Genomic DNA, 56,328 nt, shown 5'->3' on the forward strand with positions numbered 1-56,328 from the left:
TCGCGAAAGCGGAGTGTCAGTCAAAAGATTCATCGACTGACACTCCGCTTTCGCGAGCAAGCCCGCTCCCACATTTAAATTGCGGTGTTTTCAGATTCGCTGTCAGGCCTCCAGGCCCAACATATCCCGCGCCAATGCTTCGGCAATCCGAATGCCGTCCACACCCGCCGACAAAATCCCACCGGCATACCCTGCGCCTTCACCCGCCGGGAACAGGCCTTTTACGTTCAAACTCTGCATCGAGTCGTCACGGGTAATGCGCAGCGGCGACGAGGTGCGGGTTTCGATACCGGTCAACACGGCATCGTGCAGCGAGTAACCCTTGATCTGCTTCTCGAACGCAGGCAGCGCTTCACGGATCGCTTCGATGGCGAAGTCCGGCAAGGCCAGGGCCAAATCGCCCAGTGCCACGCCCGGCTTGTACGAAGGCTCCACACTGCCGATGGCGGTGGACGGCTTGCCCGCGATGAAATCACCCACCAATTGCGCCGGGGCCTCGTAGTTGCTGCCGCCGAGGATATAGGCGTGGGACTCCAGGCGTTCCTGCAACTCGATACCGGCCAGCGGGCCGCCTGGATAATCCACCTCAGGCGTGATGCCAACCACAATGCCGGAGTTGGCGTTACGCTCGTTACGCGAATACTGGCTCATGCCATTGGTGACGACACGGCCCGGTTCGGAGGTCGCGGCAACCACGGTGCCGCCCGGGCACATGCAGAAGCTGTAGACCGAACGGCCGTTCTTGGCGTGGTGCACCAGTTTGTAGTCGGCGGCGCCGAGTTTCGGGTGCCCGGCGTATTTGCCCAGCCGCGCGGCGTCGATCAGCGACTGGGGATGTTCGATGCGAAAACCCACGGAAAACGGCTTGGCTTCCATGTACACGCCACGGCCGTGGAGCATGCGGAACGTGTCGCGGGCGCTGTGGCCGAGGGCGAGGATCACGTGCCTGGAGAGGATCTGCTCGCCGCCATCGACAACCACGCCGTTCAACTGGCCGTCCTCGATCAGCACGTCGGTCACGCGCTGTTCGAAGCGCACTTCACCGCCGAGGGCGATGATTTGCTGGCGCATGTGTTCCACCACGCCGGTCAGGCGGAAGGTGCCGATATGCGGCTTGCTGACATACAGGATTTCTTCCGGGGCGCCGGCTTTGACGAACTCGTGCAGCACTTTGCGACCGTGGAATTTCGGGTCCTTGATCTGGCTGTAAAGCTTGCCGTCGGAAAAAGTCCCGGCGCCGCCTTCACCGAATTGCACATTGGACTCTGGGTTGAGCACATTTTTGCGCCACAAGGCCCAGGTGTCCTTGGTGCGCTGGCGCACTTCGCGACCGCGCTCAAGGATGATCGGCTTGAAACCCATTTGCGCGAGCAGCAGCCCGGCGAAGATCCCGCACGGGCCAAAACCCACCACGATCGGCCGTTCAACCAAGCCTTCTGGCGCATGGCCGACGACTTTGTAGCTGACGTCCGGCGCCGGGTTGATGTTGCGGTCGTCGGCAAACTTGAGCAGCAGGGCAGCTTCGCCCTTCACGTTCAGGTCGACGGTGTAGATGAAGCACAGCTCTGACGATTTTTTGCGGGCGTCGTAGCTGCGCTTGAACAGGGTGAAATCGAGCAGGTCATCACTGGCGACGCCCAGGCGCTGCACGATGGCAGGCCGCAGGTCTTCATCGGGATGGTCGATGGGCAGCTTGAGTTCGGTGATTCGTAACATGACAGGATCCGGTAGGCGGCGGACAAAGAGGCCGGCTGTTTTGCAAACCGGCGATTATAAGCCCCAAAGGCGGTTTTCCGTCATGCTAAAACAGCGCAGGGCGTAATCAGTCGTCGCGCGAACCGCCAAATGCGGCGCAACCACGCTGGACCTGGCCGTTGACGCGCAACTCGGCGGTCATGTGTTGCAGGCTGCCGCTGACCGGGTCGACGCAACGCTGCGGGGCGACCCACAGTTCGACGTGCTGGTTGTTGGCTTCGGTCATCAGGTTGAAACGGCCGTCACCGATTTGCTCTTCGACATAGGGCACTGCCAGCGGTGGCTGGCCCTCGCGTTCCAGCACCATGCCTTTGGCGGTGACGTTCATCGCCCAGGCCGGTTTATGGCCGTTGGCGCGCAGGATCATGCGTTTGAAGTCGGGGTCATTGCAGGCGGAGGTGGAGCGCTCGACGCGGTAGAGCTGTTGCAGGTCCACTGAGCCCTGAGTGCCACTGGCAACCCCGGAGAACTTGCCGCGCAAGTCGGCAAACAAGGCGCCTTGCTGACCGGCCAGGGAGGCCGCCTCTTGCAGGACGCTGGTGCCGCCGGTGTCGTTGACCACGTAGTTGCGTTTGTCATTGCAAGGCTGGAACACCAGCTTGCCGCCGACAGCCGTCAATTCGCCCTGCATACGGGTCATCCCGACGGTAGACGGTTTGGCCGGTTCGCTTTCGAACACCTGGCAAGCGCTGAACAGGGGCAGCAAGGCACATAGAACTAAGGTACGGGCGGCACGCATTTATCGGGTCTCCAAACAAGTGCCGCCACGTTACGCAGGCTGGCGCCGCATCACAAGTGCGCCTGCGAGCTTCAGGCAATTCTTACAGACGTGAAAGTCAGCCGACGATAAACGTCTGCCCGGTCTGCAGGCCCTCGACGCTTTTCGCGTAGGCCAATGCCACGTCTGCGCCCGGCGCCGGTTTGTAACCACGGAAATACGGCGCATAGCTGTCCATGGCTTCGAGCAGGACGGTCGGGCTCACCGAGTTGACGCGCAGGCCACGTGGCAATTCGATTGCCGCCGCTTTAACAAAGGCATCCAGTGCGCCATTGACCAGGGCCGCCGAGGCGCCAGTGCGGATCGGGTCACGGTTGAGAATGCCGCTGGTGAAGGTGAACGATGCGCCGTCGTTGGCGTATTCGCGGCCGATCAGCAGCAGGTTGACCTGGCCCATCAGCTTGTCGCGCAGGCCCAGTTCGAAGTCGGCCTCGTTCATGTCACCCAACGCGACGAAGTTGACGCTGCCTGCCGCGCAGACCAGTGCATCGAACCTGCCGGTCTGTTCGAACAGTGCGCGGATCGAGGCGCTGTCGCTGATGTTCACCTGGAAATCGCCACTGCTGCGGCCGATGCTGATCACTTCGTGACGCTGCGCCAGTTCGGCCTTGACCGCTGAACCGACCGCACCGCTGGCTCCAATCAATAGGATTTTCATCGTGCTGTTCCTCCAAGGGGTAAGTAAGGATTCAGTCTAGGGTGGCTTTTCACGTGGATAAACGTGCTAATGGGCAACCTTTGGTTTTCAAATGGAAACAATCCATGAGCGAGATGGATGACCTGGCGGCCTTTGCCGTACTGATCGAAGCCGGCAGTTTCACCGTGGCCGCCGAGCAACTGGGTTGCAGCAAGGGCCAGCTGTCCAAACGCATCAGCCAATTGGAGGCGCAGTATTGCGTGGTGTTGCTGCACCGCACCACGCGCAAGCTCAGCCTCACAGCCGCCGGTGCGGCGTTGTTGCCTCAGGCCCAGGCGCTTGTAGTACAAGTCGACCGCGCTCGTCAGGCACTGGCGCGGCTCAAGGACGACCTGGCCGGGCCTGTGCGTATGACGGTTCCGGTGTCGTTGGGCGAAACCTTCTTTGATGGCTTGCTGGTGGAGTTTTACAAAAGGTACCCGCAGGTGCAGATCGAACTGGAACTGAACAACCGGTGCCACGATCTGGCACGGGACGGCTTTGATTTGGGGGTGCGCTCCGGGGCTGTCGACAATGAGCGCCTGGTGGCCAAGCCGCTGCTGGCCTGGCACGAAATGACCTGCGCCAGCCCGGCTTATCTTGAGGAGTACGGTGAGCCACTGACCCCGGCCGATCTCGTCACCCACACCTGCCTGCTCAACAGTCATTACAGCGGGCGAGAGGAATGGCTTTACCACCAGCAACATGAACTGCTGCGGGTGCGGGTCAGCGGCACCTTTGCCTCCAACCATTACAACCTGTTGAAAAAAGCCGCGCTGGTGGGCGCCGGCATCGCGCGTCTGCCGTCCTATGCATTACCGGCAGAATTGGCTGACGGCAGATTGCGCTGGCTCCTGCGCGATTATCAGACGCGGAGCATGCCGATGTACCTGGTGCACCCTTATCAGGGCGGCTTGCCGCGACGGACCCAAGTGCTCGCCGACTATTTGGTGGACTGGTTCAAACGCAGCGGCGAAGCCCTGGACCGTCTTTAACGGTAGCGACGTGCGATCAGGTGGTCGATGGACAGGCGGCCTGGGCCCTTCGCCACCAACAGCAGCAAGATCGCGATCCAGGTGCCGTGGGTTGGGTAGGCGTCCGGATAGACGAAGATCTGGATGGTCAGGGTCATCCCGATCAGCGCCAGGGCCGAGAAGCGCGTGGCAAAACCCACCAGGATCAGCGCGGGAAAGAAGTGTTCGGCAAACGCCGACATGTGCGCAGCCACCTCGGGCGAGAGCAACGGCACTCGGTATTCGCTTTGAAACAGCGGCACGGTGGAGGCAGCCAGGCGTGGCACGCCGAGCTGAAAGGTGCCATTGATCAGGTCGATGGCAAAACCTTCCACCTTGGTTTGCCCGGACTTCCAGAACACCGCCGCAATGGAGAACCGTGCGAGAAAGGCGATCAGGCTGTAGGGGATTTTCTCGAACAGCGCGATGACCCGATTGATAGGGTTTGAAGGCGAGGTGCTCATGGCGATTCCTTTTGTTCTGGGTGCAGATGAGTAATGGTGTCGTGGCTGATCAACAGCGTCAGGCATTGATTCAGGTCGAATTCGCTGAAGGCTTCGAGGGCGAGAGCCACCGCCATCTCCAGTTCGGCGCCGCTGTTCAAGCTATTGATAAAGGCGACCGAGCCGCTGTCGATGGCGAACACCTTGACGGCCAGGCCTTGGCGCAAAACCAGCGCGCCTTGGGCATGCCAGGGATTCAAGCTGTCCAAGGCACCCTCGGCCTGGTGCGCTGCCCACACGGCAACGACGGCATAGGCGGAACTGAAGGTTGAAACAGACGGATGCAATTGCACGCGCAGTTTTCCCAGATCCGTCTGGCCTTGCAGTGCTTGAAGAACCGTTTGCCGGTCCAGTGGCTGTGTATCCGCCGCGTGATAGGCGCCTACGCGCAGTCGTTCCAGGCGTGCAACATCAGCGAGGTAGGGCACGCTGGCAGCGGGCTCAAAGTCTTGAATAAAGGCAGCAAACGCACTGCCGTACTTGCTCATCAACGGGCTGGTGGGCGGGGACGCCTGTACAAACAGGCCCGCCATCGCGCGGAAGAATTCCTCGCCGACCAATTGCAATGTCACCGGGTAAGCCGCCGCGAGTGCGTTGATCAATGAGCTGTGGACGTTATTGCGGTACACCGCAAAACGACTGGCAGGGTCGGCGCCGTTGCTGCTGAACACGCCCTCGGGGCAGGCCTGGTCGGGCGCGAGCAGGGCATTGGCAAACGCGGCTTGAACGCTCATGGGTTGACCTGCAACAAATGCCAGTCGGCGTGTTGGGCTTCGGCATGCAGCACGCTGAACGCAGGCACCTGATTATCCCGTTCGATCAGCGTGGCCACCGGGCCGGTGCGCGTCAGTACCTGTTCATACAGCTGCCATACCGCGTTGTCGACGGGTGCGCCGTGGTCATCAATCAGCAGGCGGTCGCCCAGGTTGTCGGTGTCTTCGGCAAAGCCCGCCAGATGAATCTCACCGACCGCGCGCAACGGCAGCGCATCGATGTAGGAAAGCGGGTCGCGCTGGTGATTGATGCACGACACGTAAACGTTGTTGACGTCCAGCAGCAGGCCGCAACCGGTGCGGCGGATGATCTCGCTGATAAAGTCTGTTTCATCCAGTGTGGAATGCTGGAACTGCAGGTAAGTCGACGGATTCTCCAGCAACATTGGCCGCTTGAGCGTGCTTTGCACCTGATCGATGTGTTCGCACACCCGGTTCAGGGTGACGGCATCGTAGGCCAGAGGCAGCAAGTCATTCAGAAACACCGGGCCGTGGCTGGACCAGGCCAGGTGTTCGGAAAAGGACTGGGGTTGATAGCGTTCTATCAGCGTGGCCAACCGTGCCAGGTGCTCACGGTTCAACGGGCCTTCGCCGCCGATAGACAGACCCACGCCGTGCAACGACAGTGGGTACCGCTCGCGGATCAAACCCAGGTAGTGATGAAACGGGCCGCCGGCGACCATGTAGTTTTCGGCGTGCACCTCAAAGAAACCGATGTCGGGCGAGGTCTCGAGCACTTCGATGAAGTGCTCGTTCTTCAGCCCCAGCCCGGCCCTGTAGGGGAGGCCGGGTACCTGAGCTGGCGAGACCGTGTGTTGGGGTGAAAGCGTCATCATCAGTACTCAGGTTGCGCAGGGTTTCAGGACTTGGCGGTGAAGGCAGCTTCCTGGCCGAAACCGGTCGGCGAGGTGGTGCTGGTGGTTTTGCCGCAGGTGCCGGCCGGGACCAGTTTCCAGGCGTTGGCCTGGTCTTTGGTTTTCGAGGTGCCGGCGCAGGAGGTGCCGGCGCCTGCGGCGCAGTCGTTTTTGCCGGCTTCAGCGACGCCGAAGCATTTGTCCATTTTTGCGTCGTCAGCGTGGGCCAGGTTGGACATGGCGGACAGGCTCAAAGCGGAACCGAGGGCCAGGATCAGGGTAGCGGCGGACAGTTTGGTAGTCATGGTGTAGCTCCAGCATTGGGTTGAGGTTTCAGGCATGTTTGCCTGCTTACTCCACTAGAGGCAGCAGGACGAAGTTCGTTACACGGCCGACGAAAATAATTTAAATAATTTCGCGTCACGCAAAAAAAAGGGGGGCGGGCTTGTGTGGGAGCCGGGCTTGCCCGCGATGCAGACACCTCGGCGTGTTAGTCACACCGCAGTGATGCCATCGCAGGCAAGCCAGCTCCCACACAAGCCCGCTCCCACACAAGCCCGCTCCCACATTTTAGATCCGGTTTCTACAGCTACCGTCTCTTAGCCCCCGAGGTACGCTTCGCGCACTTTCGGGTCCGTCAACAATTGCTCACCGGTGCCCTGCATCACCACCCGGCCGTTTTCCAGCACGTAGGCGCGGTCGGCGATTTTAAGCGCCTGGTTGGCGTTCTGCTCCACCAGGAACACCGTCACACCGTCCTTGCGCAGCTGTTCGATGATGTCGAAGATCTGCTGGATGATGATCGGCGCCAGGCCCAGGGAAGGTTCGTCCAGCAGCAACAGCTTGGGCTTGCTCATCAGCGCCCGGCCGATGGCGAGCATCTGCTGCTCGCCGCCGGACATGGTGCCGCCGCGCTGGCTGAAGCGTTCCTTGAGCCGAGGGAACAGGTGCAGCACCTTGTCCATCTGCTCCTGATAGTCGCCCTTGTCGGTGAAGAACCCGCCCATGGCGAGGTTCTCTTCCACGGTCAGGCGGGAAAAAACCCGACGGCCTTCCGGGACCACGGCAATGCTCTTGCGCATGATTTCCGACGACTGCTGGCCCACCAGCTCTTCACCCATATAGCGGATGCTGCCGCTGTGGGCTTGCGGCGAGCCGCACAAGGTCATCAACAAGGTTGACTTGCCGGCACCGTTGGCGCCGATCAACGTGACAATTTCACCCTGGCGCACTTCCACGTTGACGCTGTGAAGGGCCTGGATCTTGCCGTAGAAAGTGGAAACGTTTTCGAATTGCAGCATTTTACGCTTCCCCCAAATAGGCTTTGATCACTTCAGGATTATCGCGGATCTGTTCCGGCGTCCCATCTGCCAGCGGCGTGCCCTGGTTGATCACCACGATGTGGTCGGAAATGCTCATGACCAGTTTCATGTCGTGTTCGATCAACAGCACCGTGGCGTTGTTTTCCTCACGCAATACGCTGATCAACGCCTTGAGGTCTTCGGTTTCCTTGGGGTTCAGGCCGGCGGCCGGTTCGTCGAGCATGAGGATCCGCGGCCGGGTCATCATGCAGCGGGCGATTTCCAGGCGACGTTGCTGACCATAGGCCAGAGTGCCGGCGGGGCGGTTGGCGAATTCGGTCAGGTTGACCTTGTCCAGCCAGTATTCCGCGTATTCCATGGCCTCGCGCTCGCTTTTGCGGAACGACGGGGTCTTGAACAGGCCGGCGAAGAAGTTGGTGTTCAGGTGACGGTGCTGGGCAATCAGCAGGTTTTCAACCGCCGTCATGTCCTTGAACAACCGCACGTTCTGGAAGGTCCGCACCACACCCTTGCGGGCGATTTCGTGACCGGCCAGGCCCTGGATCGGCTGGCCGTCCAGCAGGATGCTGCCGCCACTCGGCTTGTAGAAGCCGGTGAGGCAGTTGAACACCGTGGTCTTGCCAGCGCCGTTGGGGCCGATCAGCGCCACGACCTGTTTCTCTTTCACGGTCAGGGCCACGCCGTTGACCGCGAGCAAACCGCCGAAGCGCATGCTCAGATTTTCGACTTTCAGGATCTCGCGGCTCATTTGCGCAGCTCCATGTGTGGACGTTGCATGGGCAGCAGGCCTTGAGGGCGCCAGATCATCATCAGCACCATCATGGCGCCGAACATCAACATGCGGTATTCGCTGAACTCACGCATCATTTCCGGCAGCAGGATCATCACGATCGCGGCCAGAATCACACCCAACTGCGAGCCCATGCCACCCAGTACCACGATGGCGAGGATGATCGCCGACTCGATAAAGGTGAACGACTCCGGGGTCACCAAACCTTGGCGAGCGGCAAAGAAACTGCCAGCGAAACCGGCGAAGGTTGCCCCGAGGGTGAAGGCTGAAAGTTTGATGATGGTAGGGTTCATACCCAGTGCACGGCAGGCGATTTCATCTTCGCGCAGCGCTTCCCACGCACGGCCGATCGGCATGCGCAGCAAACGGTTGATTACGAACAAGGCTGCCAGCGCCAGCAACAATGCCACCAGGTACAGGAACACCACTTTGCTCACGGGGTTGTAGTCGATCCCGAAGTATTCGTGGAAGGTCTGCATGCCTTCAGCCGCGGTGCGGTCGAACGACAGCCCGAAGAACGTTGGCTTTGGAATGCTGCTGATGCCGTTGGGGCCGCCGGTAATGTCGGTGAGGTTACGCAGGAACAGCCGGATGATTTCACCGAAGCCCAGGGTCACGATCGCCAAATAGTCACCGCGCAAGCGCAGCACCGGAAAGCCCAGCAGGAAGCCAAATGTGGCCGCCGCCATGCCGGCCAGTGGCAGGCAGATCCAGAAGCCCCAGCCCAGGTAATGCGAGAGCAGCGCGTAGGTGTAGGCACCCACTGCGTAGAAGCCCACGTAACCCAGGTCGAGTAAGCCGGCCAGGCCCACCACGATGTTCAGGCCCAGGCCCAGCAACACGTAGATCAGGATCAGGGTGGCAATGTCGACCGCGCCGCGCGAGCCGAAGAATGGCCAGATCAGCGCCGCCACGACCAGGCCGATGATGATGTAGCGCTGGGTGCGCGGCAGGGTCAGGAATTGGCTGACCTTGGGCGACACCAGCGGGCCACGGTTGCCTTTGAACATCGCACCGACCTGCTGGGTGAACAGCACGCGCAGGAACATCAACACCGAACACAGGGCGATGATGGTCAGGGTCACGGGACCGGTGCCATGCACTTCCAGGTTAATGCCGACAATGCTCAGCTTGAGGCCGAGAACCGGAAAGGCCACGGCCCATACCAGCAAGGCGCTGAAAAACGCCGATTTAAGATATCTGCTCATACTTTCTCAACCTCCGGACGGCCCAGAATGCCGGTCGGACGGAACAACAGCACCAGAACCAACAAGCCGAATGCCACGACGTCCTTGTATTGGTCGCCGAACACATCGGCGCCAAAGGCTTCAGCCACACCCAGCACCAGCCCGCCGAGCATCGCACCCGGAATACTGCCGATGCCGCCCAGTACTGCTGCGGTAAAGGCCTTCAGGCCTACCAGGAAACCGGCGTTGGGGTTGATCACGCCGTATTGCATGCTCAGCAGCACCGCCGCGACGGCGGCCAGTGCGGCGCCGATCACGAAGGTCAGGGCGATGATGTTGTTGGTGTTGATGCCCAACAGGTTGGCCATCTTGATATCTTCGGCGCAGGCCCGGCAGGCGCGCCCCAGACGGGAGCGGGAGATGAACAGTGTCAGGCCCACCATGGCCGCCAGGGTGACGACGAAAACCAGGACCTGCATGTACGAAATCAGCACTTCTTGTGCGCCACCCGGGCCGAAGGAGAAGCTCCCCGGGATCAGGTTGGGAATGGACTTATCCTTGGAGTCCTGGGACAGCAATACGGTGTTCTGCAGGAAAATCGACATGCCGATAGCCGAAATCAGCGGGATCAAACGGTTGCTGCCACGCAACGGGCGGTAGGCAACCCGCTCGATACTGTAGCCGTAGGCACTGGTTACGACGATCGACGCCAGAAACGCAGCGGTCATCAACAGCGGCAGGGAATGGATACCCAGCATGGCCAGCCCGGCAAGGGCGATGAAGGCCACGTAGGAGCCAATCATGTACACCTCGCCATGGGCGAAGTTAATCATTCCAATGATGCCGTAAACCATCGTGTAGCCAATGGCTATCAAGGCATAGGTGCTGCCAACGGTCATGCCGTTAACCAGCGTTTGGAGAAAATGATAGATCTCAGGCATTACAGCGCTCCTAAAAACCCGATACGCATTTCACTGGTGGAGTCATTTCCGGCTCGGTGCCCTGCTCTTTGATCAGGTTGCACGAAGCGTTTGCCAGCGAACCGCTGGTGACGGTTTTAAGATTTTCAGGTGAGCCAGCGCCCGGATCGCGGGTGACAGGCCCATAAACCTCGTAAAACAAAGCCCACTGCTCTCACAGTGGGCTTGTTGGACCAGTAACGCCTGGCTTACTGAGGGGAAACTTCGGTTTTTGGTTTGCCGAAGTGCCATTCGTAGACCACGAACTTGAAGTCCTTCAGGTCGCCCTTGGCGTCAAAGCTCAGGTCGCCGGTAGGGGTCTTGAAGGTGCCTGCGTGGATAGCAGCAGCCACTTTGGCGGTGTCTTCGGACTTCGCGGCAGCGATACCGCCAGCGATGACTTCAACAGCCGAGTAGGCCGGGAACACGAACGGACCGGTTGGGTCCTGCTTGTTCTTGGTGAACTCTTCAACGATCGCCTTGTTCGCAGGGTCAGTGTCGAAAGACTTAGGCAGGGTAACCAGCAGGCCTTCGGAAGCGCTCTGGGCAATTTGCGAGATGGAGTCGTTACCGACGCCTTCCGGACCCATGAACTTGGCGTCTACGCCTTTTTCCTTGGCTTGGCGCAGGATCAGGCCCAGCTCAGGGTGGTAGCCGCCGTAGTAGACGAAGTCGACGTTGGCTTGCTTGAGCTTCTGAATCAGCGAGGCGAAGTCTTTGTCGCCAGCGTTGATGCCTTCGAACAGCGCAACCTTCACGCCTTTCTTCTCGAGGGTCTGTTTAACGGCGGTGGCGATGCCTTCACCGTATTGCTGTTTGTCGTGGATAACCGCAACCACTTTCGGTTTGACGAAGTCGGCGATGTAATTGCCGGCCGCTGGGCCCTGGGCGCTGTCCAGACCAATGGTGCGGAAGATCAGCTTGTAGCCACGCGCGGTGATTTCTGGGCTGGTGGCCGCCGGGGTGATCATGATCACGCCTTCGTCTTCATAAATATCGGACGCTGGCTGAGTGGAGCTGGAGCAGAGGTGACCGACTACAAACTTGACGCCGTCGTTGACCACTTTGTTGGCTACGGCAACCGCTTGTTTTGGATCGCAAGCGTCGTCGTATTCCTTGGCTTCGAGCATTTTACCGTCGACGCCGCCCTTGGCGTTGATGTCGGCGATTGCCTGCTTGGCACCCATGAATTGCATATCGCCGTATTGCGTCACCGGGCCTGTTTTAGGGCCGGCGATACCGATCTTGATGGTGTCGGCTGCGAACGAATGGCCGGCAACCCCAGCCAGGACCATAGCGGCAAACAGTTTGGAAATCTGCTTAGTAGCCTTATTCATAGTGCTCCACTCTTGCTGTTGTATTTTTTATAGTTCTAGCGGCCTTGTGAGCTACAGAACCGGATCAGATAGTTCGGCTATCCCCCCGGCAGTGCTCTGGCAACTGTACCGGTACAGTGTAGAGCGCCGGTTGATCGCTTGAAAAGCTGGCTGCTGGGGGCAAAACCCGAGGGTGTCGCTTAAATGAAAGAAAAAGACAGAATTGCGGCGGGGTGATGCCGGAGTTTCGGGCAATCCTTGGCTTTCCTGACACTTTCGTTCGGTGACTCATTTGCAACTGGGTTTTTCCGCGAGGGCCACGACGTTATGATTGCGCCGATTTTTTCCCAAGGTGAATTCCCATGACGCAAGAACCTAGCACCCTCTATGCCAAGCTGCTCGGTGAAACCGCCGAAATTTCGTGGAAGGAGCTTGAACCGTTCTTTGCCAAGGGTGCCCTATTGTGGGTCGATGCCGGGCTGGATTTGATCGAAGCAGCTGAGGGAATGGCTGCGGATAACCGCGAGAAAGTCGCTGGGTGGCTGGCTTCAGGGAGCCTTGGCGAGGTGTCTGCGACGCGGGCATTGGACTTGGTTGAGCGGGATCCGAGCTTGTGGGCGGTGGTTGTTTCGCCTTGGATTTTGATCCAGGAAAGGGCGGTGTGAGATTTGAGCGCACTTAAAAGGTGCGTGTTTTTTGCAGGTCTATGTGGGTAGTGGAGTAACTGGTTGGGCGGTGATGGCATCTTGCCGTGGAGAAAGGTCACAGGTCAGGGTGACGTATGCGTCACGGGAACAGTTTTCCTCGGGGTGGAAGGCTTGGGGAATTGTTTCTTGGTGTGTATATCGATGTTCCAACGGTGGGAGCGGGCTTGCTCGCGAATGCGCTGTATCAGCCACCAAATCCATCAACTGACCCACCGCATTCGCGAGCAAGCCCGCTCCCACAGTTTTTACCGAGTAGGGCTTCACCACCTTCATACACAGGTGAGCTCCCACTCTGGGCCTTCAACCCCTCAAGATCGCGGTCGTTACTGCCGAATCACCAGCGGGCGGGTTTTTCCGCTGGCGCTGTGGTTTCAGCGAATTGGCCTGACCGTGGAAGGCGGCCCCATCCGGGCGGGCGCAGGCTCTTTCGGCGAGGGCACATCTTTGTTGGCTTCCCCGCTGGAAGAATAGAGCGGGTTGCGAATCTGAATGCCCTGGATCACACCGATGATCTCGCTGACAGGCACCGCCGGGCTTAACAGGTAGCCCTGGATGAAGTCGCAGCCGTGTTTATGCAGCAGATCGAACTGCGCCTGGGTTTCCACGCCTTCGGTGACCACGTGCAGGTGCAGGGTGTGGGCCATGCCGATAATCGCCTGGACGATCTCGATATCGGCCGTCGATTTGGGGATGTCCTGAATAAACGATCGATCAATCTTCAGCGTGTTAAGCGGCAGGCGCTTGAGGTAGGCGAGCGACGAATACCCGGTGCCGAAATCATCAATCGCCAGCGACACCCCCAGCGAACGGATTTGCCGCAACAGCGCCAGGGTGCTGCTGATATTGCCCATCAGCGCATTTTCAGTCACTTCCAGTTCAAGGCGGTTGGCCGCAATGGCGGCGAAACGCAGGGCGGCCTCGATCTCATCCGCCAGCTCATCACGCGCCAGGTTGAGGGCTGAGCAATTCACGGCCATGGTCAGTTCCGTGTAGCCCCGGTCAGACAACAGGCTTAAGTCGTGACAGGCCTGACGTAAAACCCAGTGGTCCAGGTCGGCAATCAACCCGTTACTTTCGGCGATGCCGATAAACCGGTCTGGTGGCAGTAAGCCGTGCCGCGGGTGTTGCCAGCGCACCAAGGCTTCCAGGCGCGTGACTTTGCCGAGTTTCATGTCGAAGATCGGTTGATAAAACAGTACCAACTCGTTGCGGCCACGCAGTGCAGCCCGCAGTTCTTCTTCCAGTTGCAGCTCAAGAGACGCGCGGGTTTTCAGGTTGGAACTGAAGAAATTCAGGGTGTTACGCCCGGTATCTTTGGACTGGTACAGCGCCAGGTCTGCCGTTTTAAGCAGTTCCTCGCAGGTCACGCCGTCTTCAGGAAACAAGCTGATGCCGATACTGGTGGTCATCACCATGCGCCGACCCGCCAGCTCGATGGGTTCTTTCATCTTCTGCATGATGCGCTGGGCCATGTGCCGCGCTTCGTCACGATGGTGGATGTTGATCAGGATGCAGAACTCATCGCCGCCAAAGCGTGCGACCACGTCATCATGGCTGCGAACCGACCCCTTGATATGCCCGGCCAGCACAGTGAGTAACTGGTCGCCGGCATCGTGCCCAAGGCTGTCATTGATGCGCTTGAAGTGGTCGATATCCAGGAAGATCACCGCCATCATGCCCTTACTGGCTGTTTTTTCGGCGACTTTTTCCGCGAACAGCTGGTTAAAGCCACGGCGGTTAAGCAGGCTGGTGAGCGCATCGTAGTGCGCCACCTGTTGCAGCGAGGCGCGGGCCTGATCCAGTTCGCTGAGCAGGGCGTTGACCCGGCGCAAGTCGCGTTCCTTGTGCTGCAGCTTTTTGTCCGCGAGGGCGGCGCTGATGCTGCTGCCGATCACCAGCAAGGTAATCACTGCCACTGAAAGGCCGAGTTGAATGGGATTGTTGTCCTGCGACAGCGCAAGGTCCGCGCCATTGGGCACCAGCATTTGCATGGCGGCCATGCCGGTGAAATGCATGCTCAGGATGCCGGCGCCGAGCACCAGGCTGGCGGCGTATTTGAGCAGTTGATGAAACACGCCAACGTCGTTGCGCAGGTAGCACGACAGCAGCAACGCCGTGAGGCTGGCGCCGATGGCAATGCCCACCGACGCCAGGAACAGGCCCGTCTCGAAATACACCTGCGCCTGGGAACGCATGGCCGACATGCCGACGTAGTGCATCAGCGCAATGCCCAACCCCATCCAGATCGAGGCGAGCAGATACTGATGAAAGCGCAGGTGGGCATGACTGAGGGTCTGCATGGCAAACAACGACGCAATCAGTGCGATCAGCAGCGAGGCGAACGTCATGATCAATTCGTAATGAATGACGATAGGCGCCTGGAAGGCCAGCATGCTGATGAAGTGGGTCGACCAGATTCCCCCGGCCAGGCACCCGGCGCCCAGCCAGCGCCAATGGCGGCGGGCGGTGGGATCTTCTACGTGGCCGACGCGTTCGGCCATGTCCAGCGTGCCGAAACCCGCCGCGCAGGCGACCAGATACGCCAGCAGCACCAGAAAGGGGTTATGACTGCAATTGAGTAATAAGTACCCGGTGTCCGGAAGGGCGGTAAAAAAATGCAGACCAAGCCATTCCATAGCGTGTCCCGTCTAAGTCATTGGTCCATTGCCTGCAGCAACGGCTTATGACATCGAGTATAGAAGCCCCGCGGGATTTGCAACGGATCATGGCACTTTGCTCTGAATGATTTTGGCATGCCTGCCATAGCGTTTGATGCTAAGCGCTGATCGGCAGGTCAAATTCGAAGGGCGCATCGAGCGGCGCCAAGCCAAAAGCGGCGCGGGCTGTATCGCATTCGACGTTCTGCACGCCCTGGCTCCAGGACGCCTCAAACTCGCGGCACGGGCTGGCTCGCAGCTCATAGATCGAGCAACGCGTGCCTTTGCCCACTTCTCCTTCAAGGCTGCAGCAACGCGTAGGTTTCTGGTCAGTTCCTATCATCGCCACGCGCGTTGGGTTGATTTGCACCACCAGGTCATCGGGCACCGTGCCCCCCGACGAGGCGCACTCGCCCCAAAAGAAAGACACGCGAAAGTGTGAACAGCAGGCACCGCAACTCAGACACGGACTGGCTTCGGACATGGGCGTCATCGATAAGAAAAGTAAGAGGATGTGCTACGGGAGGGCTCGCCATTCTATCCGCGCCATGGCCATTGGGAAGAGGGGCGCGCAGTTATATTTTTGTGGGGAAAGTCCCATTACGACGGGTGAAATTACGCCCTATCAGCTTTACGAATCATTACAGACAAGCGCTGCCCGCCTGACTATGTTGCAGACACCGGGCAGGATGCATCGGGCATCGCAGCTCTCATAACAATAAAAGAGACGGACCCATGCAGAACTCGACCCAAGCGGCGAATGCCTGGCGCATTCTGTTCCTGCTGTTCCTCGCCAACCTGTTCAATTTCTTCGACCGCACCATTCCCGCGATCATCATCGAACCCATCCGCATGGAATGGCACCTGAGCGACTTCCAGCTCGGCATCATCGGCACCGCCTTCACCCTCGTCTACGCCATCGCCGGGCTGCCGCTCGGGCGCCTGGCCGATACCGGTTCGCGCAGCAAATTGATGGGCTGGGGCCTGTTCGCCTGGAGCGGGCTGACGGCGGTCAACGGCATGGTCGGCAGTTTCTGGACGTTTTTGCTGGTGCGCATGGGCATCGGCATCGGAGAAGCCAGCTACGCGCCGGCGGCCAATTCGCTGATCGGTGATCTGTTTCCGGCGCACCGCCGTGCCCGCGCCATGGGCATTTTCATGCTGGGGCTGCCGTTGGGCCTGCTGCTGGCGTTCTTCACCATCGGTTGGATGGTCAAGGCGTTCGACAGCTGGCGCGCGCCGTTCTTTATCGCCGCCGTGCCGGGAATGATCCTGGCGGTGTTCATGTTCTACATCAAGGAACCCAAGCGCGGCGCGGCGGAAACCGTGCAAGTCTCCCAGGAACGCGTCGACCGCCCGATTCGCCGCGTGCTCGCGGTACCGACTTTTCTGTGGCTGGTGCTGGCGGGGCTGTGTTTCAACTTTGCGACCTATGCGTGCAATTCGTTTCTGGTGCCGATGCTGCAGCGTTATTTCCTGTTGCCATTGCAGGAGGCGGCGGTGGCCACGGGGGTAATCGTTGGCGTGACCGGTTTGGTGGGGTTGACCCTGGGTGGCTGGGTTGCCGACAAGATTCATCAACGGGTTGCGAATGGGCGGCTGCTGTTTGCGGCGTGCAGCCTGATCATCTCTACCGTGACCACCGCGTGGGCGTTGCATGCCGGGCGTATTGAGATTGGGGTGTTTGTGGCGCTGTTCAGTGTGGGCTGGTTGTTTGCCTATAACTTTTACACCTGCGTGTATACGGCGATTCAGGACGTGGTTGAACCGCGCCTGCGGGCCACGGCGATGGCGCTGTTTTTTGCCGGGTTGTATTTGTTGGGCGGGGGGATGGGGCCGGTGGTGGTGGGGGGGTTGTCTGATCATTTTGCGCATTCGGCGATGTATGCCGATGGGGCGGTGCAGATGACTGAGGCTTATAAGGCGGTGGGGTTGCACGACGCCATGTATTTGATTCCGGTGGCGTTGTTTTTGACGATGTTGTTTTTGTTTCAGGCGTCGCGGTGTTTTGTGCGGGATGCGAAGAAGATGAAGGATGGGTTGGGGGTGGTGCCGGCTTTGGCTGTTACGGTTTGAGGTTTTTGCTGGATTGGTTGAGTGCATATCCATTGCTGGGGTAACGGCTGAAATTGGTTCCGCTCTTACAGCGGCTCACTTTTGGGGCGTTTGCCAAAAGTGACCCGCTGTAAGAGCGGAACCAATTTCAGCCGTTACCGCAGCAACGGATATGCACTCAAGCGACCCAGCCCAAACCCCAAAAAAAAGGCCCGCATCACGCGGGCCATTTTTTCAACTCAAGTGCCAATCAACCCGCCACCAACACCCGAATCGCCTCCAGTCGCAACGCCGCTTTATCAAGCATGGCCAACCCTTGCTCACGCTGACTCCGCAGGGCCACCAGCTCACTGTCGCGTACCGTCGGGTTAACCGCTTGCAACGCGGTCAGTCGCGCCAGTTCTTCATCGGTATCCGCCGCCAGACGACGCTTCGCCTCAGCCACACGCTCGATGTGGCGCGGGCTGATTTTCTCTTCGCCGGCATTGATCCGTGGTGTCAGTTGGTCACGCTGGGCCTGGATAAACTTGTTGGCGCTGGCGCGTGGCACGCTTTCCAGCTGGTCGTTCAAGGTTTCAAACGACACACGGCCCGAGAGGTCGTTGCCATTGGCGTCCAGCAAGCAGCGCAGGGCAGCAGGCGGCAGGTAGCGACCCAGTTGCAGCGAGCGCGGTGCAACCACTTCGCTGACGTAGAGCAGTTCCAGCAACACGGTGCCCGGCTTGAGCGCCTTGTTCTTGATCAGTGCCACGGCGGTGTTGCCCATGGAACCGGACAGCACCAGGTCCATGCCGCCCTGCACCATCGGGTGTTCCCAAGTGATGAACTGCATGTCTTCGCGCGACAGCGCCTGGTTGCGGTCGTAGGTGATGGTCACACCTTCGTCGTCGCCCAGGGGGAAACTGGCGTCGAGCATTTTTTCGCTTGGCTTGAGGATCAGCGCATTTTCCGAATGGTCTTCGCTGTCGATGCCAAATGCGTCGAACAGGGTTTCCATATAGATCGGCAGGGCGAACTGGTCGTCTTGCTCAAGGATGTCTTCAACCAGTGCATCGCCTTCACCGGCGCCGCCGGAGTTGAGTTCCAGCAGGCGGTCGCGGCCGGTGTGCAGCTCTTGTTCCAGACGCTCGCGCTCGGCACGCGCTTCGTCGATCAGGGCTTGCCACTCGCCGTCATCGGCATTTTCCAGCAGCGGCAGCAGGCGTGGGCCGAACTGATGCTGCAAGGCGTTGCCGGTCGGGCAGGTATTGAGGAACGCGTTCAACGCCTCGTGGTACCACTGGAACAGGCGCTCTTGCGGGCTGGTTTCCAGGTACGGCACGTGCAGTTCGATCACATGCTTCTGGCCGATCCGGTCCAGACGGCCGATCCGCTGTTCCAGCAGGTCGGGGTGGGACGGCAGGTCGAACAACACCAAGTGGTGAGAGAACTGGAAGTTACGGCCTTCACTGCCGATTTCCGAGCAGATCAGCACCTGGGCGCCGAACTCTTCATCCGCAAAATAGGCGGCGGCGCGGTCACGTTCGAGGATGTTCATGCCCTCGTGGAACACCGTGGCCGGAATACCGGAGCGCACGCGCAGGGCGTCTTCGAGGTCCATGGCGGTTTCGGCGTGGGCGCAGATCACCAGCACCTTGGTGCGCTTGAGCATTTTCAGCTGGTCGATCAGCCACTCGACCCGTGGGTCGAAACGCCACCAGCGGTTTTCTTCTTCAATATCCGGCTGCGACTGGAAGCTGACTTCCGGATACAACTCGGCGTGTTCGCCCAGCGGCAACTCGAGGTATTCGTCCGGGTTGGGCAGCGGGTAGGCGTGCAGCTTGCGCTCCGGGAAGCCTTGAACGGCGGCGCGGGTATTACGGAACAGCACGCGGCCGGTGCCGTGGCGGTCGAGCAGCTCACGCACCAGGCGCGCGCTGGCTTCGGTGTCGCCATCGTTGACGGCGGCGAGCAGTGCTTCACCTTCGTTGCCGAGGAAACCCTGGATGGTTTTGTGCGCTTTTGGTGACAGGCGGCCCTTGTCCAGCAGCTCCTGTACGGCTTCAGCCACCGGGCGATAGTTTTCGCTCTCGGCGCGGAAGGCGTGCAGGTCGTGGAAGCGGTTCGGGTCCAGCAGGCGCAGACGTGCGAAGTGGCTGTCCTGGCCCAGCTGTTCCGGGGTGGCGGTGAGCAGCAGCACGCCCGGGATCACTTCAGCGAGTTGCTCGACCAGCGAATATTCAGCGCTGGCTTTTTCTTCGTGCCACACCAAGTGGTGGGCTTCGTCGACCACCAGCAGGTCCCAACCGGCGGCAAACAGCGCGTCTTGAGCCTTCTCGTCGTCCACCAGCCATTCCAGCGCCACCAGCGCGAGCTGGGTGTCTTCGAACGGGTTGGTGGCATCGCTTTCGATAAAGCGCTCTTCGTCGAACAGCGCCACTTGCAGGTTGAAGCGGCGGCGCATTTCCACCAGCCACTGGTGCTGCAGGTTCTCCGGTACCAGGATCAGCACGCGGTTGGCGCGGCCCGACAGCAGTTGGCGATGGATCACCAGGCCGGCTTCGATGGTTTTACCCAGGCCCACTTCGTCCGCCAGCAAAACACGTGGCGCGATGCGGTCAGCGACTTCACGGGCAATGTGCAGTTGGTGAGCAATAGGCTGCGCACGCACGCCACCCAAGCCCCACAGCGAAGACTGCAATTGGCGGCTGGTGTGTTCCAGGGTGTGATAACGCAGCGAAAACCAGGCCAGCGGGTCGATCTGCCCGGCGAACAGACGGTCGCTGGCCAGGCGGAACTGGATAAAGTTGGAGAGCTGGGTTTCCGGCAGGGTGACCTGCTCGTTCTGCCCATTGAGGCCTTGGTAGACCAGCAGGCCGTCGACGTCGTCGACTTGCTGTACGGTCATTTTCCAGCCTTCGAAATGGGTGATGGAGTCACCCGGCGAAAACCTCACGCGAGTGAGGGGCGCATTCCGTAGCGCATACTGGCGAGTCTCGCCAGTGGCCGGATAGAGCACGGTCAACAAGCGCCCGTCCTGTGCCAGAACGGTGCCTAACCCCAGCTCTGCTTCGCTGTCACTTATCCAGCGTTGCCCCGGTTGATACTGCTGCGCCATGCTGCCTGACTCCCGCCGTGAAAAAGCCGACTATCTTAACGGAACAACACCCCCCGCCCAAGGACTCTGACAAAAACTACTCTGTTTACGCAAAGGTTCGGGAGCCGGATCGACGGGTGGCGGGCACTTGGGAGTGTCGACTCGGTCACAGCTTGGCGAGGCAGGGTTCAAGTCGCCCCGCACGTAGCCGACAGCCTGTAGACCAGGAGAGTAATCATTATGTTGCCACCCATGCTGCCCGTCAGCGTTGTGCCGGTCACGTCACAACTTGACCCGGCGCGTCAGAAGCCGGATATCCCGCCCGTGGTGCCCGTGCAAGCGGGCTCCAACGAAAGCACGATCGACCTTAAAAAGGGCGATTCCGAGCAGTCGACGTTTCTTCTGCGCGAAGAACAGCGCCGCCAGCAAGAACAGCAGAAACGCCGGCGTGAAGCCGAAGAAGACCCTGAGCAGCACCTGGCGATTCCCGGCGACCTGTTGAATGCCGACAACACCGTGCCGGTGGTGCCTTTGATCGAAGACGCACCGCGCCAGGGTTTGTGGGTCGACGTCGAGGTTTAATTGCGCAATGCCGTTAACGCCGCTATCAGCAGGTCGATGTCGTGGTCATTGTTGAGCGGGCTGACAGAGAGTCGCGCGATGCTCGCCAGGCCACGCGCCTGCATGTCGAGCGGTGTGTACGCCACGCCATTGGCGCCGATGTTGATGCGCTGCAAGCCCAGGCGCCGCTTGAGTTCGAAGGCGTCCCAACCGGCGAGGTTGAAGGCGATCAATCCTGAGTGAGCAGTGCCTAGGTCGTGCAGGGTAATGCCCGGGATCTCACGCAAGGCTTCGCGGATTCGCTGGCTGACCTGCAGGACTCTTTCCCAGGTGCGTTCCACGCCCAACCGGTTTACTTCCTGCAACGCATTGCCCAATCCTGCCAGCAAGGCGAACGATACTTCACTGGTTTCAAAACGCCGCGCGTCGTCGCGCAGTTCATAACCCTCGGTGGTCCACGGCGCCGAGAGCACGTCGCGCTGGGCGGGGTTCAGGTGGTGCAGGAACTCCGGTCGCACATACATCAGCGCCGTGCCGCGCGGCCCGCGCAGGTGTTTACGCCCGGCCGACTTGAGCACATCACAGTGCAGCGCTTGCACATCCACCGGCAATTGCCCGACGGCCTGGCCGGCGTCGATGAAGTAGGCAATGCCGTGGCGCCTGGCCACTTCGCCGATGGCTTCCGCGGGGTTGATCAGGCCGCCGTTGGCCGGGAGCCACGTGAGGTCGATCAGCTTTACGTTGGCATCGATCATCGACGCCAGCGCTTTCGGGCAGACCGCGCCGGTTTCATCGCAAGGGATGACCTCGACCCGCCCACCGGCCTTCACGGCCCATTCCATGCTCGCCAGGTTGCCGCCCCATTCATGGCGGCCCACCAGAATTCGATCGCCGGGCCGCCACTGGCCGAGCGCCTGGAACGCCATGCTCCAGGCTGTCGAGCCGCTGCTGGTAAAGGCAATCGAGGAGGCGGGTGCATTGAGCAATTGCCCGGCCGCACGCCGGGCTTTTTCCACCAGCACCGCACCGTGCTCGCCAGCTTCCATCGGGCCATCGCGCGCTTCGCGTTGCAGTTGGTCGACAATCGCATCGAGGGTTGCCTGGCTGGGCAGCGAAGCTCCGGCGTGGTTGAAGTGCACGATGCCCGACTGGCAGCCGGGCGTTTCATCACGCAGGCGCTGGAGTTCCAGCGGGCTCACGGTTGCAGCTCGAAAATCGCGTCAACCTCCACCGCCACGCCGGCGGGCAGGCTGGAAACTCCCACGGCGGTGCGCACGTGTCGGCCTTTCTCACCCAGCGCGTTGACCAGCAAGTCTGACGCGCCGTTGGCGACGAGGCTCTGGCTCTTGAAATTGCCGCTGGCGGCGATGAAGACGCCCAGGCGCAACAGACGTACCAGGCGCGACAAGTCATCACCCAACGCATGGCTCAACTGCCCCAACAGGCCCAATGCCGCCAGCTGCGCCGCCTGAGCGCCTTCTTCGTCGCTGAGGGACTCACCCAGTCGGCCTATATAGCCGGGCTTGCCGTCCAGCATCGGGATTTGGCCGGAGACGAACAGTTGGTTCCCGCTGATCACGTAGTTGATGTAGTTGGCCGCCGGCTGGCCGGGCGTCGGCAGCGTCAGGCCGAGGGCTTGCACGCGTTGGCGCAGGGAGTTGCTCATGGTCATTCCTCTTGGGCTAAGAGGTTTGAGCATGTGGGCGAGGGCGGTGGGGCGACAAACGCAAAGATCTCACACGACGTATCGAAAAAACTCACGCGTTGGCGCAGGTTTCCTTTAACCACTCGCTGAAACACTCGGCGGCTTCGCTGGCAGGGCCCTGCGGGGCAATCAGCCAGTAGCCGATTTCGCTGCGGTAGGGTGGCCAATCGAAGGCTTCCACCAGGCTGCCGTCTTCAAGCTTGCGTGCGATCAAACGGTGCCGGCCCATGGCGATGCCCTGACCGGCCACAGCGGCTTCGGCCACAATGTTGTAATCGTGGAGCATCACGCGCGGGTGGTTGGCGAGGTCTACCTGGTAGTGCGCGGACCAATCCGTCCACTCGAATGGCCGGTGCGAGGTGGCCATCAATAATGGGCCGTTGTGCAGTTGGCTGGCTTTGAACGCCGGGCTGCATACGGGTGAAATGGCCTCATCCATCAGGCGCGTGGCGTGTACATCGGGCCAGTCGCCCTTACCGTAACGAATGGCCAAATCGACCTCGGCCGCCGCGACGTTTGCCAGTTGAATCGACGGTAGAAGCTCCACTTGGATATGCGGATAACGGTGCAGAAACCCGGCCAGTCGCGGTGCCAGCCACAGCGTGGCGAAAGAGGCCAGCAAGCCGATGCGCAACACCGTGGCACTCGGCGCGAAGCGTTGCGTGCGGGTGGCGGCGGCGATGGCGTCAAGCGCGGGGCGGATTTCGTCGTAGTAATGCTGGCCGTCGGCGGTCAGATCGATCGCGCGGGTACGTCGGATAAACAGCGGTTTGCCCAGATGCTGTTCGAGTTTATGCACCTGGTGGCTCAAGGCGCTTTGCGTCACCGACAACTCGTTCGCCGCCTTGATAAAACTCAAGTGCCGCGCCACGGCTTCAAAGGCGCGCAGGGCCAGCAGCGGGGGAAGGTCCTTGTGCAATGCCACCTGGGTGCGCCTTTTGGGAATAGGTTGAAAAGTCCGATTTTGGGCGATGACCGGCATTTTGTCGTCCGTTGATTTGCCGTCGTGCGGGGGAGGCCGCATTATTAGGGCATTCCCGCCACGACGTAAGCCAAGCCATGAGTGATGACGACAAGCTGATCGACCTGAATGCCGAACGTGCCAAGCGCGTGCATGACTTGAATGACAAGCGCCTGAATGAAGTGCGCCAAGCGTTTGAACAGGCAATGCCGCTGGGTAAAGTTAAGAAAAAGTCGAAGAACAAACCGAAAAAGCGTTAAACCCACCTGCATCTATTGATGCAGGTCAGGTATTTCCCTTCTTTACGCCCTGTTGTGGGCGGCATTGATCCCCGTCAATTTTTTAATCTGCGTTCTCCATTAACTTGGCCCTATCGCAACAGGGCACGAGCAGGAGGCCGGTCATGTTTTTCGATAATGTGGTGTTTGCCGGAGTGCTGACGGTCAGCCTCATGGTGATGTTTTTTGTAGGGTTCGGGATTTTTATCTGGAAGGACGCTAATAAGCGTAAAGAACCGTAAGTCTTTCCTGATGTATGAGCACGCAAGGCATTTTGGGCGACTTCGGTCGCCCTTTTTTTTGTGTTTTGTTTGTGTACATATCCGTTACCGCAGCAACGGATATGTACACAAACCCCAAGCCCCCAAAAAGCAAAAAAGGCGCAACCCTCACGGATCACGCCTCCTTCAACACCAACAAGCTATCAGCTACCCAATGCCTTGGACGCCAGCCAAAACAAACCGGCCGACAGCCCGACGGTCGCTGGCAAGGTCAACACCCAAGCCATCAGAATGGTCTTCACTGTCCCGCCCTGCAGGCCGCTTTTGTTCGCAACCATGGTCCCGGCAACACCGGAAGACAGCACGTGGGTCGTAGACACCGGCAGGCTGAAGATGTTGGCCAGGCCAATCATGCTGGCGGTGGTAATCTGCGCCGACATGCCCTGGGCATAGGTCATGCCCTGCTTGCCAATCTTCTCACCAATGGTCAATACCACACGCTTCCAGCCCACCATGGTGCCCAGGCCCAGGGCCAGTGCCACCGCGAGGATCACCCAGAACGGTGCATATTCAGTGGTGGCGGTGAGGTCTTTGCGCAGCTTGTCCAGGTCGGCCTTGTCACGCGCGGGCAGGTTCGGCAGCTTGCCGACTTTCTTCGCGGTGTCGTCCAGGCAGAGCAGGTAGCGACGCACTTCAATGCGGTGCTCGGCGGTCAGCGAATGGTAGTCGGAGACACCTTTCAACGTCCCCAGCAGTGCGCTGATGGTGGGCTCGGTCTGCTGCGGGTTGCACTGGAACTTGCCCGGCAGGTCGTCCTTCACGCTTTTACCCAGGGCGAGGAACTCACCGAGGGTTTCATGATTGCGCTGGTAGAACTGGCTCAAGTGCGAGGTCGCGTCGCGGGTACGCTCGATCTGGTAAGTGGTGCTGCCCAGGTCGAGTACGAACTGCGCCGGCACGATGCCGATCAGCACGAGCATGATCAGGCCGATACCTTTCTGACCATCATTGGAGCCGTGCACGAAGCTTACGGCCATGGCAGAAATCACCAGCACCAAGCGGTTCCAGAACGGCGGGTGCTTCTTGTCGTCGAGCTTGCGGCGCTGATCCGGCGTCTTGTGCATCTTCGACAGCGGGCGCCACCATTTCAGGCCAAGCAGCACCAGGGCTGCGACCGCAAAACCGGCCATCGGCGAGAACACCAGGGACGCGCCGATATCGATCGCTTTCTGCCAGTTCACGCCGTCAGCCAGCGGGATGTCGTTGATCAAGGCATTGGCCAGGCCGACACCGAGGATCGAGCCGATCAGGGTGTGGGAGCTAGAGGCCGGAATACCGAAGTACCAGGTGCCCAGGTTCCATGTGATCGCGGCGGCCAACAACGAGAAGACCATCGCCAGACCATGGCCGGTGTTCACATTGATCAGCAGCTCAACCGGCAGCAAGTGCACGATGGCGTAGGCGACACCCACACCACCGAGCAACACGCCGAGGAAGTTGAACACCCCGGAGAAGAACACGGCCAGGTGTGGCGGCATGGCTTTGGTATAGATGACTGTGGCCACCGCGTTAGCGGTGTCATGAAAGCCATTGATGAACTCGAAGGCGAGGACAAAGGCCAGGGCGAGCAACAGGCTCACGAGAACCCAAGCATCCAGTCCGCTGAATAAATCGATCATGAAGGTTTTCTGACCCGGTCGTAAGGGGGCGCGATTATGCCAGAAAACCTCGGTAATCGATGCACTAGCTGTTGATCGGTAACAATCTTCATTGGAAAAAATCGGCGCACGGGCGCGCATCCCAAGGTTTTAGGGGCTTTGGCAAGTCTTTGATTTATAAAGCGCGAGGCTGAAAATGACAATTTTTGTCATCCAACTGTCATGCCTGAAACATTTGTACGAAATTTTGCTGGAGGCGATCAGGCACCTGTCATGAATCAGGCTGCCCACCACTGGCAATGCGCCAGCAGTGGTGGCAAAACCATGAAACTCAAACCGAAGCGTTTATGGTTCTTCGGTTTTGAGTTCCTGTTCAATCTTTTGGATTTCCTGGGCAAATGCCTGATCCAGCAAACTGGCGCGCTTGCGCCATGGTTTGCGCTCCGGCTCAGGTTGGGCGGCGTAGGTGGTGACTTCCCCGCCGTAAACGTCCTTGTAACGTTGCTCCTGGCGCTCAAGTTCCGCGCGCAGTTCGTCTTTCGTCACAGTGTTACCTAATTAAGTTGAGTGTATTTAATGTGCAGCGTCATGCCTGAAAATCGTGCTCGGGTTATTTCAAGTTGAACAACGCAACCGTTCAAGTTTGAAAGGGGGCACACGGTAATTCGTTTAAGCCGATACGTATAACTGGCGATGCTTGCACCTCGCAACGCCTGGCGAGCTCCAATCCCGACAGGCATACCGGGCTGACCTCTGCACAGGGCTCATTATAGCGGGGCGTTTGAATAACACTATCACCGTGAAGTTAAAAAGCGTCAACGTTGTATGAGGGTTTTGTTACATGCGCGCGTCAGTTTGAGTCAATCTTGTGTGTCATATAGTTCGTACTCTATCGACGTAGCGGCATGAATTTGTCCACCGTGTGAATTCGTCCAGTGAGGCGCGGGCGGGCTTGGCGGCAAAAATTGCGATAATCGAATGATCGTCCGATAATCGCCCAATGTTGCCGGGGCTGCCTTGTGCATCCCGTCCGGCGCGGCTTGTAATAGCGGCCAACCCTCCCAGCGGTTGAAAACAAGAGAAAGGACCCTTGAAATGAACGATCAATTGCGCAACTCCTTCGCGTCAGTGGCGCCGCCGATCGTGGCGTCACCGGCCAAGCGCATTCAGGCGTTTACCGGTGATCCGGATTTCATGACCTCCCTGGCTCGCGGCTTGGCCGTGGTGCAGGCGTTCCAGGAGCGCAAGCGCCACCTGACCATCGCCCAGATCAGCCACCGCACGGAAATCCCCCGCGCCGCTGTGCGCCGTTGCTTGCACACCTTGATCAAACTCGGCTACGCCACCACCGACGGGCGCACCTACTCGCTGCTGCCTAAAGTGTTGACCCTGGGCCATGCCTATTTGTCGTCCACGCCGCTGGCGGTATCGGCCCAGCCCTACCTGGACCGCATGAGCGAGCAGCTGCATGAAGCCTGCAACATGGCGACCCTCGAAGGCGATGACATCCTTTATATCGCCCGTTCTGCCACCACCCAGCGTTTGATTTCCGTAGACCTGTCGGTGGGCGGCCGTTTGCCGGCGTATTGCACGTCCATGGGCCGCATCCTGCTCGCGGCGCTCGACGATGCGTCGCTACAGGACTACCTCGATCACGCCGACCTGCAGACCAAGACCAGCCGCACCCTGACCACCCCCGACGCCTTGTTCGAATGCCTGCAACAAGTGCGTCAGCAAGGTTGGTGCATTGTCGATCAGGAACTGGAGCAGGGTCTGCGGTCCATCGCTGTGCCGGTCTACGACGCGTCGGGCCAGGTATTGGCCGCGCTGAACGTGAGCACCCACGCCGGGCGGGTCAGCCGCAGCGAGCTGGAGCAGCGGTTCCTGCCGAGCATGCTCAGTGCCAGCCGTGAGCTGAGTGCTCAGCTATTTGCCTAAGTGTTCGGTGACCGCACAGTTACCCGCCGGGTGAATTGACGGGGTTTGCCCAGGCTTATTAATGTGCGGCAGCGCTCTCAACGCTGCCCCCAATAATAATGACGGCCACAGGTCGCCAGCCCGCCCATCGGTGTGGAAATAACAATAATGAATCAGCCTTCTCTCGGTACGAACCTGGACGTGCAGTCCTTCATCAACACCCAGCCACTGTCGCGCTATCAGTGGCGCGTGGTGATCCTGTGTTTCCTGATTGTGTTCCTTGATGGCCTCGACACGGCCGCCATGGGTTTTATTGCGCCGGCGCTGTCCCAGGATTGGGGCATTGACCGCGCCAGCCTCGGCCCAGTGATGAGCGCAGCGTTGATTGGCATGGTGTTCGGCGCGCTGGGCTCCGGCCCACTGGCCGACCGCTTCGGCCGCAAAGTGGTATTGGTCGGCGCGGTGTTGGTGTTCGGCGCTTTCAGCCTGGCGTCGGCCTACAGCGCCAACGTCGATCAATTGCTGGTACTGCGCTTTCTCACCGGGCTTGGCCTGGGCGCGGGAATGCCGAATGCCACCACGCTGCTCTCCGAATACACCCCGGAACGTCACAAGTCGCTGCTGGTGACGAGCATGTTCTGCGGCTTCAACCTCGGCATGGCCGGTGGCGGCTTTATCTCGGCCAAGCTGATCCCGGCATTCGGCTGGCATGCGCTGTTGATGATCGGCGGGATCCTGCCGTTGATCCTCGCGGCGGTGCTGATGGTGTGGCTGCCGGAGTCGGCGCGCTATCTGGTGGTGCGCAATCGCGGCACCGACAAAGTGCGCAAAACCCTGTCACCCATCGAGCCCAACCTCGTCGCCCAGGCCACCAGCTTCAGCGTGCCCGAGCAGAAAACCGTCAAGGCGCGCAACGTATTCGCGGTGATCTTCTCCGGCACCTACAGCGCCGGCACCTTGTTGTTGTGGCTCACCTACTTTATGGGCCTGGTGATTGTGTATCTGCTCACCAGTTGGCTGCCGACCCTGATGCGTGACAGCGGCGCCAGCATGGAGCAGGCCGCGTTCATCGGCGCCTTGTTCCAGTTTGGCGGTGTGCTGAGCGCAGTCGGGGTGGGCTGGGCAATGGACCGGTTCAACCCCCACAAAGTCATCGGCACTTTCTACCTGTTGGCCGGGGTGTTTGCCTACGCAGTGGGGCAGAGCCTGGGCAATATCACCGTGCTGGCGACGTTGGTGCTGGTGGCCGGGATGTGCGTCAACGGCGCGCAATCGGCGATGCCGTCCCTGGCCGCGCGCTTTTACCCGACTCAGGGCCGCGCCACCGGCGTGTCGTGGATGCTTGGCATCGGCCGTTTCGGCGCGATTCTTGGCGCGTGGATGGGCGCGACCTTGCTTGGCCTGGGTTGGAATTTCGAGCAGGTGCTTACTGCGCTGGTGATCCCGGCCGCATTGGCTACCGCTGCGGTGCTGATCAAAGGGATGGTCAGCCACGCCGACGCCACCTGAGGAGTGTCACCATTCCTGTGGGAGCTGGCTTATGTGGGAGCTGGCTTGCCTGCGATAGCATCACCGCGGTTTCACTGAGAGACCGAGGTGCCTGCATCGCAGGCAAGCCAGCTCCCACAAAAACCAACTCCAGGATTGACGGTGTTTCTCCAAGTAATTAGCCAGACAACAATCCGTTCGATAATCGAACGCTGTGTCGATTATCGGATTGTTCGGGCCTTATCCCCGGCTTAATCTTCAAGCACTTCGGCGCGACCCCAGCGTCTCTTTCGATCCATACCGGGAGCCCAACCCCATGGCTGAAATCCTTACCCTGCGTGATGCGGTAAAGCGCTTTGTGAACGACGGCGATACCGTCGCGCTCGAAGGCTTTACCCATTTGATCCCTACAGCGGCGGGGCATGAAATCATTCGTCAGGGCAAGAAAGACCTGACGCTGGTGCGTATGACGCCTGACCTGATCTACGACCAGTTGATCGGCGCCGGTTGCGCCCGCAAGTTGATTTTCTCCTGGGGCGGCAACCCCGGTGTGGGCTCCTTGCATCGCCTGCGCGACGCCGTTGAGAAGCAGTGGCCACAGCCGCTGGAGATTGAAGAACACAGCCACGCCGACCTGGCCAATGCCTACGTTGCGGGTGCTTCGGGCCTACCGTTTGCGGTGCTGCGTGCCTACGCCGGTTCCGATTTGCCCAAGGTCAACCCGCTGATCAAGACCGTGACCTGCCCGTTCACCGGCGAAGTGCTGGCAGCCGTGCCGTCTGTGCGCCCGGACGTCACCGTGATCCACGCACAAAAGGCCGACCGCAAGGGCAACGTCTTGCTCTGGGGCATTCTCGGCGTGCAGAAAGAAGCAGCCCTGGCGGCCAAGCGCTGCATCGTCACGGTTGAAGAAATCGTCGACGACTTGAACGCACCGATGAACAGTTGTGTGCTGCCGACCTGGGCCCTGACGGCGGTCTGTCATGTTCCTGGCGGAGCACATCCGTCCTACGCCCACGGCTACAACGAGCGCGATAACCGTTTCTATCAGGCGTGGGACCCAATCGCCCGCGACCGTGGGACCTTTACCGCCTGGATCGACAACTACATCCACGGCACTGCCGACTTCAGTGAATTCCAGGCCAGGCTGGCCACCGCGCAGGAGGCCCGTTAATGGCTTACTCGACCAATGAAATGATGACCGTCGCCGCCGCGCGCCGTCTCAAAAATGGCGCCGTGTGTTTTGTCGGCATCGGCCTGCCCTCCAAGGCCGCCAACCTCGCACGCCTGACCTCCTCACCCGACGTGGTGCTGATTTACGAGTCCGGCCCGATCGGCGCCAAGCCCTCGGTACTGCCGCTTTCCATCGGTGATGGTGAACTGGCTGAAACCGCTGACACCGTGGTGCCGACCGGTGAGATTTTTCGCTATTGGCTGCAAGGCGGGCGCATCGACGTCGGCTTTCTCGGCGCCGCTCAAGTCGACCGTTTTGGCAATATCAACACCACCGTGGTCGGTGACTACCACCAGCCCAAAGTGCGCCTGCCGGGTGCCGGTGGCGCGCCGGAAATTGCAGGTTCGGCCAAAAGCGTGCTGATCATCCTCAAGCAGTCGGCACGCTCGTTCGTCGACAAGCTGGATTTCATCACCTCGGTCGGTCACGGCGAAGGTGGCGATTCACGCAAGCGTCTGGGCCTGCCAGGCGCCGGTCCGGTGGGCATTATTACCGACCTGTGCACCATGGAGCCGGAAGAGGGCACCCATGAATTCGTGGTCACCGCACTGCACCCAGGCGTGACCCGAGAGCAAGTCGTCGCGGCCACCGGCTGGGCGATCCGTTTTGCGGATCAGGTCGCCACCACGGCCGAACCCACTGAGGTCGAACTGACCGCCCTGCGTGATCTTGAAGCACGCACCGCCGCCGCCCACGGCCAAGCGCCGGGAGAAGCCTGATGCGTGACGTGTTTATCTGCGATGCCATTCGCACCCCTATCGGCCGTTTCGGCGGTGGCCTGTCGACCGTGCGAGCCGATGACCTGGCTTCATTGCCGATCAAGGCGCTGATCGAGCGCAACCCTTCGGTGGACTGGAGCATGGTCGATGAGGTGTTCCTCGGCTGCGCCAACCAGGCCGGTGAAGACAACCGCAACGTCGCGCGCATGGCGCTGCTGCTCGCCGGCCTGCCGGAAAGCATTCCGGGCGTGACCCTCAACCGTTTGTGCGCCTCGGGCATGGACGCCATCGGCACGGCGTTTCGCGCCATTGCCAGCGGCGAAATGGAGCTGGCGATTGCCGGCGGCGTCGAGTCGATGTCCCGCGCGCCATTCGTGATGGGCAAGGCTGACGCGGCGTTTTCGCGAAACATGAAGCTGGAAGACACCACCATCGGCTGGCGTTTTATCAACCCGTTGATGAAAGCTCAGTATGGCGTGGATGCGATGCCGCAGACCGCCGACAACGTGGCCGACGACTACAACGTCTCACGCGCTGACCAGGACGCCTTCGCCCTGCGCAGCCAGCAACGCACGGCGGCCGCTCAGGCTGCAGGCTTCTTCGCCGAAGAGATCGTGCCGGTGCGGGTCGCCCATAAAAAAGGCGAAACCGTGGTGGAACACGATGAACATCCACGGGACACCAGCCTGGAAGCCCTGGCCAAACTCAAGCCAGTGAATGGTCCCGACAAGACCGTCACGGCAGGCAACGCCTCGGGGGTCAATGACGGTGCCGCCGCGCTGATCCTGGCCTCTGCCGAGGCGGTGAAAAAACACGGCCTGACCGCCCGCGCCCGCGTGTTGGGCATGGCCAGCGCCGGTGTCGCCCCGCGTGTGATGGGCATTGGCCCGGTGCCCGCCGTGCGCAAACTGGTAGAGCGCCTGGGCCTGGCCGTCACTGATTTTGACGTGATCGAGCTCAACGAAGCCTTTGCCAGCCAAGGCCTGGCGGTGCTGCGTGAACTCGGTATCGCCGACAATGCGCCTCACGTTAACCCGAACGGCGGCGCCATCGCCCTCGGCCATCCGCTGGGCATGAGCGGCGCGCGGTTGGTAATGACTGCATTGCACCAGCTGGAAAAAAACGGCGGCCGCAAAGGCCTGGCGACTATGTGCGTGGGCGTCGGCCAAGGCCTGGCCCTGGCGATTGAACGCATCTAACAAGAGAGGATTGCTGCATGAGTGACAAGCCCGGTTACCGGCGCCCGCAAGCGGGCACCCAGCCTGATTACCTGCACCCGGCCTATCAGTCGACGAACCTGCGTTCGCCGTCCAAGCCGTTGGTGTTTCTGCCCCATTCCTTGTCGGAAATTACCGGCCCGACCATTGGCGCCGAGCGAGTAGGCGAGAATGACAATGACCTGACGGCTCAGCATGACGGTGAGCCCCAGGGCGAACGCATCATCATTCATGGCCGGGTGCTGGATGAGAATGGTCTACCGGTGCCGGGCATCCTCGTGGAAATCTGGCAGGCCAACGCCGCTGGCCGCTACAACCACAAGCGCGACCTGCACGACGCGCCGCTGGACCCGAATTTCACCGGCACCGGCCGCACCGTCACCGACGCCGAGGGCTGGTATCAATTCCAGACCATCAAGCCCGGCGCCTACCCGTGGGGCAACCACCACAACGCGTGGCGCCCGGCGCATATCCACTTTTCGCTGTTCGGCCCCAGTGTGCTGACGCGGTTGGTGACGCAGATGTATTTCCCTGGCGACCCGCTGCTCGAATACGACCCGATCTACAACTGCGTGCCCGACACCTCGGCCAAGCAGCGCCTGATCGCCAGCTTCGATCTGGAAAAAACCATTCCTTCCTATGCCCTCGGCTACCGCTGGGACATCGTCCTGCGCGGCCGCGACGCCACGCCGATGGAGAAATGAGATGACACTCAACGCGACCACGTCCCACACCGTCGGGCCGTATTACCACATCGGCCTGACCTGGCTGAACCGCGAAGACCTGACCGTGCCCGCCACCCTTGGCGAGCGAGTGGCGATCAGCGGGCAAGTGGTGGATGGCAACGGTGATGTCGTCAACGACGCCATGCTCGAAGTCTGGCAAGCCAACGCCGCCGGCAAGTACGACCATCCTGAGGATGAGCAGGACAAAGCCGTAGACCCGAACTTCGAAGGCTTCGGCCGGGTGCCGGTAGACGCCGATGGGCGGTTTCGCTTTACCACCATCAAGCCGGGCGCCGTGCCGGGGTTGAACGGTACGACGCAGGCGCCGCATTTGGTGGTGCTGGTGTTCGCCCGTGGGTTGGTGAAGCACTTGCTGACGCGAATTTATTTTGACGGGGAAGCGCTGAATGGGGACGACCCGTTGCTGGCGTGTGTGCCGGCTGAACGGCGTAGCACGTTGATTGCCAGGCTCGATGCGGCCGGTGTGCATCACTGGAATGTGATTTTGCAGGGCACGGACAAGGAAACGGTGTTCTTCGATTATTGAGCCGGTCTTGAGGGCCCCATCGCAGGCAAGTCGAATCGTCGCACCGCAGCTCCCACATTTGAAGGTATTTACAAATCAGAATGTGGGAGCTGGCTTGCCTGCGATAGCGTCCTCCAAAGCAGCACCTATCAAAACTCTGCTTGCGGAACATGGATGTTGCAAAGTATGTCTAGGCTATAACCGTTCCCACTGAGTGAGAAAACATGACAACAACAACCAGTCACTACACCGGAGAAGAACGCAGCAAACGGATTTTTGCGATTGTCGGTGCGTCCTCCGGCAACCTCGTCGAATGGTTCGACTTTTACGTCTACGCCTTCTGCGCCATCTACTTTGCCCCGGCCTTTTTCCCGTCGGACGACCCTACCGTCCAACTGCTCAACACTGCGGGCGTGTTCGCCGCCGGGTTCCTGATGCGGCCTATCGGCGGCTGGCTGTTTGGCCGGGTGGCCGACAAACACGGGCGCAAAAACTCGATGATGATCTCGGTGCTGATGATGTGCGCCGGCTCGCTGGTCATCGCCTTTTTGCCCACCTACAAAGACATCGGCGCCTGGGCCCCGGCCTTGCTGCTGGTGGCGCGGTTGTTTCAGGGGTTGTCGGTGGGGGGCGAGTACGGCACCACCGCGACCTACATGAGTGAAGTCGCGCTCAAGGGCCAGCGTGGTTTCTTTGCCTCGTTCCAGTACGTGACCCTGATCGGCGGGCAACTGCTGGCGGTGCTGGTGGTGGTGATCCTGCAACAACTGCTCACCGAAGAAGAGTTGCGCGCCTGGGGCTGGCGGATTCCGTTCGTGATCGGCGCCATTGCGGCGGTGATTTCCCTGCTGCTGCGTCGCACCCTCAAGGAAACCACCAGCAAGGAAATGCGTGAAGACAAGGACGCCGGCAGCATCGCTGCACTGTTTCGCGATCACAAAGCGGCGTTTATCACGGTGCTCGGCTACACCGCCGGCGGCTCGCTGATTTTCTACACATTCACCACTTACATGCAGAAATACCTGGTGAACACCGCCGGGATGCACGCCAAGACCGCCAGCTACATCATGACCGGCGCGCTGTTCCTTTACATGTGCATGCAGCCGCTGTTCGGCATGCTGGCAGACAAGATCGGTCGCCGTAATTCCATGCTCTGGTTCGGCGCGCTGGGCACCCTGTGCACGGTGCCGATCCTGTTGAGCCTGAAAACCGTGACCAGCCCGTTTCTGGCGTTTGTGTTGATCACCGTAGCCTTGGCTATTGTGAGCTTCTACACCTCGATCAGCGGCTTGGTAAAAGCCGAAATGTTCCCGCCACAAGTACGCGCACTCGGCGTGGGCCTGGCCTATGCAGTGGCCAACGCGATCTTCGGCGGCTCGGCGGAATACGTAGCCCTGGGCCTGAAGACCATGGGCATGGAAAACACGTTCTACTGGTACGTCACCGCAATGATGGCCGTGGCGTTCCTGTTCAGCTTGCGTCTGCCGAAGCAGGCGGCTTATTTGCACCACGATTTGTAAGGGATGAGTTATGACACTGCGCACGAGCAATCAACTGTTCGACGCTTACTTCACCGCTGACAGCATGGCCGAGGTGTTCTGCGATACGGGGCGCCTGCAGGGCATGCTGGATTTTGAAGCGGGCCTGGCTCGGGCCCAGGCGCAGGTCGGGCTGATTCCGCAGGCCGCCGTCGCACCGATCGCCCAGGCCTGCCTGGCGTCACTGTATGACGTGGATGCCCTCGGCGTGGCGATTGCCACGGCGGGGAACTCGGCGATTCCGCTGGTGAAGGCGCTGGGCACGTTGATCGCCAGTGAAGACGCTGGCGCCGAACGTTATGTGCACCTGGGTGCGACCAGCCAGGATGTGATGGACACGGGACTGGTCCTGCAATTGCGCAATGCAGTGGCCTTGATCGAAGCGGATCTTGCGCAGTTGGGCGGGATTCTTGCGGTGCAAGCGCAGCGTTACGCAGGCGTGCCACTGGCCGGGCGTACCTGGTTGCAGCACGCAACGCCGGTCACGCTGGGGATGAAAATCGCCGGCTGGCTGGGGGCCGTGACGCGCAGTCGCCAACGTCTTGCCGAACTGAAACCGCGCCTGCTGGTGCTGCAATTCGGTGGTGCCTCCGGCACGCTGGCCGCGCTCGGCGATCACGCGATGCCGGTGGCCGAAGCCTTGGCTGGCGAGTTGCAACTGAGTTTGCCCGAGCAGCCCTGGCATACCCAACGCGATCGTCTGGTCGAATTCGCCAGCGCCCTCGGCCTGATCGCCGGCAGCCTCGGCAAGCTTGGCCGCGACATCAGCCTGCTGATGCAGACCGAAGCGGCCGAAGTGTTCGAACCGTCGGCACCCGGCAAAGGCGGTTCCTCGACCATGCCGCACAAACGCAACCCGGTGGGCGCCGCCGTGCTGATCAGCGCCGCCACCCGCGTGCCGGGGTTGGTGGCGACCATGTTCAGCGCCATGCCTCAGGAGCACGAGCGCAGCCTGGGCTTGTGGCATGCCGAGTGGGAAACCCTGCCGGAAATTTGCCGGTTGGTTTCAGGTGCCTTGAAGCAGGCAGTGCTGGTGAGTGAAGGGTTGGAAGTCGACGCCGCACGCATGGCCCACAACCTGGATCTGACCCGCGGCCTGGTGCTGGCCGAAGCGGTCAGCATCGTGCTGGCTCAACGCTTGGGCCGCGAAACTGCGCACCATCTGCTGGAGCAATGCTGCAAACGTGCGGTGGCCGAGGGTCGCCATTTGCGTGCGGTATTGGCCGATGAGCCGCGCGTCACTGCCGAGTTGTCAGCGGCTGAACTGGACCGCTTGCTCGACCCGGCCCATTACCTGGGGCAGGCCCACACGTGGGTTACTCGCGCAGTCAGCGACCACTTCTCATTGAACGCATAAGGAGATTGCCGTGGCTTTTGTAAGACTCGCTGAGGGTGAACTGCATTATCAACTCGACGGCCCCATGGATGCGCCGGTGCTGGTGCTGTCCAACTCGTTGGGCACCGACCTGCATATGTGGGACATCCAGATGCAGTCCTTCACCAGGCATTTCCGGGTGCTGCGTTTCGACACCCGTGGCCACGGCAAATCCCTGGTAACCGAAGGCCCTTACAGCATTGAGCAGTTGGGCCAGGACGTCATCGCGTTGCTTGATGCGTTGGAAATCCCCCGCGCACATTTTTGCGGCCTGTCCATGGGCGGTCTGATTGGTCAGTGGTTGGGTATCCACGCGGGCGAGCGTTTGCGCCGCTTGGTGGTGTGCAATACCGCCGCCAAAATCGGCACGCCCGAAGTGTGGAACCCACGTATTGAGACGGTGTTGCGTGACGGCGCCGCAGCCATGGTCGCGCTGCGCGATGCTTCGATTGCGCGGTGGTTTACACCCGATTTTGCCGAGGCTCATCCCGACCAGGCCAGGCTGATCACCGACATGCTCGCCGCCACCTCACCTGAGGGTTACGCCGCCAACTGCGCGGCGGTGCGTGACGCGGACTTGCGTGAGCAACTGGGTTCAATCAGCGTACCGACGCTGGTGATTGCCGGCAGTGAAGACGCGGTTACACCGCCTGCCGGCAGCCATTTTATCCAGACCCATGTGAGGGGGGCGGAGTACGCCGAGTTCTATGCGGCGCACTTGTCCAACGTCCAGGCCGGCGCCGCGTTCAGTGACCGCGTGCTGGAATTTCTGCTGGCCCGCTGAATCTGTGGCGGGTGAGGCTGATGGTGGTGAGCGGGCTTGTTGTGGCAAACAGGCTTGATGTGGTGAGCAGTTTAGATATGGCAAGCGGGCTCGTTGTGGCGAGCGGGCTTGCCCCGCGTTGGGCTGCGAAGCAGCCCTGATTCAGTCACCGCGTTCTTCCAGATAAACAGGGTCGGCTGGTTTTGTGGCCGCTTCGCAGCCCAACGCGGGGCAAGCCCGCTCGCCACAAAAGGCCTGCTTGCCACAACAGGCCCGCTTGCCACAATAAGCCTGCATGCCACGGCAAGCCCACTCACTCATCATTAACGCGAACTAGGAGTTTTTTGTGGACGAGAAACAACGTTATGCCGACGGCCTGCAGGTGCGTCGCGAAGTGCTGGGCGACGCGCATGTCGATCGTAGCCTGAACGCTCTTACCGAGTTCAACAGCGAGTTTCAGGAGATGATCACCCGTCACGCCTGGGGGGATATCTGGACCCGTCCGGGGCTGCCTCGGCATACCCGCAGCCTGATCACCATCGCGATGTTGATCGGCATGAACCGCAGCGAGGAACTCAAACTGCACCTGCGCGCCGCCGCGAGCAACGGCGTAACCCGCGCCGAGATCAAGGAAGTGCTGATGCAGAGCGCGATCTACTGCGGAATTCCCGCCGCGAATGCGACGTTTCACCTGGCAGAGTCAGTGTGGGATGAACTGGGCGTCGAATCCCGGCAATGATCGTTGCCACGGGCAGCGTAGGGATGATCATCAGTGGGAATCCGCGTCCCACACCCAGTTCCACACGCCGGGCAGATGCACGGGTTCATTCACATCGTTCACCGTGCGCGCCAGCGCCGCGCGCTCAAGGGTGGCATGGTCGGTGTAGAACGGCTCGGCGGCTGTTTTCATGCCGTTGATGCGCGCGCTGTCCATCAGGATCTGCAGGTATTCCTGCAGGTGCCGCGCGGTGTAGCGGTTGATGTCGTGGAAGGTCACCACCACCGGTATCACGCCGTCCACCGTCGGCAGTTCGCCCAAGGCAATGCGCTCGCGCACCACCGACAATTGCCGGTACAGGTTGGCGCGGCGGCGCGGGCTGCCATTGAAGCCCCAGATCTTGCCGTCATTGGCACTCAGGTCGGTCAACAACACCCGCATGCCGTGACGCGTGTAGGCGGCGAAGGTGCGTTTGTCGTAGTTCCAGAAGGGCGGGCGCACCAGCAAGGGCGAAGCGCCGGTGATTGACGCAATATCGGCGGCGCCCTGGGTGAGGGTGCTTTCAAGCTCGGCATCGTTCAGCCAACGGTGGTTGGTATGAAACGCGGTGGCGGTGTGAAAGCCCAGGATATGCCCGGCCGCGTATTCGCGCTCCATGGTCTTGCGACCCCGTGAACTGCCGCCGGAGCGAGAGGCCTCGGTCTGCACGAAGAACACCGCCTTGATGCCCGGCAATACCGGGTTGTTCGCCAGGTCAGCCACCACCGAGCGGCTCGGGTTGTTGTAGCCCGAGGCGCTGGGGCCATCATCAAAGGTCAGCAGGAATCGAATCGGCGCCTGCGCCTGCAAACGCTGTTCGGTCTGCGGCGTCAGGGCGATGGGCGCGCCGATGCAGCCGCTGAGGCTCAAAGCCAGGGCAAGCAGTGCACAGGCAATCGCGAAGGATTTCATGGTGGGCGCGGGCTCGAATGAAGGCCGCTGCTGGGCGGATCAGCAGCGGCAGGCGCGCACCATACCGCAAGTTCAGCGGCGGTTTACAGCAGGCTGATCGGGTAACTGACGATCAACCGGTTTTCATCAAACTCATTGTTGCTGTAGTCGCGCCGCATGCTCGAATTGCGCCAGCGCACGTTGAGGTTTTTGAGGCTGCCGCTCTGCACGGTGTAGCCCAATTCGCTCTCGCGACCCCATTCCTTGCCGTCGGTAATCAAGCCTGTGTGCACGTTGCTGCCGCTGATGTAGCGGTTCATCAAGGTTAAGCCGGGCAAGCCCAGTACCACGAAGTTGAAGTCGTGGCGCACCTGCCAGGATTTCTCCTGGGCATTGTCGTAGCTGGCGTTGTAGCTATCGTTGGCCAGCGTGCCGCCGCTGGTGCCATTGACGCGCATCCAGGCGCTGTTGCCGGAGAGTTTTTGCAGGCCGACGTAGAACGTGTTGCCGCCGTATTTGGCCGAGAACAGGCCGGACCAGGTCGTGTTGTCCAACTCACCGGCGCGGGCACTGCCGTCATCCTTGCCATAGAAGAAGCCGAGGTTGGCGCCCAGGGTCCAGTCGCCCAGTGGTTGGCTGTGGATCACATTGACGAACTGCTGGCGGTAGATGTCTTTGAGCTGGGCATTCCAGACGCCGACCTGTGTGCGTTTGTCGTTGAAGGCGTACTCGGCACCCTGGAAGTTGAAGCGGTCGGAGGTGAAGGCGGTTTTACCGGACATCGACAGGTCCGTCATGCTGCTGTCGTCGCGCGGGCTGTTGGCGCGGAACTGGCCGCCGTAGAGGGTCAGGCCGTCGATTTCCTTTGACGTGATCTGCCCGCCGCGCAGGGTTTGCGGCAGGGAGCGGCCGTCGTCTGAACGCAGGATCGGCAGCACCGGCATCCACTCGCCGACTTTCACTTCTGTTTTGGAAAACCGCGCCTTGAAGGCCACGCCCAGGCGCCCGAAGTTATCCGCCGGGCGCCCATCGCGGTCCAGTGGCAGCAACTGAGTGCCGCCGGTGCCGCGCCCGCCATCCAGCTTTTCGGAATACAAACCCAACACATCCAGCCCAAAACCCACCGTGCCCTGGGTGAAGCCGGACTTGGCGTCGAGGATGAAACTCTGCGTCCACTCCTGCGCGCCGCCCTGGGTTTTGGTCGGGTTTGTGTAATTGCGGTTGAAGAAGAAATTGCGCAGGTTGAGGTTGGCGCTGGCGTCTTCGAGAAAGCCGTGTTCTTCGGCGACGACGGGCAAGGCAAAACTGGCGACAGCAGTGGCCAGCAACAGCTGGCGCGGATGCAAAGTGCTCATGGCGAGGGACCTGTTGTTATTGGGGTTATGCAGGTGCCGGCCATGGTGCTTGGCGGTGTGGGGGCGATGAAAGTGGGGGAGTGCGGGTTGTGGGCGATGATCGAACGTAAGTTGGCGGGCCGCCCGGTACGGGGTAGCCCGCCTGCGCGACGTTTACATTCGGTACTCTACCAGCCGGGTCAAAGGGAAGGCGGGCAGGTACAGTTGGCAGGCGAGGGTCACGACCACCATGACCACCAGGAAGCCCACTTGCAGCGGGCTCCAGTAACCCCAGTGCAGCCCGCAGATCCATGGCCATTTTTCGTTGAAGGACTCGCTGACCTCACCGATGCGACGGCTAGTGAACAGGTTGATCAGGATCATGCCCGCGTAAGTCAGCATACCCATCAGGCCCATCACGAAGCCGAACATCAACAGCATTCCTACCTGCGGAACACCGTGGCGCAGCACCAGCCAGTACTGGCGCGGGTTGAAACGTTTGGACAGCAGTCGCTCGCTGAGCCACAAATCAGCGACGATCAGGTGCGCAGTGATGACTGCCCAGGCCTGGGTGACGCGTATGGCGATCACGGTGGGTAGAAACGTCATCAACATGAAAATGATGAGTTCGACGGGGGCAGGGCTTTTTTTCAGGTGAATGGACGCCAGGGCAGTAGCGATGGCCAAGCCGCCCCATACCCTGCCCCAGGTTTGATCGCTGACCCGGCGTGGCAGAAACTTGCGCCAGAAAAACACATCGGGTTGAGGCAGGCGATCAACCAACGATGGATAGCGCCATGCGAATTTTTCGGACAATTGCTGGCACGCCTTCCATTGGTCGTCGCCAAACTTGGCGAGCAAACGAACCTGTTCGGTGGCAGGCATGGGGGTTAGCAGCAACCGCGCAGGCAACGTTTCGGGCGAGTTGCGCGGTCCGTTCAGCGCCTTTTCCTGCAGGTTGGCGAAGAAGCTTTCCTGTTCGCAGCGAGACACCAGGCTGCGCCACATCCAGGCGGGTTCGGGGTATACGCCTTTCTGATCGTCCCAGCCAAATACCTGACACACGCGCTCAAACAACGGCACGCTCCATTGGGTGTCGTGAAGCAATTGCAGGAGCATGCGTTGCCATTGCTGTTGCAGGTCGAAGACCCGCAACCAGGGTTGAGTGTTGCAACGCGTGAGCTGGGTGACGAATTCGCGCTCGGCTTTTTGTTCCAGTAGCGCCTGCAACTCGCCTCGATATTGCTGGAGCAATTCCCCCGCCAGTGCTTCGTGCTGCCAGGGCGCCATCGACACCTGTTGCCAGGGTGTCAGCCATTCAAGATGTTGAACCGCCCACGCGGCAATCGCGCCGCGCTCAGCGGGCGTTTCAAAGCAATGGCGCAGCAGGGCGGCCTGGAACGCATCGGCGCAATGTTGCTGTTGGGCCTGGGCCCAGCGTTCATCCAGATTGCTGGCGTTGAGGCCGCTGATCAGTGCTTCGGCCGGGTTCGGCGCGGGCGCGTCGAACGGCGCAGGGCTGACTGGGCGAACGACCATTTGTTCATCCAGGTTGTTGAGGTTGGCGCAGGCTTGTTCTACCACGACGTCGTGCGCGTGCTCCTCGTCGTCCGCCCGCCAGCGCGCTTCGTTTAATGCCTGCTCATAGGCTTCGCGCAGGCGCTGGAAACCTTCGGGGTCATCGTCCGGGCGGCAACTTTTCAGCAGTCGCGCATAGGTGCGTTTGATCGTGCGTTCGTCGACGTCGTCCGCCAGTTGCAACACTGTCCAACAGTCCATGTTGTGTTCCCTTAGTGCCAGAACCCGTTGTCGAGTTGCTCAAGTTGACGGGTGAGTTCGCTGCGGGCCTCGCGGATGCGCCGCTCGTCCTGGGTGTCGAGCACCTGCTGGAATTGTGCGGCCAAGTGCCCGAATCTTTCGCGCATCTCGCCCAGGCTTTCCTGGTAGAGGCGCTCGAGGCGGGCGGTCAATACGGTGTTGACCTGCTGGTCGCGCGGGTGAACCTTCAGCAGCGCCAAGGCTTGCAGACGTTGTTGAATTTCCTCCGGGCTCAGCACGCCAGGGTTGTTTTCGATCACCAGTGAATGTTGCTCGCCGGTCAACGGGATGTTCACTTGGGCTTCGAGCAACCCGTTGTTGTCGTAGGTGAAGCGCACGTCCAGCGAAACTTCGCCGGCCTTGCGTTTGGGCACCGGAATTTCCAGCTGGCCCAACTCGATGTTGTCTTTCACCAGACGGCTTTCGCCCTGGTAGATTTTCAACAGCACGCGGGTCTGGTCGTCGGAAAGGGTGACCACGCTTTTGACCCGGCTCACAGGCACGCTGCTGTTGCGCTCGATCAGCGGCAGGTAATGGCCGCTTTCGATGTGGCCGCCGTACTGGTTGGCGGTTTCGATGCCCAGGGTGTAGGGGCACACGTCGGTCAGCACCACTTCTTCCAGCGCCGCCGAACGAGCCTTGAGCGCGGCCTGGATGGCGGCTCCGTGGGCGACGACTTGGTCCGGGTCGAGGCTGATAGAGGGGAAACGCCCGAACAAGCCAGCGGCGAGTTTGCGCACCAGCGGCATGCGCGTGGTACCGCCCACCAGCAGGATTTCATCAAGGTCACCCACGCGAATCCGCGCATCGCGCAGGGCGCGTTCGATCGGCGCGCGCAGGCGTTCCAGCAGTGTCGTGTAGAGCTTGGCCATGTCCTGCTGGGTGATGGTTGTTACCCATTGCTGGCCGTCAACGCGCAAGGCGAACTCGGCGCTGTCGTCCTGGCCCAGGGCTTTGCGCACACGCTCGGCTTCGCGGCGCAGGGCTTGCAGCACGCTACTGGTGGGCGGGAAACCCTGAGCGTTGCGCTGGCTGTCGACGAAGTGTTCGAGCAGCAAGGTGTCGAAGTCTTCGCCACCGAGGAAGTTATCGCCGGCGCTGGCGCGCACTTCCATCACCCCGTCGAACAGCTCGATGATCGACACATCAAAGGTGCCGCCGCCGAGGTCGAACACCAAAAACGAGGTCTCCTTGTCGCGCTGGTGCAGCCCGTAGGCCAGCGCAGCAGCGGTGGGCTCGTTGATCAGTTTTTCAACGTTGAGCCCCGCCAGCTCACCAGCGATGCGCGTGGCTTTGCGTTGGCCATCGCTGAAGTAGGCGGGCACGCTGATCACCGCTTCGGTGACGGTCTGGCCGTAGGTGCGCTCGATGTCTTCTTTCAGGCTTTTGAGCACCAGCGCCGAAAGTTCTTCGGGGCGAAACGAACGGTCGCCGAGACGCACTTCCGTGGCGCTGCCCATGTAGCGCTTGAACAGCGAGGTGGTCAGGTGCGGGTGGGTGTGCAGGCGCTCCTTGGCAGCTTGGCCGACCAGCACGCGGCCTTGATCATCCAGGCCGACCACGCTTGGGGTCAGCAACTGGCCAAGGGCATTTGGCACCAATTCCGTGGCATCGCCGCGCCAGACAGCGGCGAGGCTGTTGGTCGTGCCCAGGTCGATTCCTACGATCATGACGACAAGCTCCCTTTGTGGTTTGTAAGAATCTGTTACTAATTTTAGCCTGAAAGGTTGAAGGCAAGGCAAGGTTTGGGGGAGAGGGGATTGCTGGGTACGTATCCGTTGCTGCGGTAACGGCGGCTTTGGGTTCAGCTCTTACAGCCAGCCCTTTCGAGGTCTTTAGGAAGAACAGGCGATACGTACTCTGTGGCGAGCGGGCTTGTCGAATCGTCGCACCGCCCGCGTTGGGCTGCGCAGCAGCCCTGGAAAGAAAGAATGCGGTGAGTCAGACAATCTCCGGCCGCTGGTTTGGGGGCCGCTGCGCAGCCCAACGCGGGGCAAGCCCGCTCGCCACAGAGTACTTATCGCCTCCATTTGCCTGGAGAATCGCAATCTGCTCAAAAAAAAGCGCCTTTGATCCAACCACTCAGGTCGGCTACCAGGCCGCCGTGCTCTTGCTTTTGATCTTGATCTTGATCTGAGGCGCCCCGTAAACCACGCTGGCCGCACGCAGGCTTGAATCCGTGGGTAACCCGGCAGGACGCCGGGTTAGCCGCGCTGGGCCAAGGATGGCCCATCGCGGCGGCCCACGGATTCAAGCCTGCGTGCGGGCACACCGAGCCACAGCGAGGTGCCGAGTGGTGGGGCGAGAGCCTTTTGGTTACTTTTGGGCTCTTTCCAAAAGTGACCCGCTGTAAGAGCGGAACCGATTTCAGCCGTTACCCAAATAACGGATATGTACTCCGAAAGACCGCCATCGCAGGCAAGCCAGCTCCCACAAAAAAACCGCTTCCGGTGAGGGAAGCGGTCTTGTCTACATCGCTGCTATCAGAACAACTTCAGCGGCGGTGCTTCTTCTTTCACCGGCTCATTCCGAGCAGTCTGCTCGTTCCAGCCACCACCGAGGGCCTTGTACAGGTTGACCTCGCTGTTGAGCTGCGCCAGACGGTCGGTGATCAACGATTGCTGGGCACTGAACAGTTGGCGCTGGGCGTCGAGGAACGTCAGGTTACTGTCCACACCAATGCGGTAGCGACGCTCGGCCAAACGGTAGTAATCCTGGTTGGCCGCGACGAAACCACGTTGGGCGTCCAGCTGCTGCTTGTAAGTCTCACGGGCGGCAAGGCCGTCGGACACTTCCTGGAAGCCAGTCTGAATAGCCTTCTCGTAGTTGGCCACGTTGATCTCTTTCTGAATCTTCGAATAGTCCAGGCTCGCGCGCAGGCTACCGGCATTGAAGATCGGGATATTGATCTGCGGGGCGAACGACCAGGTACCCGAGCCACCCTTGAACAGGCCACCCAACGTCGGGCTGGCAGTACCGGCACTCGCCGTCAGGCTGATGCTCGGGAAGAACGCCGCACGGGCCGCGCCGATATTGGCGTTGGCTGCCTTGAGGTTGTACTCGGCCTGCACAATATCGGGACGACGTTGCAGCAGGTCGGACGGCAACCCGGCCGGCACTTCGCTGAGCAGGTCATCCGACAGCGGCTTGCTGGTGATATTCGCCGGCAAACCGGTGCCCAGCAGCAGGGTCAGGCTGTTTTCGTCCTGAGCCACCTGACGCGTGTAGCGCGCCAGTTGAACGCGGGCGTTTTCCACCGAGGTGCGTGCCTGGCTGAGGTCGAGGGCCGAAGCCACACCGACTTCATTGCTGCGCGAGGTCAGTTTGAAGCTCTGCTCGAACGCGCCGAGGGTGTCCTGGGTCAGCTTGAGCAATTCCTTGTCGGCCTGCCAGGTCAGGTAGGCGTTAGCCACGCTGGCCACCAGGCTGATCTGGGTGCTGCGTCGCGCTTCTTCAGTGGCGAAGTACTTTTGCAGTGCTTCTTCACTCAGGCTGCGCACGCGACCGAACAGGTCCAGTTCATACGAACTGATACCCAGGCCGGCCGAGTATTGGCTGGTAATGCCGGCTTCGCCGGTCTGCGACAGCTTGGCCGGGGTGCGTGAACGGCTGCCGCTGCCCGTGGCCGAGATGGCCGGGAACAGGTCGGCACGCTGGATCTGGTACTGCGCCGCGTAAGCGTCGATGTTCAGTGCCGCAACGCGCAGGTCACGGTTGTTCACCAGCGCGGTCTGGATCAGCTGTTGCAGGGCAGGGTCATGGAAAAACTGCTTCCAGCCCTGCTCGGCAGCGGCCTGGCCCGGCGCCTGGGCCGACGAATACGCCGGCCCCTGCGGGTATTGCGCGGCCACTGGCGCTTCGGGACGCTGATAGTCAGGTATCAGCGAGCAGCCACTGAGCACGAATGCCGTGACGGCTAAGGAAAGTAGCGACTTGCTCATTGGCCAGCCTCTTTAGGAGTTTCAGTAGTGTCAGTCTTTTTACGGTCGCCGATGGCGGACACCGTTGCGAAGAACAACGGCACCCAGAAGATCGCCAACACGGTGGCCGTGATCATACCGCCAATCACGCCGGTACCGATCGCATGCTGGCTGCCTGAGCCTGCACCCGAGGAGATCGCCAGCGGCAATACGCCGAGGATGAACGCCATGGAGGTCATGATGATTGGCCGCAGACGCATGCGGGACGCCTCGATGGCCGCCTCGACGATGCCCTTGCCTTGTTCGTGGAGCTCTTTGGCGAACTCCACGATCAAGATGGCGTTTTTCGCCGCCAGACCCACCGTCACCAACAGGCCCACCTGGAAGAACACGTCGTTGGACAGCCCGCGCATGCTGGTCGCAATCAACGCACCCACCACGCCCAGCGGCACTACCAGCACCACTGCGATCGGGATCGACCAGCTTTCGTACAGGGCTGCCAGGCACAGGAACACGACCAGCAGCGACAGGGCGTACAGCGCAGGCGCCTGTGAACCGGACAAGCGTTCTTCATATGACAGGCCTGTCCAGGCATAGCCAATACCGGCCGGCAGTTGCTTGACGAGGCGCTCTACTTCCGTCATCGCATCACCGGTGCTGTAGCCCGGTGCCGGGGTGCCGAGGATTTCCATCGCCGCCACACCGTTATAACGCGAGAGCTTCGGCGAACCGTAGATCCACTTGCCCGAGGCGATGGCCGACAACGGCACCATCTTCCCGGAGTCGCTGCGCACGTACCATTTGTTCAGGTCTTCGGGCGACATGCGGCTGGCGGCCTCACCTTGCACGTAGACTTTCTTCACGCGACCACGGTCGATGAAGTCGTTCACGTAGCTGCCACCCAGGGCAATCGCCAGGGTCTGGTTGATGTTCGACAGCGTGATGCCTTGGGCGCTGGCCTTCTCGTCGTCGACGGTGAGCTCGTATTGCGGCTCATCGTTCACGCCGTTAGGGCGCACACCGGCCAGGATCTTGCTCTGTGCGGCCATGCCCAGGAACTGGTTACGTGCAGCCATCAACTTGTCATGGCCGACGCCGCCCTGGTCTTGCAGGAACACGTCGAAACCGGTGGCGTTACCCAATTCCAGTACCGACGGCGGCACGATGGCAAACACCATGGCGTCCTGGAAGGTCTGCATGAAGTAGCCCTGGGCACGCTTGGCGATTTCAAATACCGAGGTGGACGCGTCGCGCTCATCCCACGGCTTGAGCATCACAAATGCCAGGCCGGAACTCTGGCCACGGCCCGCGAAGTTGAAGCCGTTCACGGTAAATACCGATTTCACGCCTTTGCCTTCGCCTGGCTCGCCTTCCTTGTCGTTGAGCAGGAAGATGCGCATGTCGTCGATGACTTTTTGCGTGCGTTCAGCCGTCGAGCCGACCGGCGTCTGTACCTGGGCAAAAATCACGCCCTGGTCTTCGTCGGGCAGGAACGCAGCCGGGATGCGCATGAACAGCCAGATCATGCCGGCGAAGATCAGCAGGTACACGAGGAACGCCGGGATCTTGTGCTTGATCATGTTACCCACGCCGCGCTCGTAGCTCAGTACGCCACGGTCGAAGGTGCGGTTGAACCAGCCGAAGAAACCACGCTTGGGTTGGCCGTGCTTTTCCGGGTCGATTGGCTTGAGCATGGTGGCGCACAAGGCCGGGGTGAAGATCAGGGCAACCAGTACCGACAACGCCATGGCCGAAACAATGGTGATGGAGAACTGTTTGTAGATCACACCGGTGGAGCCACCGAAGAACGCCATCGGCAACAGTACCGCCGACAGTACCAGGGCAATACCTACCAGGGCGCCTTGGATCTGGCCCATGGACTTGACCGTCGCTTCCTTGGGCGACAAGTGTTCCTCGGCCATCACCCGCTCGACGTTTTCCACCACCACGATGGCATCGTCCACCAGCAGGCCGATGGCCAGGATCATGCCGAACATGGTCAGGGTGTTGATGGTGAAACCGAACGCCGCGAGGATCCCGAAGGTCCCCAGCAACACGACCGGTACGGTCATGGTGGTGATGATGGTGGCGCGGAAGTTCTGCAGGAACAGGAACATCACCAGGAACACCAGCACGATCGCTTCGACCAGGGTGTGAACCACACCGGAGATCGATTCGGTCACCACCGGGGTGGTGTCATACGGGACCACTGCCTTCATGCCTGGCGGGAAGAACGGTTCCAGGGACGCCACCGTGGCGCGGATGGCCTTGGCGGTGTCCAGCGCGTTGGCGCCCGAAGCCAGCTTGATCGCCATACCGGAAGCCGGGTTGCCGTTGAACTGTGCGCTGATGCTGTAGGTCTGGCCGCCCAGCTCGATACGCGCGACGTCTTTGAGGCGAACCTGCGAACCGTCGGTGTTGACCTTCATCAGGATGTTGCCGAACTGCTCTGCGGTCTGCAGGCGGGTCTTGCCGATGATGGTTGCGTTCAACTGGGTGCCGGGCAGGGCAGGCAGGCCGCCCAATTGGCCGGTGGCCACCTGCACGTTCTGTGCGGAGATCGCCGTGCTGACATCCACTGGCGTCAGCTGGTAGTTGTTCAGCTTGGCCGGGTCAAGCCAGATACGCATGGCGTACTGCGAACCGAATACCTGGAAGTCACCGACACCTGGCGTCCGCGAAATCGGGTCCTGGATGTTGGACACGATGTAGTTGGACAAGTCGTCCTTGGTCATGCTGCCGTCTTCCGACACCAGACCGATGACCATCAGGAAGTTCTTCACCGACTTGGTGACGCGGATACCTTGCTGCTGCACTTCCTGCGGCAGCAATGGGGTCGCCAGGTTCAGCTTGTTCTGCACCTGAACCTGGGCGATGTCCGGGTTGGTGCCCTGGTTGAACGTCACGGTAATGGTCATGCTGCCGTCGGAGTTACTGTCCGAGGAAACATAACGCAGGTTGTCGATACCGTTGAGCTGTTGCTCGATCACCTGCACCACGGTGTCCTGCACGGTTTGTGCGGACGCGCCTGGGTAGGTCACCTGGATGTCGATGGCGGTTGGCGCGATGGCCGGGTATTGGTTGATGGGCAACTTCAGGATCGACAGTGCCCCGACCAGCATGATCACCAGGGCGATAACCCAGGCGAAAATGGGACGGTCGATAAAAAATTTCGACATGGATTACTCCCCTTTGCCAGCAGCGGCAGCAGGAGCAGGAGCACCGGCAGGCTTGGCGTTGTCTGCCTCCTTGACCTTGACCTCGGCGCCCGGCTTGACGTACTGCAAGCCTTCGGTGATCACACGGTCACCGGCGTTCAAGCCTTTTTCCACCAGCCAATAGGCGCCGTACGTACGGTTGGCCACCAGTTCACGCTGCTCGACCTTGTTGTCGGCGTTGACGACCAGCGCGGTTGGCGTGCCTTTGAGGTCGCGGGTCACGCCTTGCTGCGGTGCCAGGATCGCCTTGCTGTTCACACCGGCTTGCAACTGGGCGTGTACAAACATACCCGGCAACAGGGTGTGGTCAGGGTTGGGGAACACGGCGCGCAGGGTCACGGAACCGGTGGTCTGGTCGACCGACACTTCGGAGAACTCCAGCGTGCCGTCCTTGCCGTAGTCGCTGCCGTCTTCCAGGGTCAGTTTGACCTTGGCCGCGTTGGCACCGGCTTTTTCCAGTTGGCCGCTTTCCAGGTCGCGGCGCAGTTTCAGCATTTCTGCCGAAGACTGTGTGACGTCGACGTAGATCGGGTCCAGTTGCTGGATCACGGCCATGGCATCGGTCTGGCCATTGCTGACCAGCGCGCCTTCGGTAACGGCGGAACGGCCAATACGCCCTGAAATCGGCGCGTACACCTTGGTGTAGCGCACGTTGATCTGGGCGGTTTGAACGTTGGCTTCGGCGGTCATGCGGTTGGCGACGGCGGTGTCGTATTCCTGACGGCTGACGGCTTGCTCATCGACCAACTGCTTGTAGCGGTCGGTGATCGACTTGGTCTGGGTCAGGGTGGCCTGGGCGCTTTTCAGCGTGGCCTCGTAAACCGACGGGTCGATCTGATAGAGCTGTTGCCCTTCCTTCACGTCGGCGCCTTCCTTGAACAGGCGCTTGAGAATGATGCCGTTGACCTGTGGGCGAACTTCCGCGATGCGGTAGGCGGTGGTGCGGCCTGGCAGTTCGGTCGTCAGGGTAAAGGCTTGCGGTTGAATGGTGACCACGCCGACCTGAGGGATTTGAGCGGGCGGAGCCGCTTCTTCCTTTTTACATCCGCTGAGCAGCGATGCCAGGGCGACGGCAGTGACCAGAGCGGTAACAGCTGGCTTAAGTTGCATGAAGATCCTCGGGTCAGGCGCGCAGAATGCGCACAAGAAGTGTGGAAGGGTAAAAAACAAGCCATGAGTAGATAAGTAGCTTGCTACGCAATATACTTACGTTCATGGTTGTTTGTAAACTCTTGACAGGCTTTGCGAAGTGTTGACAAAGCAACCCTCGAAGCCTCGATTTTAGTACGTTCGGTGCCCTTGACGGTGCCGTCCCACAATTATTCAGATGATGCTCAAGCACCATCCACAGTGTCCTGATTGAGGTTTTACTGCCATGGTTCGTCGCACCAAAGAGGAAGCTCAGGAAACGCGCAGCCAGATTCTCGATGCCGCCGAGCAGGCGTTCTATGAACGTGGCGTTGCCCGGACCACGCTGGCAGACATTGCCGCGCTGGCCGGCGTGACGCGTGGTGCCATTTATTGGCATTTCAGCAACAAGTCCGACCTGTTGCAGGCACTGCTCGACACGCTGCACGAGCCATTGGACGAGCTGGCCCGGGCGAGTGAAAGCGAGGATGAAGTCGACCCGCTGGGCTGTATGCGCAAGCTGTTGATTCATCTATTTCACCAAGTCGCCCTGGACCCGAAAACCCGGCGCATCAACGAGATTTTGTTTCATAAGTGCGAGTTCACCGATGAAATGTGTGACATGCGCCGCCAGCGCCAGACTCACAGCCTGGAGTGTAATTTGCGGATCGGCCTGACATTGCGTAACGCGGTCCATCGCGGGCAACTTCCGGAAAATCTCGACACGACCCGTTCAGCGGTGTGTATGCATGCCTATATCAACGGGCTGATTGGCCAGTGGCTGCTGGTGCCCGACAGTTTTCAGCTCCACCAGGAAGCCGAGCGTTGGGTTGATGCAGGGCTGGACATGCTGCGCCTGAGCCCCAGCCTGCGCAATTAAGACAAAATGCGTAATTGAGTCTAGCTGTGTCAACAGTAAAGACCAGAGACAGTCAGTCGTCCCTTCGCCTGAATCGTGGGGTGACTTTATATACGGGCTGGCGGGCGGTTGATAGGTAGGCGCCTAAGTATTTTGTAGCAATATTGTTGCAACGCTGTGAAGGAATGTTTCTCGGCTCACGCTGATTCACCTGTGGGAGCGGGCTTGCCCGCGATGGCGGCGTATCAATTACTGAAGATGTTGGCTGACTTACCGCTATCGCGGGCAAGCCCGCTCCCACAGTAGATCTGCTGCGTTTTCAAGCCGATGTAAAAAAGCCCCGGTTGTCTCCAACCGGGGCTTTTTGTTTTTCAGGCTATTACAGCGCCATTGTCGGGTAGTCGATGTAGCCGACCGGGCCCTTGGCGTAGAAGGTTTCCGGGTGCGCTTCGTTCAGCGGTGCATCTGCCTTCAAACGAGCTGGCAGGTCCGGGTTGGCAATGAACGGTATGCCGAAGGCCACCGCGTCAGCTTTGCCCGCCGCCAGCCAGGCGTTGGCGCTGTCTTTGGTGAAGCGTTCGTTGGCGATGTACGGGCCGCCGAAGGCTTTTTTCAGTTGCGGGCCGAGGCTGTCGGCGCCTTCCTTTTCGCGCGAGCAAATGAAGGCGATGCCACGTTTGCCCAGTTCGGTAGCGACGTAGGTGAAGGTTTCCGCCAAATTGTCGTCGCCCATGTCGTGGGAGTCAGCCCGCGGTGCCAGGTGCACACCCACGCGGCCGGCGCCCCAGACTTCGATGGCGGCGTCGGTCACTTCCAGCAGCAGGCGCGCACGGTTTTCCAGGGAGCCGCCATAGTTGTCGGTGCGCTGGTTGGTGCTGCTTTGCAGGAACTGGTCGAGCAGGTAACCGTTGGCGCCGTGGATTTCCACGCCGTCAAAACCTGCGGCCTTGGCGTTTTCAGCGCCGGTGCGGTAAGCGTCGACGATGTCAGCGATTTCAGCCGTTTCCAGGGCGCGCGGGGTCGGGTAGTCGGCCATTGGGCGAACCAGGCTGACGTGGCCTTTAGGCTGGATGGCGCTGGGTGCCACCGGTGTTTCGCCATTCAGGTAGGACTCATGGGAGATACGGCCCACGTGCCACAGTTGCAGGAAGATCTTGCCGCCTGCGCCATGAATGGCCTTGGTGACATTGGCCCAGCCGCGTACCTGGTCGTTGGACCAGATGCCCGGGGTGTCCGGGTAGCCTACGCCCATCGGCGTCACGGAAGTGGCTTCGCTGAGGATCAGCCCGGCGGAAGCGCGTTGCACGTAGTACTCGGCCATCAGCGCATTGGGCACGCGACCGTCGTCGGCACGGCAGCGCGTCAGCGGCGCCATGATGATGCGGTTGGACAGTTCCAGGTCGCCCAGTTTGATTGGATCGAAAATAGTCGTCATGGGATAACACCCTTCTGTTTAAGTGGATTGATTAGTGGGTCGCAGGGGCCAGTTCGGCATCGCCGCTCTGACGGAAAGTAATCAGGGTCACCAGCAGGGCGAGGATCGCCAGGGCTGCGGCGGCCAGTGGCACGCTGGTCAGGCCGAAGCCGTGGGCAATCACGCTGCCGCCGACCCAGGCGCCGAGGGCGTTGCCGATGTTGAAGGCGCCGATGTTCAGGGTGGACACCAGGTTCGGCGCCGCCTTGCCGAAGGTCACCACGTTGATTTGCAGCGCAGGCACGGCGGCGAACGACGCGGTGGCCCACAGGAACAAGGTGATTTCAGTCGGGATCAGCGCGACGCTGGTCCAGGTCAATACGGTGGAGACCACCGCCATGCTGATGAATACACCGATCAGGGTGGCGGCCAGGCGTTTGTCTGCCAGCTTGCCGCCGATGATGTTGCCCACGGTCAGGCCCAGGCCGATCAGCAGCAGGGTCCAGGTCACGCCTTTGGGCGAAACACCGGTGACCTCGCCCAGCAGCGGCGCCACGTAGGTAAATAGGGTGAACATGGACGCGGCGAACAGTGCGGTCATGGTCAGCGACAACCAGATGCCGGCGCCCTTGAGGGCTTTCAGTTCGGCGCGCATGTCGAGTTTTTCTTCGTCACGCTTGGTCGGCAGGAAGCGGATCAGGCCGATCAGCGCAACTACACCAATCACCGTCACGGCCCAGAAGGTCGAACGCCAGCCGGCGGCCTGACCGAGTGCGGTACCCAGTGGCACACCGAGCACGTTGGCCAGGGTCAAGCCGGTGAACATCAACGCCACGGCCGATGCGCGCTTGTTGGCGGGTACCAGGTTGGCGGCCACCACCGAGCCGATCCCGAAGAAGGCGCCGTGGCACAGGGCGGTGACCACGCGGGCGAACATCAGCACGTTGTAGTCAGTGGCCAGGGCGCAGAGCAGGTTGCCGACTATAAAGATACCCATCAACGCTACCAGCGCGGCCTTGCGGGGCAGCTTGGCGGTGGCCAGTGCCATGAACGGCGCGCCGATGGCCACGCCCAAGGCGTAGCCGGTCACCAGCCAGCCAGCGCCGGGGATCGACACGCCGAGGTCCGCCGCCACATCGGGCAGCAAGCCCATGATGACGAACTCGGTGGTGCCGATGGCGAAGGCGCTCAGGGCCAGTATGAGCAGCGAGAGGGGCATTTTCGTTTCCTTGTTACAACGGTTCGCTGAGTTCAGCGCTGAGTTCGGTGGTAAGCGCGGCGAGGAAGGCCTGGATGGTGTCCTCGTTGCGTTTGAAAAAGTGCCACTGCCCGGCTTTTTGGCTGCTGATCAACCCCGCACGTTGCAACGTGGCCAGGTGGGCCGACACGGTCGACTGGGACAAGCCGCAGCGCTGGTCGATCTGCCCGGCACAGATGCCGTATTCGTGGTTGTGCAGTTGTTCGGGAAATTGCACTTTCGGGTCTTTCAGCCAGGTGAGGATGTCTCGTCGTACTGGGTGCGCCAGGGCTTTTATTATTTCGTCGAGGTCAATGGACATGGCAGGTGCTCGGTTTCGAAAAACGTTATATCGCGATGAAGCGAACCTTAAATCGTTGTATCCCGATATACCAATATGATTTTGATCTTAATTCAGGCTAAATCGGTATATCGGGTTATAACGATACGTTGACGGCAGTGATAGACTGCGCGCCATGAATTATCTCGCACATCTGCACCTGGGCGGCCAACTTCCTGCGCAACTGCTGGGCAGTCTGTATGGCGACTTCGTCAAAGGCCGCCTGCAGGGCCAGTTCAGCCCGCAAATCGAGTCGGCGATTCAGTTGCACCGCGCCATCGACCGCTTCACCGACAGCCATCCGCTCGTAGGGGAGGCGTTGTCGCGCTTCAGCCTCACCCGCAAGCGTTACGCGGGGATCGTCCTTGATGTGTTTTTCGATCACTGCCTGGCGCGGGACTGGGCGTTGTATGCCGACCAGCCTCTGGAACGTTTTACCGCGCAGGTGTACCGCGTGCTGGCCGATGAGCCGCAGTTGCCCGGGCGGCTGGCGCAGATTGCGCCGTATATGGCGGCGGATGATTGGTTGGGGTCTTACCGCGAGTTTGCGGTGATGGATCAGGTGTTACACGGGATTTCCCGGCGGCTGACGCAGCCCCAGGAGTTGGGGTATGCGATGCAGGAGTTGCGTGAGCTGTATGAGCCGCTGAGTGAAGACTTCCGGGTGTTCTATCCCGAGTTGCAGAAATTTGCACAAGCCCATCTCACACCCCAGGTTTAAATGTGGGAGCTGGCTTGCCTGCGATTGCAGTCTGCCAGTTGATACATGTGTTGCTGACCCACCGCTATCGCAGGCAAGCCAGCTCCCACATTGAACTGTGTTCACTTGATTTCAGGCGGCGAACGCAGGTCTGGCATCTACTTGTTCTGTTTCCGGCACCGGACCAAACAATGCCTTCTGCACCGCCTGCTGCGCCTGATACGCCAGCGCCGCGCGCTCTTGCCCCGCGCAGGCAATCGGTTTGAGCACATGGATTTCCACATCGCCCTGATCATTGCCAAACAAGCGCATCAGGTGCGACAGCAAATCATCATCGCCAATAAACGGCGCCAGCGGATCCACTTGCCCGTCGCGCAGATAACGAATCGCCACCGGTTGCAGCGAAACATCCGCATCAATCGCGCTGGCCAGCAAACGCCCATGGAACGTGCGCAGGCTGCGGCCGTCGGTGGTGGTGCCCTCGGGGAACATCAGCAGCGGGTGCCTTTGCTCCAGATGACGGGTCATCTGTTTGCGGATCAACTGGCTGTCGCCCGAACCCCGGCGGATAAACAGGCTCCCCGCCTTGGCCGCCAACCAGCCAGCCACCGGCCAGGTACGCACTTCGGCCTTGGACAGAAACGACATCGGCGCCACGGCACCCAGCAGAGGAATGTCGGTCCAGGACACGTGATTGCTCACCCACAGCATCGGCTGCGTCGGCAACTCGCCGTGTACCGTCACGCGAAATGGCAGGGCATTGGTCAGTCGCGCCATGAAAAACCGCGACCAGCGCTGGCGGCGCACCATCGAGTTGGCCACGCCCATACGTTCAAACAGTCCAAACACCGTGGCCATGCTCAACCCAAGCGCCACCACCAACAGCACGCGGGCAATGCGCCCGTACACCCGCAGACGGCTCATCACATTGCTGCCTTGAAGTGGCGAGCGTAACGCGGGCACAGCTCATCGCGCTTGAGCAGGATGAACACGTCGGCTACCTGGAAATCTTCATCCCAGCACGGCTCGCCGCAGATCTTTGCACCCAGGCGCATGTAGGCTTTAAGCAGCGGCGGCATCTCGGCGATGACGTTGGACGGCAGGTCCAGCGCCGGCAACGGTTTTTTCGGCTCGGCGCGCAGGTGTTCGTTGCACAGGTAGCGTTCGCGCAGGCGCTGCATGATCGCGTGGGCCTGGATGCCGCCGTCATGCATCGGAATGCTCGCGCACCCCATCAGGTAGCTGTAGCCACCATGGTTGAGCACTTCGGCCAACTCGCCCCACAACACCGCGATGGTGCCGCCGTTGCGGTAGGCCGGGTCGACGCAGGTGCGGCCGATTTCCAGGATCGGGCCCTGCAAATGCAACAGGCCATGCAGGCTGAATTCTTCTTCGCTGTAGAACT

Annotated in this window: 51 protein-coding genes (1 of these 51 only partly in view); 19 read left to right on the plus strand and 32 right to left on the minus strand. The window is 60.5% G+C overall.

Annotated features, from left to right (window positions below; genetic code table 11):
* Positions 1-102: 102 nt before the first annotated feature.
* The 3 genes from ACP7A2_RS19890 to ACP7A2_RS19900 all read right to left on the minus strand — a co-directional run bounded on the left by ACP7A2_RS19890 (position 103) and on the right by ACP7A2_RS19900 (position 3,191).
* On the minus strand, positions 103-1,716 hold the full coding sequence (locus ACP7A2_RS19890; protein WP_426135580.1) for an NAD(P)/FAD-dependent oxidoreductase: 1,614 nt from the start codon (positions 1,714-1,716) through the stop codon (positions 103-105).
* A 106-nt stretch (positions 1,717-1,822) separates the two neighbouring features.
* Positions 1,823-2,494 carry a COG3650 family protein gene (locus ACP7A2_RS19895; protein ID WP_348059429.1) on the minus strand — a complete coding sequence of 224 codons (672 nt, stop codon included), beginning with the start codon at positions 2,492-2,494 and terminating at the stop codon, positions 1,823-1,825.
* A gap of 97 nt (positions 2,495-2,591) precedes the next feature.
* Entirely contained in the window at positions 2,592-3,191 is a 600-nt protein-coding gene (locus tag ACP7A2_RS19900; RefSeq protein WP_426135581.1) for a short chain dehydrogenase, read from the minus strand.
* Between the two features lie 104 nt (positions 3,192-3,295).
* On the opposite strand from ACP7A2_RS19900, the gene ACP7A2_RS19905 reads away from it, so the two are divergent.
* The gene (locus tag ACP7A2_RS19905) at positions 3,296-4,204 is read left to right on the plus strand and encodes a LysR family transcriptional regulator (RefSeq protein ID WP_426135582.1); all 909 of its coding nucleotides are present in this window, start codon (positions 3,296-3,298) and stop codon (positions 4,202-4,204) included.
* On the opposite strand, the gene ACP7A2_RS19910 is transcribed toward ACP7A2_RS19905, so the two are convergent.
* The 9 genes from ACP7A2_RS19910 to ACP7A2_RS19950 all read right to left on the minus strand — a co-directional run bounded on the left by ACP7A2_RS19910 (position 4,201) and on the right by ACP7A2_RS19950 (position 11,947).
* Entirely contained in the window at positions 4,201-4,686 is a 486-nt protein-coding gene (locus ACP7A2_RS19910) for a DoxX family protein (protein WP_426135583.1), read from the minus strand. The genes ACP7A2_RS19905 and ACP7A2_RS19910 overlap by 4 nt on opposite strands.
* Entirely contained in the window at positions 4,683-5,459 is a 777-nt protein-coding gene (locus ACP7A2_RS19915; RefSeq protein WP_426135584.1) for a putative DNA-binding domain-containing protein, read from the minus strand. The genes ACP7A2_RS19910 and ACP7A2_RS19915 overlap by 4 nt, the downstream gene beginning before the upstream one ends.
* The gene (locus ACP7A2_RS19920) at positions 5,456-6,334 is read right to left on the minus strand and encodes a DUF692 domain-containing protein (protein ID WP_426135585.1); all 879 of its coding nucleotides are present in this window, start codon (positions 6,332-6,334) and stop codon (positions 5,456-5,458) included. The genes ACP7A2_RS19915 and ACP7A2_RS19920 overlap by 4 nt, the downstream gene beginning before the upstream one ends.
* A gap of 23 nt (positions 6,335-6,357) precedes the next feature.
* On the minus strand, positions 6,358-6,657 hold the full coding sequence (locus tag ACP7A2_RS19925) for a DUF2282 domain-containing protein (protein WP_426135586.1): 300 nt from the start codon (positions 6,655-6,657) through the stop codon (positions 6,358-6,360).
* A gap of 294 nt (positions 6,658-6,951) precedes the next feature.
* Positions 6,952-7,653 carry an ABC transporter ATP-binding protein gene (locus ACP7A2_RS19930; RefSeq protein ID WP_348059415.1) on the minus strand — a complete coding sequence of 234 codons (702 nt, stop codon included), beginning with the start codon at positions 7,651-7,653 and terminating at the stop codon, positions 6,952-6,954.
* Between the two features lies 1 nt (position 7,654).
* Entirely contained in the window at positions 7,655-8,422 is a 768-nt protein-coding gene (livG, locus tag ACP7A2_RS19935) for a high-affinity branched-chain amino acid ABC transporter ATP-binding protein LivG (RefSeq protein WP_058425231.1), read from the minus strand.
* Positions 8,419-9,672 carry a high-affinity branched-chain amino acid ABC transporter permease LivM gene (locus ACP7A2_RS19940; protein ID WP_426135587.1) on the minus strand — a complete coding sequence of 418 codons (1,254 nt, stop codon included), beginning with the start codon at positions 9,670-9,672 and terminating at the stop codon, positions 8,419-8,421. The genes livG and ACP7A2_RS19940 overlap by 4 nt, the downstream gene beginning before the upstream one ends.
* On the minus strand, positions 9,669-10,592 hold the full coding sequence (gene livH / locus ACP7A2_RS19945; RefSeq protein WP_375068056.1) for a high-affinity branched-chain amino acid ABC transporter permease LivH: 924 nt from the start codon (positions 10,590-10,592) through the stop codon (positions 9,669-9,671). Before livH ends, ACP7A2_RS19940 begins: the two co-directional genes overlap by 4 nt.
* A gap of 227 nt (positions 10,593-10,819) precedes the next feature.
* Positions 10,820-11,947, minus strand: coding sequence for a branched-chain amino acid ABC transporter substrate-binding protein (locus ACP7A2_RS19950; RefSeq protein ID WP_426135588.1), 1,128 nt, complete (start codon positions 11,945-11,947; stop codon positions 10,820-10,822).
* 341 nt (positions 11,948-12,288) lie between these two features.
* On the opposite strand from ACP7A2_RS19950, the gene ACP7A2_RS19955 reads away from it, so the two are divergent.
* Positions 12,289-12,591, plus strand: coding sequence for a DUF2288 domain-containing protein (locus ACP7A2_RS19955; protein ID WP_426135589.1), 303 nt, complete (start codon positions 12,289-12,291; stop codon positions 12,589-12,591).
* Positions 12,592-13,004: 413 nt separating this feature from the next.
* On the opposite strand, the gene ACP7A2_RS19960 is transcribed toward ACP7A2_RS19955, so the two are convergent.
* Both ACP7A2_RS19960 and ACP7A2_RS19965 read right to left on the minus strand, forming a co-directional pair.
* Complete coding sequence (locus tag ACP7A2_RS19960; RefSeq protein ID WP_426135590.1) at positions 13,005-15,269, minus strand: putative bifunctional diguanylate cyclase/phosphodiesterase; 2,265 nt, start codon at positions 15,267-15,269, stop codon at positions 13,005-13,007.
* A gap of 139 nt (positions 15,270-15,408) precedes the next feature.
* A complete protein-coding gene (locus tag ACP7A2_RS19965) occupies positions 15,409-15,774 on the minus strand; it encodes a YkgJ family cysteine cluster protein (protein WP_426135591.1) in 366 nt (121 codons plus the stop codon).
* Positions 15,775-16,025: 251 nt separating this feature from the next.
* Here ACP7A2_RS19965 and ACP7A2_RS19970 point away from each other — a divergent pair, with 251 nt between their 5' ends.
* A complete protein-coding gene (locus ACP7A2_RS19970; RefSeq protein ID WP_426135593.1) occupies positions 16,026-17,366 on the plus strand; it encodes a spinster family MFS transporter in 1,341 nt (446 codons plus the stop codon).
* 229 nt (positions 17,367-17,595) lie between these two features.
* Here ACP7A2_RS19970 and rapA read toward each other — a convergent pair whose 3' ends face one another.
* On the minus strand, positions 17,596-20,442 hold the full coding sequence (gene rapA / locus ACP7A2_RS19975) for an RNA polymerase-associated protein RapA (protein ID WP_348060211.1): 2,847 nt from the start codon (positions 20,440-20,442) through the stop codon (positions 17,596-17,598).
* A 219-nt stretch (positions 20,443-20,661) separates the two neighbouring features.
* Here rapA and ACP7A2_RS19980 point away from each other — a divergent pair, with 219 nt between their 5' ends.
* Complete coding sequence (locus ACP7A2_RS19980) at positions 20,662-21,003, plus strand: aspartate-semialdehyde dehydrogenase (RefSeq protein WP_426135594.1); 342 nt, start codon at positions 20,662-20,664, stop codon at positions 21,001-21,003.
* Here the strand turns inward: ACP7A2_RS19980 and ACP7A2_RS19985 are convergent.
* From ACP7A2_RS19985 to ACP7A2_RS19995, 3 genes are all read right to left on the minus strand, one after another.
* Positions 21,000-22,181, minus strand: coding sequence for an aminotransferase class V-fold PLP-dependent enzyme (locus tag ACP7A2_RS19985; RefSeq protein WP_426135595.1), 1,182 nt, complete (start codon positions 22,179-22,181; stop codon positions 21,000-21,002). The two genes, ACP7A2_RS19980 and ACP7A2_RS19985, sit on opposite strands and share 4 nt — an antisense overlap.
* The gene (locus ACP7A2_RS19990) at positions 22,178-22,648 is read right to left on the minus strand and encodes a RidA family protein (protein WP_426135596.1); all 471 of its coding nucleotides are present in this window, start codon (positions 22,646-22,648) and stop codon (positions 22,178-22,180) included. The genes ACP7A2_RS19985 and ACP7A2_RS19990 overlap by 4 nt, the downstream gene beginning before the upstream one ends.
* 91 nt (positions 22,649-22,739) lie before the next feature.
* Entirely contained in the window at positions 22,740-23,612 is an 873-nt protein-coding gene (locus ACP7A2_RS19995) for a LysR substrate-binding domain-containing protein (RefSeq protein ID WP_426135597.1), read from the minus strand.
* 134 nt (positions 23,613-23,746) lie between these two features.
* Here ACP7A2_RS19995 and ACP7A2_RS20000 point away from each other — a divergent pair, with 134 nt between their 5' ends.
* Together ACP7A2_RS20000 and ccoM are read left to right on the plus strand one after the other, a co-directional pair.
* Positions 23,747-23,908 carry a hypothetical protein gene (locus ACP7A2_RS20000; RefSeq protein WP_010563587.1) on the plus strand — a complete coding sequence of 54 codons (162 nt, stop codon included), beginning with the start codon at positions 23,747-23,749 and terminating at the stop codon, positions 23,906-23,908.
* Positions 23,909-24,051: 143 nt separating this feature from the next.
* Positions 24,052-24,168 carry a cytochrome c oxidase subunit CcoM gene (gene ccoM, locus ACP7A2_RS20005; protein WP_426135598.1) on the plus strand — a complete coding sequence of 39 codons (117 nt, stop codon included), beginning with the start codon at positions 24,052-24,054 and terminating at the stop codon, positions 24,166-24,168.
* A 182-nt stretch (positions 24,169-24,350) separates the two neighbouring features.
* On the opposite strand, the gene ACP7A2_RS20010 is transcribed toward ccoM, so the two are convergent.
* Together ACP7A2_RS20010 and ACP7A2_RS20015 are read right to left on the minus strand one after the other, a co-directional pair.
* Positions 24,351-25,826 (minus strand): inorganic phosphate transporter, encoded by a 1,476-nt coding sequence (locus ACP7A2_RS20010; protein ID WP_426135599.1) that lies wholly within the window; start codon positions 25,824-25,826, stop codon positions 24,351-24,353.
* Between the two features lie 324 nt (positions 25,827-26,150).
* Positions 26,151-26,351, minus strand: coding sequence for a hypothetical protein (locus ACP7A2_RS20015; RefSeq protein WP_003189295.1), 201 nt, complete (start codon positions 26,349-26,351; stop codon positions 26,151-26,153).
* 549 nt (positions 26,352-26,900) lie between these two features.
* On the opposite strand from ACP7A2_RS20015, the gene pcaR reads away from it, so the two are divergent.
* From pcaR to pcaC, 11 genes are all read left to right on the plus strand, one after another.
* Positions 26,901-27,743, plus strand: coding sequence for a pca regulon transcriptional regulator PcaR (gene pcaR / locus ACP7A2_RS20020; RefSeq protein WP_145162733.1), 843 nt, complete (start codon positions 26,901-26,903; stop codon positions 27,741-27,743).
* Positions 27,744-27,890: 147 nt separating this feature from the next.
* Positions 27,891-29,231 (plus strand): MFS transporter, encoded by a 1,341-nt coding sequence (locus ACP7A2_RS20025; protein ID WP_426135600.1) that lies wholly within the window; start codon positions 27,891-27,893, stop codon positions 29,229-29,231.
* Positions 29,232-29,526: 295 nt separating this feature from the next.
* Positions 29,527-30,384, plus strand: a complete 858-nt coding sequence (locus ACP7A2_RS20030; RefSeq protein WP_426135601.1) for a CoA transferase subunit A — start codon at positions 29,527-29,529, stop codon at positions 30,382-30,384.
* Positions 30,384-31,163, plus strand: a complete 780-nt coding sequence (locus ACP7A2_RS20035) for a CoA-transferase subunit beta (RefSeq protein ID WP_426135602.1) — start codon at positions 30,384-30,386, stop codon at positions 31,161-31,163. The genes ACP7A2_RS20030 and ACP7A2_RS20035 overlap by 1 nt, the downstream gene beginning before the upstream one ends.
* The gene (gene pcaF / locus ACP7A2_RS20040; protein WP_426135632.1) at positions 31,160-32,362 is read left to right on the plus strand and encodes a 3-oxoadipyl-CoA thiolase; all 1,203 of its coding nucleotides are present in this window, start codon (positions 31,160-31,162) and stop codon (positions 32,360-32,362) included. The genes ACP7A2_RS20035 and pcaF overlap by 4 nt, the downstream gene beginning before the upstream one ends.
* 17 nt (positions 32,363-32,379) lie before the next feature.
* On the plus strand, positions 32,380-33,084 hold the full coding sequence (gene pcaH / locus ACP7A2_RS20045) for a protocatechuate 3,4-dioxygenase subunit beta (RefSeq protein WP_426135603.1): 705 nt from the start codon (positions 32,380-32,382) through the stop codon (positions 33,082-33,084).
* A 1-nt stretch (position 33,085) separates the two neighbouring features.
* Positions 33,086-33,652: a protocatechuate 3,4-dioxygenase subunit alpha gene (gene pcaG / locus ACP7A2_RS20050; protein WP_426135604.1), complete on the plus strand. Its 567-nt coding sequence runs from the start codon at positions 33,086-33,088 to the stop codon at positions 33,650-33,652.
* Between the two features lie 203 nt (positions 33,653-33,855).
* Positions 33,856-35,151 carry an MFS family transporter gene (locus tag ACP7A2_RS20055; protein WP_426135605.1) on the plus strand — a complete coding sequence of 432 codons (1,296 nt, stop codon included), beginning with the start codon at positions 33,856-33,858 and terminating at the stop codon, positions 35,149-35,151.
* 10 nt (positions 35,152-35,161) lie between these two features.
* Complete coding sequence (locus tag ACP7A2_RS20060; RefSeq protein WP_426135607.1) at positions 35,162-36,526, plus strand: 3-carboxy-cis,cis-muconate cycloisomerase; 1,365 nt, start codon at positions 35,162-35,164, stop codon at positions 36,524-36,526.
* A gap of 10 nt (positions 36,527-36,536) precedes the next feature.
* Positions 36,537-37,328, plus strand: a complete 792-nt coding sequence (pcaD, locus tag ACP7A2_RS20065; RefSeq protein ID WP_426135608.1) for a 3-oxoadipate enol-lactonase — start codon at positions 36,537-36,539, stop codon at positions 37,326-37,328.
* Positions 37,329-37,653: 325 nt separating this feature from the next.
* Positions 37,654-38,046 carry a 4-carboxymuconolactone decarboxylase gene (gene pcaC / locus ACP7A2_RS20070; RefSeq protein WP_060753777.1) on the plus strand — a complete coding sequence of 131 codons (393 nt, stop codon included), beginning with the start codon at positions 37,654-37,656 and terminating at the stop codon, positions 38,044-38,046.
* A 30-nt stretch (positions 38,047-38,076) separates the two neighbouring features.
* On the opposite strand, the gene ACP7A2_RS20075 is transcribed toward pcaC, so the two are convergent.
* The 7 genes from ACP7A2_RS20075 to ACP7A2_RS20105 all read right to left on the minus strand — a co-directional run bounded on the left by ACP7A2_RS20075 (position 38,077) and on the right by ACP7A2_RS20105 (position 50,355).
* Positions 38,077-38,976, minus strand: a complete 900-nt coding sequence (locus ACP7A2_RS20075) for a polysaccharide deacetylase family protein (RefSeq protein WP_426135609.1) — start codon at positions 38,974-38,976, stop codon at positions 38,077-38,079.
* An 83-nt stretch (positions 38,977-39,059) separates the two neighbouring features.
* A complete protein-coding gene (locus ACP7A2_RS20080; protein ID WP_426135610.1) occupies positions 39,060-40,310 on the minus strand; it encodes an OprD family porin in 1,251 nt (416 codons plus the stop codon).
* A gap of 153 nt (positions 40,311-40,463) precedes the next feature.
* Positions 40,464-42,068 (minus strand): J domain-containing protein, encoded by a 1,605-nt coding sequence (locus ACP7A2_RS20085; protein WP_426135611.1) that lies wholly within the window; start codon positions 42,066-42,068, stop codon positions 40,464-40,466.
* 11 nt (positions 42,069-42,079) lie between these two features.
* Positions 42,080-43,777, minus strand: coding sequence for a molecular chaperone HscC (locus ACP7A2_RS20090; protein WP_426135612.1), 1,698 nt, complete (start codon positions 43,775-43,777; stop codon positions 42,080-42,082).
* A gap of 813 nt (positions 43,778-44,590) precedes the next feature.
* The gene (gene adeC, locus ACP7A2_RS20095) at positions 44,591-46,048 is read right to left on the minus strand and encodes an AdeC/AdeK/OprM family multidrug efflux complex outer membrane factor (protein WP_426135613.1); all 1,458 of its coding nucleotides are present in this window, start codon (positions 46,046-46,048) and stop codon (positions 44,591-44,593) included.
* Positions 46,045-49,206 carry an efflux RND transporter permease subunit gene (locus tag ACP7A2_RS20100; RefSeq protein WP_426135614.1) on the minus strand — a complete coding sequence of 1,054 codons (3,162 nt, stop codon included), beginning with the start codon at positions 49,204-49,206 and terminating at the stop codon, positions 46,045-46,047. The genes adeC and ACP7A2_RS20100 overlap by 4 nt, the downstream gene beginning before the upstream one ends.
* 3 nt (positions 49,207-49,209) lie before the next feature.
* Positions 49,210-50,355, minus strand: coding sequence for an efflux RND transporter periplasmic adaptor subunit (locus ACP7A2_RS20105; protein WP_426135615.1), 1,146 nt, complete (start codon positions 50,353-50,355; stop codon positions 49,210-49,212).
* Positions 50,356-50,620: 265 nt separating this feature from the next.
* Between ACP7A2_RS20105 and ACP7A2_RS20110 the strand changes: the two genes are divergently transcribed.
* Positions 50,621-51,253: a TetR family transcriptional regulator gene (locus ACP7A2_RS20110; RefSeq protein WP_426135616.1), complete on the plus strand. Its 633-nt coding sequence runs from the start codon at positions 50,621-50,623 to the stop codon at positions 51,251-51,253.
* Between the two features lie 358 nt (positions 51,254-51,611).
* Here ACP7A2_RS20110 and ACP7A2_RS20115 read toward each other — a convergent pair whose 3' ends face one another.
* The 3 genes from ACP7A2_RS20115 to ACP7A2_RS20125 are packed head-to-tail and all read right to left on the minus strand — an operon-like array spanning position 51,612 to position 54,205.
* The gene (locus ACP7A2_RS20115; RefSeq protein WP_426135617.1) at positions 51,612-52,667 is read right to left on the minus strand and encodes an alkene reductase; all 1,056 of its coding nucleotides are present in this window, start codon (positions 52,665-52,667) and stop codon (positions 51,612-51,614) included.
* 31 nt (positions 52,668-52,698) lie between these two features.
* On the minus strand, positions 52,699-53,865 hold the full coding sequence (locus ACP7A2_RS20120; protein WP_426135618.1) for an MFS transporter: 1,167 nt from the start codon (positions 53,863-53,865) through the stop codon (positions 52,699-52,701).
* A gap of 13 nt (positions 53,866-53,878) precedes the next feature.
* Positions 53,879-54,205, minus strand: coding sequence for an ArsR/SmtB family transcription factor (locus ACP7A2_RS20125; protein WP_375070709.1), 327 nt, complete (start codon positions 54,203-54,205; stop codon positions 53,879-53,881).
* 154 nt (positions 54,206-54,359) lie between these two features.
* Here ACP7A2_RS20125 and ACP7A2_RS20130 point away from each other — a divergent pair, with 154 nt between their 5' ends.
* On the plus strand, positions 54,360-54,944 hold the full coding sequence (locus ACP7A2_RS20130; RefSeq protein WP_426135619.1) for an ACP phosphodiesterase: 585 nt from the start codon (positions 54,360-54,362) through the stop codon (positions 54,942-54,944).
* A 111-nt stretch (positions 54,945-55,055) separates the two neighbouring features.
* Here the strand turns inward: ACP7A2_RS20130 and ACP7A2_RS20135 are convergent, their stop codons facing one another.
* Both ACP7A2_RS20135 and olsB read right to left on the minus strand, forming a co-directional pair.
* Positions 55,056-55,847 (minus strand): lysophospholipid acyltransferase family protein, encoded by a 792-nt coding sequence (locus tag ACP7A2_RS20135; RefSeq protein ID WP_426135621.1) that lies wholly within the window; start codon positions 55,845-55,847, stop codon positions 55,056-55,058.
* A protein-coding gene (olsB, locus tag ACP7A2_RS20140; RefSeq protein WP_426135622.1) for an L-ornithine N(alpha)-acyltransferase crosses the window boundary here: on the minus strand, positions 55,847-56,328 show its 3' portion. 274 nt of this gene lie beyond the right edge of the window; only the last 482 of its 756 coding nucleotides appear in the window; its start codon lies beyond the right edge, outside the window; the stop codon is at positions 55,847-55,849. The genes ACP7A2_RS20135 and olsB overlap by 1 nt, the downstream gene beginning before the upstream one ends.

Origin of the sequence: Pseudomonas sp. PWP3-1b2, from assembly GCF_049896045.1 — a bacterium.
Taxonomy (GTDB): domain Bacteria; phylum Pseudomonadota; class Gammaproteobacteria; order Pseudomonadales; family Pseudomonadaceae; genus Aquipseudomonas; species Aquipseudomonas antarctica_B.

Excerpts from the sequence above, each read along its gene's own strand:
- ACP7A2_RS20025 (WP_426135600.1), top strand. The coding sequence starts at position 27,891 with ATGAATCAGCCTTCTCTCGGTACGAACCTGGACGTGCAGTCCTTCATC.
- ACP7A2_RS19990 (WP_426135596.1), bottom strand. The coding sequence starts at position 22,648 with ATGAGCAACTCCCTGCGCCAACGCGTGCAAGCCCTCGGCCTGACGCTG.
- ACP7A2_RS20135 (WP_426135621.1), bottom strand. The coding sequence starts at position 55,847 with ATGAGCCGTCTGCGGGTGTACGGGCGCATTGCCCGCGTGCTGTTGGTG.
- ACP7A2_RS19965 (WP_426135591.1), bottom strand. The coding sequence starts at position 15,774 with ATGTCCGAAGCCAGTCCGTGTCTGAGTTGCGGTGCCTGCTGTTCACAC.
- ACP7A2_RS20120 (WP_426135618.1), bottom strand. The coding sequence starts at position 53,865 with ATGCCCCTCTCGCTGCTCATACTGGCCCTGAGCGCCTTCGCCATCGGC.
- livG (WP_058425231.1), bottom strand. The coding sequence starts at position 8,422 with ATGAGCCGCGAGATCCTGAAAGTCGAAAATCTGAGCATGCGCTTCGGC.
- ACP7A2_RS19895 (WP_348059429.1), bottom strand. The coding sequence starts at position 2,494 with ATGCGTGCCGCCCGTACCTTAGTTCTATGTGCCTTGCTGCCCCTGTTC.
- ACP7A2_RS20075 (WP_426135609.1), bottom strand. The coding sequence starts at position 38,976 with ATGAAATCCTTCGCGATTGCCTGTGCACTGCTTGCCCTGGCTTTGAGC.
- ACP7A2_RS20110 (WP_426135616.1), top strand. The coding sequence starts at position 50,621 with ATGGTTCGTCGCACCAAAGAGGAAGCTCAGGAAACGCGCAGCCAGATT.
- ACP7A2_RS19940 (WP_426135587.1), bottom strand. The coding sequence starts at position 9,672 with ATGAGCAGATATCTTAAATCGGCGTTTTTCAGCGCCTTGCTGGTATGG.
- ACP7A2_RS19930 (WP_348059415.1), bottom strand. The coding sequence starts at position 7,653 with ATGCTGCAATTCGAAAACGTTTCCACTTTCTACGGCAAGATCCAGGCC.
- ACP7A2_RS19980 (WP_426135594.1), top strand. The coding sequence starts at position 20,662 with ATGTTGCCACCCATGCTGCCCGTCAGCGTTGTGCCGGTCACGTCACAA.
- ACP7A2_RS20060 (WP_426135607.1), top strand. The coding sequence starts at position 35,162 with ATGACACTGCGCACGAGCAATCAACTGTTCGACGCTTACTTCACCGCT.
- ACP7A2_RS20010 (WP_426135599.1), bottom strand. The coding sequence starts at position 25,826 with ATGATCGATTTATTCAGCGGACTGGATGCTTGGGTTCTCGTGAGCCTG.
- ACP7A2_RS19890 (WP_426135580.1), bottom strand. The coding sequence starts at position 1,716 with ATGTTACGAATCACCGAACTCAAGCTGCCCATCGACCATCCCGATGAA.
- ACP7A2_RS19950 (WP_426135588.1), bottom strand. The coding sequence starts at position 11,947 with ATGAATAAGGCTACTAAGCAGATTTCCAAACTGTTTGCCGCTATGGTC.
- ACP7A2_RS19960 (WP_426135590.1), bottom strand. The coding sequence starts at position 15,269 with ATGGAATGGCTTGGTCTGCATTTTTTTACCGCCCTTCCGGACACCGGG.
- ACP7A2_RS20125 (WP_375070709.1), bottom strand. The coding sequence starts at position 54,205 with ATGTCCATTGACCTCGACGAAATAATAAAAGCCCTGGCGCACCCAGTA.
- livH (WP_375068056.1), bottom strand. The coding sequence starts at position 10,592 with ATGCCTGAGATCTATCATTTTCTCCAAACGCTGGTTAACGGCATGACC.
- ACP7A2_RS19910 (WP_426135583.1), bottom strand. The coding sequence starts at position 4,686 with ATGAGCACCTCGCCTTCAAACCCTATCAATCGGGTCATCGCGCTGTTC.
- ACP7A2_RS19955 (WP_426135589.1), top strand. The coding sequence starts at position 12,289 with ATGACGCAAGAACCTAGCACCCTCTATGCCAAGCTGCTCGGTGAAACC.
- ACP7A2_RS20030 (WP_426135601.1), top strand. The coding sequence starts at position 29,527 with ATGGCTGAAATCCTTACCCTGCGTGATGCGGTAAAGCGCTTTGTGAAC.
- pcaR (WP_145162733.1), top strand. The coding sequence starts at position 26,901 with ATGAACGATCAATTGCGCAACTCCTTCGCGTCAGTGGCGCCGCCGATC.
- ACP7A2_RS20000 (WP_010563587.1), top strand. The coding sequence starts at position 23,747 with ATGAGTGATGACGACAAGCTGATCGACCTGAATGCCGAACGTGCCAAG.
- ACP7A2_RS20100 (WP_426135614.1), bottom strand. The coding sequence starts at position 49,206 with ATGTCGAAATTTTTTATCGACCGTCCCATTTTCGCCTGGGTTATCGCC.
- ACP7A2_RS20035 (WP_426135602.1), top strand. The coding sequence starts at position 30,384 with ATGGCTTACTCGACCAATGAAATGATGACCGTCGCCGCCGCGCGCCGT.
- rapA (WP_348060211.1), bottom strand. The coding sequence starts at position 20,442 with ATGGCGCAGCAGTATCAACCGGGGCAACGCTGGATAAGTGACAGCGAA.
- ACP7A2_RS20080 (WP_426135610.1), bottom strand. The coding sequence starts at position 40,310 with ATGAGCACTTTGCATCCGCGCCAGCTGTTGCTGGCCACTGCTGTCGCC.
- ACP7A2_RS20130 (WP_426135619.1), top strand. The coding sequence starts at position 54,360 with ATGAATTATCTCGCACATCTGCACCTGGGCGGCCAACTTCCTGCGCAA.
- ccoM (WP_426135598.1), top strand. The coding sequence starts at position 24,052 with ATGTTTTTCGATAATGTGGTGTTTGCCGGAGTGCTGACGGTCAGCCTC.
- ACP7A2_RS20055 (WP_426135605.1), top strand. The coding sequence starts at position 33,856 with ATGACAACAACAACCAGTCACTACACCGGAGAAGAACGCAGCAAACGG.
- ACP7A2_RS20105 (WP_426135615.1), bottom strand. The coding sequence starts at position 50,355 with ATGCAACTTAAGCCAGCTGTTACCGCTCTGGTCACTGCCGTCGCCCTG.
- ACP7A2_RS19925 (WP_426135586.1), bottom strand. The coding sequence starts at position 6,657 with ATGACTACCAAACTGTCCGCCGCTACCCTGATCCTGGCCCTCGGTTCC.
- ACP7A2_RS20090 (WP_426135612.1), bottom strand. The coding sequence starts at position 43,777 with ATGATCGTAGGAATCGACCTGGGCACGACCAACAGCCTCGCCGCTGTC.
- ACP7A2_RS19900 (WP_426135581.1), bottom strand. The coding sequence starts at position 3,191 with ATGAAAATCCTATTGATTGGAGCCAGCGGTGCGGTCGGTTCAGCGGTC.
- ACP7A2_RS19915 (WP_426135584.1), bottom strand. The coding sequence starts at position 5,459 with ATGAGCGTTCAAGCCGCGTTTGCCAATGCCCTGCTCGCGCCCGACCAG.
- ACP7A2_RS19920 (WP_426135585.1), bottom strand. The coding sequence starts at position 6,334 with ATGATGACGCTTTCACCCCAACACACGGTCTCGCCAGCTCAGGTACCC.
- ACP7A2_RS20115 (WP_426135617.1), bottom strand. The coding sequence starts at position 52,667 with ATGACGACTATTTTCGATCCAATCAAACTGGGCGACCTGGAACTGTCC.
- pcaG (WP_426135604.1), top strand. The coding sequence starts at position 33,086 with ATGACACTCAACGCGACCACGTCCCACACCGTCGGGCCGTATTACCAC.
- adeC (WP_426135613.1), bottom strand. The coding sequence starts at position 46,048 with ATGAGCAAGTCGCTACTTTCCTTAGCCGTCACGGCATTCGTGCTCAGT.
- pcaH (WP_426135603.1), top strand. The coding sequence starts at position 32,380 with ATGAGTGACAAGCCCGGTTACCGGCGCCCGCAAGCGGGCACCCAGCCT.
- ACP7A2_RS19905 (WP_426135582.1), top strand. The coding sequence starts at position 3,296 with ATGAGCGAGATGGATGACCTGGCGGCCTTTGCCGTACTGATCGAAGCC.
- ACP7A2_RS20085 (WP_426135611.1), bottom strand. The coding sequence starts at position 42,068 with ATGGACTGTTGGACAGTGTTGCAACTGGCGGACGACGTCGACGAACGC.
- ACP7A2_RS19970 (WP_426135593.1), top strand. The coding sequence starts at position 16,026 with ATGCAGAACTCGACCCAAGCGGCGAATGCCTGGCGCATTCTGTTCCTG.